The organism is Acidobacteriota bacterium, assembly GCA_004299485.1.
In the GTDB taxonomy this organism is placed as follows: Bacteria; Acidobacteriota; Terriglobia; order Terriglobales; family SCQP01; genus SCQP01.
Genome location: SCQP01000020.1, coordinates 56,398 through 114,068, shown reverse-complemented (window position 1 = coordinate 114,068; position 57,671 = coordinate 56,398). Strand labels below are relative to the sequence as shown.

The 57,671-nt window shown below is 64.4% G+C and carries 49 protein-coding genes and 2 tRNA genes (2 of these 51 only partly in view); 23 read left to right on the top strand and 28 right to left on the bottom strand.

Features of this window, described 5'->3' with window-relative positions; translation table 11 throughout:
- The 5 genes from EPN33_14930 to EPN33_14910 all read left to right on the top strand — a co-directional run.
- Positions 1–2,411, top strand: the 3' portion of a protein-coding gene (locus tag EPN33_14930) for a hypothetical protein (GenBank protein ID TAN20657.1). 568 nt of this gene lie to the left of the window's left edge; 2,411 of the gene's 2,979 nt are visible here — the last part of the coding sequence; its start codon lies off the left edge, out of view; it ends in the stop codon at positions 2,409–2,411.
- A 102-nt stretch (positions 2,412–2,513) separates the two neighbouring features.
- Positions 2,514–4,067: a peptidase S10 gene (locus EPN33_14925; protein TAN20656.1), complete on the top strand. Its 1,554-nt coding sequence runs from the start codon at positions 2,514–2,516 to the stop codon at positions 4,065–4,067.
- Between the two features lie 334 nt (positions 4,068–4,401).
- Entirely contained in the window at positions 4,402–4,791 is a 390-nt protein-coding gene (locus EPN33_14920; protein ID TAN20655.1) for a hypothetical protein, read from the top strand.
- Positions 4,782–6,542, top strand: coding sequence for a chloride channel protein (locus EPN33_14915; protein TAN20654.1), 1,761 nt, complete (start codon positions 4,782–4,784; stop codon positions 6,540–6,542). Before EPN33_14920 ends, EPN33_14915 begins: the two co-directional genes overlap by 10 nt.
- Entirely contained in the window at positions 6,542–6,727 is a 186-nt protein-coding gene (locus EPN33_14910) for a hypothetical protein (protein ID TAN20653.1), read from the top strand. The genes EPN33_14915 and EPN33_14910 overlap by 1 nt, the downstream gene beginning before the upstream one ends.
- A gap of 114 nt (positions 6,728–6,841) precedes the next feature.
- Here EPN33_14910 and EPN33_14905 read toward each other — a convergent pair whose 3' ends face one another.
- Complete coding sequence (locus EPN33_14905) at positions 6,842–7,294, bottom strand: PIN domain-containing protein (GenBank protein ID TAN20652.1); 453 nt, start codon at positions 7,292–7,294, stop codon at positions 6,842–6,844.
- Positions 7,264–7,515, bottom strand: coding sequence for a DUF2191 domain-containing protein (locus tag EPN33_14900; GenBank protein ID TAN20651.1), 252 nt, complete (start codon positions 7,513–7,515; stop codon positions 7,264–7,266). Before EPN33_14900 ends, EPN33_14905 begins: the two co-directional genes overlap by 31 nt.
- A 415-nt stretch (positions 7,516–7,930) precedes the next feature.
- On the opposite strand from EPN33_14900, the gene EPN33_14895 reads away from it, so the two are divergent.
- Positions 7,931–9,289, top strand: coding sequence for a tryptophanase (locus EPN33_14895; protein ID TAN20650.1), 1,359 nt, complete (start codon positions 7,931–7,933; stop codon positions 9,287–9,289).
- Here EPN33_14895 and EPN33_14890 read toward each other — a convergent pair.
- The 11 genes from EPN33_14890 to argC form a co-directional block, all read right to left on the bottom strand.
- On the bottom strand, positions 9,280–10,566 hold the full coding sequence (locus tag EPN33_14890; protein ID TAN20649.1) for an ABC transporter permease: 1,287 nt from the start codon (positions 10,564–10,566) through the stop codon (positions 9,280–9,282). The genes EPN33_14895 and EPN33_14890 overlap by 10 nt on opposite strands.
- Complete coding sequence (locus EPN33_14885; GenBank protein ID TAN20648.1) at positions 10,563–11,900, bottom strand: HlyD family efflux transporter periplasmic adaptor subunit; 1,338 nt, start codon at positions 11,898–11,900, stop codon at positions 10,563–10,565. The genes EPN33_14890 and EPN33_14885 overlap by 4 nt, the downstream gene beginning before the upstream one ends.
- Complete coding sequence (locus EPN33_14880; GenBank protein ID TAN20647.1) at positions 11,897–13,180, bottom strand: HlyD family efflux transporter periplasmic adaptor subunit; 1,284 nt, start codon at positions 13,178–13,180, stop codon at positions 11,897–11,899. The genes EPN33_14885 and EPN33_14880 overlap by 4 nt, the downstream gene beginning before the upstream one ends.
- Entirely contained in the window at positions 13,177–14,574 is a 1,398-nt protein-coding gene (locus EPN33_14875; GenBank protein TAN20646.1) for an HlyD family efflux transporter periplasmic adaptor subunit, read from the bottom strand. Before EPN33_14875 ends, EPN33_14880 begins: the two co-directional genes overlap by 4 nt.
- On the bottom strand, positions 14,463–15,827 hold the full coding sequence (locus EPN33_14870; protein TAN20645.1) for a porin: 1,365 nt from the start codon (positions 15,825–15,827) through the stop codon (positions 14,463–14,465). The genes EPN33_14875 and EPN33_14870 overlap by 112 nt, the downstream gene beginning before the upstream one ends.
- A gap of 158 nt (positions 15,828–15,985) precedes the next feature.
- Positions 15,986–16,062: transfer RNA gene (locus EPN33_14865), tRNA-Pro, on the bottom strand.
- A gap of 65 nt (positions 16,063–16,127) precedes the next feature.
- Positions 16,128–16,610, bottom strand: coding sequence for a DinB family protein (locus tag EPN33_14860; protein TAN20644.1), 483 nt, complete (start codon positions 16,608–16,610; stop codon positions 16,128–16,130).
- 36 nt (positions 16,611–16,646) lie between these two features.
- Positions 16,647–17,024, bottom strand: coding sequence for a MerR family transcriptional regulator (locus EPN33_14855; GenBank protein ID TAN20643.1), 378 nt, complete (start codon positions 17,022–17,024; stop codon positions 16,647–16,649).
- A 76-nt stretch (positions 17,025–17,100) separates the two neighbouring features.
- Positions 17,101–18,303: a bifunctional glutamate N-acetyltransferase/amino-acid acetyltransferase ArgJ gene (gene argJ / locus EPN33_14850; GenBank protein TAN20642.1), complete on the bottom strand. Its 1,203-nt coding sequence runs from the start codon at positions 18,301–18,303 to the stop codon at positions 17,101–17,103.
- Positions 18,300–19,052: an acetylglutamate kinase gene (gene argB, locus EPN33_14845; GenBank protein ID TAN20641.1), complete on the bottom strand. Its 753-nt coding sequence runs from the start codon at positions 19,050–19,052 to the stop codon at positions 18,300–18,302. Before argB ends, argJ begins: the two co-directional genes overlap by 4 nt.
- The gene (gene argC, locus EPN33_14840) at positions 19,025–19,924 is read right to left on the bottom strand and encodes an N-acetyl-gamma-glutamyl-phosphate reductase (protein ID TAN20640.1); all 900 of its coding nucleotides are present in this window, start codon (positions 19,922–19,924) and stop codon (positions 19,025–19,027) included. Before argC ends, argB begins: the two co-directional genes overlap by 28 nt.
- On the opposite strand from argC, the gene EPN33_14835 reads away from it, so the two are divergent.
- Together EPN33_14835 and EPN33_14830 are read left to right on the top strand one after the other, a co-directional pair.
- On the top strand, positions 19,829–21,241 hold the full coding sequence (locus EPN33_14835; GenBank protein ID TAN20639.1) for a MiaB/RimO family radical SAM methylthiotransferase: 1,413 nt from the start codon (positions 19,829–19,831) through the stop codon (positions 21,239–21,241). The genes argC and EPN33_14835 overlap by 96 nt on opposite strands.
- On the top strand, positions 21,238–21,855 hold the full coding sequence (locus tag EPN33_14830) for a hypothetical protein (protein TAN20638.1): 618 nt from the start codon (positions 21,238–21,240) through the stop codon (positions 21,853–21,855). The genes EPN33_14835 and EPN33_14830 overlap by 4 nt, the downstream gene beginning before the upstream one ends.
- A 79-nt stretch (positions 21,856–21,934) precedes the next feature.
- Here EPN33_14830 and EPN33_14825 read toward each other — a convergent pair whose 3' ends face one another.
- Positions 21,935–24,118, bottom strand: a complete 2,184-nt coding sequence (locus EPN33_14825) for a M28 family peptidase (protein ID TAN20637.1) — start codon at positions 24,116–24,118, stop codon at positions 21,935–21,937.
- Between the two features lie 136 nt (positions 24,119–24,254).
- On the opposite strand from EPN33_14825, the gene EPN33_14820 reads away from it, so the two are divergent.
- The 8 genes from EPN33_14820 (at position 24,255) to pruA (ending at position 34,037) form a co-directional block, all read left to right on the top strand.
- Entirely contained in the window at positions 24,255–26,039 is a 1,785-nt protein-coding gene (locus tag EPN33_14820) for an ABC transporter ATP-binding protein (protein ID TAN20636.1), read from the top strand.
- Positions 26,040–26,063: 24 nt separating this feature from the next.
- Entirely contained in the window at positions 26,064–26,750 is a 687-nt protein-coding gene (locus EPN33_14815; protein TAN20635.1) for a Crp/Fnr family transcriptional regulator, read from the top strand.
- A gap of 221 nt (positions 26,751–26,971) precedes the next feature.
- Positions 26,972–29,644 (top strand): serine/threonine-protein kinase, encoded by a 2,673-nt coding sequence (locus tag EPN33_14810; GenBank protein TAN20634.1) that lies wholly within the window; start codon positions 26,972–26,974, stop codon positions 29,642–29,644.
- 68 nt (positions 29,645–29,712) lie between these two features.
- Positions 29,713–30,426: an iron-sulfur cluster repair di-iron protein gene (ric, locus tag EPN33_14805; protein TAN20633.1), complete on the top strand. Its 714-nt coding sequence runs from the start codon at positions 29,713–29,715 to the stop codon at positions 30,424–30,426.
- On the top strand, positions 30,290–31,711 hold the full coding sequence (locus EPN33_14800; protein ID TAN20632.1) for a hypothetical protein: 1,422 nt from the start codon (positions 30,290–30,292) through the stop codon (positions 31,709–31,711). The genes ric and EPN33_14800 overlap by 137 nt, the downstream gene beginning before the upstream one ends.
- Before the next feature lie 45 nt (positions 31,712–31,756).
- Positions 31,757–31,999 carry an AbrB/MazE/SpoVT family DNA-binding domain-containing protein gene (locus tag EPN33_14795; GenBank protein ID TAN20631.1) on the top strand — a complete coding sequence of 81 codons (243 nt, stop codon included), beginning with the start codon at positions 31,757–31,759 and terminating at the stop codon, positions 31,997–31,999.
- Positions 32,000–32,001: 2 nt separating this feature from the next.
- A complete protein-coding gene (locus EPN33_14790; GenBank protein ID TAN20630.1) occupies positions 32,002–32,418 on the top strand; it encodes a type II toxin-antitoxin system VapC family toxin in 417 nt (138 codons plus the stop codon).
- A gap of 26 nt (positions 32,419–32,444) precedes the next feature.
- Positions 32,445–34,037, top strand: a complete 1,593-nt coding sequence (gene pruA, locus EPN33_14785; GenBank protein TAN20629.1) for an L-glutamate gamma-semialdehyde dehydrogenase — start codon at positions 32,445–32,447, stop codon at positions 34,035–34,037.
- A gap of 50 nt (positions 34,038–34,087) precedes the next feature.
- On the opposite strand, the gene EPN33_14780 is transcribed toward pruA, so the two are convergent.
- On the bottom strand, positions 34,088–34,948 hold the full coding sequence (locus EPN33_14780) for an NAD-dependent epimerase/dehydratase family protein (GenBank protein TAN20628.1): 861 nt from the start codon (positions 34,946–34,948) through the stop codon (positions 34,088–34,090).
- 39 nt (positions 34,949–34,987) lie between these two features.
- Between EPN33_14780 and EPN33_14775 the strand changes: the two genes are divergently transcribed.
- Positions 34,988–37,558 carry a serine/threonine-protein kinase gene (locus EPN33_14775; protein TAN20627.1) on the top strand — a complete coding sequence of 857 codons (2,571 nt, stop codon included), beginning with the start codon at positions 34,988–34,990 and terminating at the stop codon, positions 37,556–37,558.
- Here the strand turns inward: EPN33_14775 and EPN33_14770 are convergent.
- The 3 genes from EPN33_14770 to EPN33_14760 all read right to left on the bottom strand — a co-directional run bounded on the left by EPN33_14770 (position 37,555) and on the right by EPN33_14760 (position 41,715).
- Positions 37,555–38,706: a DGQHR domain-containing protein gene (locus tag EPN33_14770; protein TAN20626.1), complete on the bottom strand. Its 1,152-nt coding sequence runs from the start codon at positions 38,704–38,706 to the stop codon at positions 37,555–37,557. The genes EPN33_14775 and EPN33_14770 overlap by 4 nt on opposite strands.
- 15 nt (positions 38,707–38,721) lie before the next feature.
- Positions 38,722–39,696, bottom strand: a complete 975-nt coding sequence (locus EPN33_14765) for an AcrB/AcrD/AcrF family protein (GenBank protein TAN20625.1) — start codon at positions 39,694–39,696, stop codon at positions 38,722–38,724.
- 459 nt (positions 39,697–40,155) lie between these two features.
- Positions 40,156–41,715: a GMC family oxidoreductase gene (locus tag EPN33_14760; GenBank protein TAN20624.1), complete on the bottom strand. Its 1,560-nt coding sequence runs from the start codon at positions 41,713–41,715 to the stop codon at positions 40,156–40,158.
- On the opposite strand from EPN33_14760, the gene EPN33_14755 reads away from it, so the two are divergent.
- Positions 41,707–42,219, top strand: a complete 513-nt coding sequence (locus EPN33_14755) for a hypothetical protein (GenBank protein TAN20623.1) — start codon at positions 41,707–41,709, stop codon at positions 42,217–42,219. The two genes, EPN33_14760 and EPN33_14755, sit on opposite strands and share 9 nt — an antisense overlap.
- Before the next feature lie 704 nt (positions 42,220–42,923).
- On the opposite strand, the gene EPN33_14750 is transcribed toward EPN33_14755, so the two are convergent.
- The 6 genes from EPN33_14750 to thiC form a co-directional block, all read right to left on the bottom strand.
- Positions 42,924–42,999, bottom strand: a tRNA-Glu gene (locus EPN33_14750).
- Positions 43,000–43,341: 342 nt separating this feature from the next.
- On the bottom strand, positions 43,342–44,448 hold the full coding sequence (locus tag EPN33_14745; GenBank protein TAN20622.1) for an ornithine cyclodeaminase family protein: 1,107 nt from the start codon (positions 44,446–44,448) through the stop codon (positions 43,342–43,344).
- 31 nt (positions 44,449–44,479) lie between these two features.
- Positions 44,480–46,390: a methyltransferase domain-containing protein gene (locus EPN33_14740; protein ID TAN20621.1), complete on the bottom strand. Its 1,911-nt coding sequence runs from the start codon at positions 46,388–46,390 to the stop codon at positions 44,480–44,482.
- Between the two features lie 23 nt (positions 46,391–46,413).
- Positions 46,414–46,812, bottom strand: a complete 399-nt coding sequence (locus tag EPN33_14735) for a hypothetical protein (GenBank protein TAN20620.1) — start codon at positions 46,810–46,812, stop codon at positions 46,414–46,416.
- Positions 46,813–46,897: 85 nt separating this feature from the next.
- Positions 46,898–47,557 carry a methyltransferase domain-containing protein gene (locus EPN33_14730; GenBank protein TAN20619.1) on the bottom strand — a complete coding sequence of 220 codons (660 nt, stop codon included), beginning with the start codon at positions 47,555–47,557 and terminating at the stop codon, positions 46,898–46,900.
- The gene (gene thiC / locus EPN33_14725; GenBank protein TAN20618.1) at positions 47,554–48,930 is read right to left on the bottom strand and encodes a phosphomethylpyrimidine synthase ThiC; all 1,377 of its coding nucleotides are present in this window, start codon (positions 48,928–48,930) and stop codon (positions 47,554–47,556) included. The genes EPN33_14730 and thiC overlap by 4 nt, the downstream gene beginning before the upstream one ends.
- A 436-nt stretch (positions 48,931–49,366) precedes the next feature.
- On the opposite strand from thiC, the gene EPN33_14720 reads away from it, so the two are divergent.
- From EPN33_14720 to EPN33_14700, 5 genes are all read left to right on the top strand, one after another.
- Complete coding sequence (locus EPN33_14720) at positions 49,367–49,993, top strand: YceI family protein (protein TAN20617.1); 627 nt, start codon at positions 49,367–49,369, stop codon at positions 49,991–49,993.
- A gap of 40 nt (positions 49,994–50,033) precedes the next feature.
- Entirely contained in the window at positions 50,034–51,998 is a 1,965-nt protein-coding gene (acs, locus tag EPN33_14715; protein TAN20616.1) for an acetate--CoA ligase, read from the top strand.
- A gap of 86 nt (positions 51,999–52,084) precedes the next feature.
- The gene (locus tag EPN33_14710) at positions 52,085–52,504 is read left to right on the top strand and encodes a YciI family protein (GenBank protein TAN20615.1); all 420 of its coding nucleotides are present in this window, start codon (positions 52,085–52,087) and stop codon (positions 52,502–52,504) included.
- 19 nt (positions 52,505–52,523) lie between these two features.
- Positions 52,524–52,859, top strand: coding sequence for a YciI family protein (locus EPN33_14705; protein ID TAN20614.1), 336 nt, complete (start codon positions 52,524–52,526; stop codon positions 52,857–52,859).
- Entirely contained in the window at positions 52,856–54,115 is a 1,260-nt protein-coding gene (locus EPN33_14700) for an RNA polymerase sigma factor (GenBank protein TAN20613.1), read from the top strand. The genes EPN33_14705 and EPN33_14700 overlap by 4 nt, the downstream gene beginning before the upstream one ends.
- Here EPN33_14700 and EPN33_14695 read toward each other — a convergent pair.
- The 4 genes in view from EPN33_14695 to EPN33_14680 are tightly spaced (at most 47 nt apart) and all read right to left on the bottom strand, a layout consistent with a single transcriptional unit that may run on beyond the window.
- Positions 54,105–54,518, bottom strand: a complete 414-nt coding sequence (locus EPN33_14695; protein ID TAN20612.1) for a sulfur reduction protein DsrE — start codon at positions 54,516–54,518, stop codon at positions 54,105–54,107. The genes EPN33_14700 and EPN33_14695 overlap by 11 nt on opposite strands.
- Positions 54,519–54,527: 9 nt before the next feature.
- Positions 54,528–54,974 (bottom strand): PIN domain-containing protein, encoded by a 447-nt coding sequence (locus EPN33_14690; GenBank protein ID TAN20611.1) that lies wholly within the window; start codon positions 54,972–54,974, stop codon positions 54,528–54,530.
- Entirely contained in the window at positions 54,971–55,219 is a 249-nt protein-coding gene (locus EPN33_14685) for a type II toxin-antitoxin system prevent-host-death family antitoxin (GenBank protein TAN20610.1), read from the bottom strand. The genes EPN33_14690 and EPN33_14685 overlap by 4 nt, the downstream gene beginning before the upstream one ends.
- A gap of 47 nt (positions 55,220–55,266) precedes the next feature.
- Positions 55,267–57,671: the 3' portion of an ABC transporter permease gene (locus EPN33_14680; GenBank protein TAN20609.1), read on the bottom strand. Its footprint extends 172 nt past the window's final position; the window shows 2,405 of its 2,577 coding nt (coding positions 173–2,577); its start codon lies beyond the right edge, outside the window — the gene reads right to left on this strand; the stop codon is at positions 55,267–55,269.

Genomic DNA, 57,671 nt, shown 5'->3' with positions numbered 1-57,671 from the left:
CAATTGACCTGGTGGCCGATCCACAGAATTTTCCGGAGATGTTCGCGGCCTTCGAGCCCCACGCGCCGGGCGCGCCGGAGGGCGATGCGTGCATCTTCAAGTCAACCGATGCGGGCCAGCGTTGGAGCGAAATCAGCGGCCATGGCCTGCCCGGGTTGCGTGGCCGGATCGGCCTCGCTGTCGCCGGGCATACACAGGGGGAGCGGGTCTTCGCGATTACGACCGCGGGGCTCTATCGCTCCGACGATGCCGGCGCAAATTGGTCGCGCGCCACCGACGACCCGCGCATCGTCGGCAACGGCTACTTCAGCAGGGTCTATGTCGCACCGGACAATTCCAACGTGGTTTACGTCATGCAGACCTGCGCCTATCGCTCGACGGATGGCGGTCACACGTTCATTGCCTGGAAGGGCGCGCCCGGCGGGGATGATTATCATGAGATGTGGATCGACCCAACGAACGGCCAACGCATGATTCTCGGCGTCGATCAGGGCGTCACCTTTTCGCTCAACGGCGGCAAGCAATGGAGCCTGGGGTGGTACAACCTGCCCAACGGCCAGTTCTACCACATCGCCGTCGACCACCGCTTTCCCTTCTGGATCTATGGCACGCAGCAGGATTCCGGCTCGGCCGCGGTGCGCAGCCGCGGCGCCTTTGGCGAAACCACATTTATGGACTGGCGCCCGTCGGTGGGCGCGTATGAGTTCGGCTATATTCATCCCGACCTCAGCGACCCCAATTACGTCTACGCGACCGGCGGCGGCGCAGCCTTGAACCGCTACGACTGGAAGACGAAGCAGATTCTCGATATCAGCCCGCCCGCCGAGTTGGGCGGTATGCTGCTGCGCTACGCCACCAGTCCGCAGGCCGAGTCGCCCGAGAACCCGCGCGATTTCTATCTGGGCGCGCAGGCAGTGCTGGAGACGCAGGATCGCGGCTTGCATTGGGCGCGGATCAGCCCGGACCTGACCGGTGGCGGCCGTGCCGCGATTACCGCACTGGCACCATCGCCGGTGAACGCAGCGGTCCTGTGGGTGGGCACCTCGGATGGGCGCGTGGAGACGACGCGCGATGGCAAGGACTGGACCAACGTAACCCCGGCAGCAATCCCGGAGCGCACTGCGATTGCGATGATTGAGCCCTCACTGCAAGCGCCTGCGACGGCCTATGCCGTCTTCGACCGCCATCGAGCAAACGACTTTGCGCCCTATATCTATCGCACACGCGACACCGGCAAAAACTGGGCCCGGATCACCTCTGGCATTCCCGGCGGCGACTTTGTACACGTGGTGCGCTCCGACCCCAAGCAGCCGGGCCTATTGTTCGCCGGCACCGAACACGGCGTCTTCGTCTCCTTCAACGACGGCGATCACTGGCAGCCGCTGCTACTCAACCTACCCAACGTCGCCGTGCGCGATCTGGTGGACTACAGCAACGATCTCGTCGCGGGAACCTACGGCCGCGCCCTCTGGATTCTGGACGACCTGAGTCCCCTGCGCGCGCTGGCACGCGCTCCCTCGAACGATGCCACCCGGCTCCTCGCGCCGGAGGTGGCGATCCGCGTGCAGCCCGACGTGAACTACGACACACCCTTTCCACCCGAAATGGCCACCGGCACGAACCCGCCCGCAGGGGCAATTCTCAACTACTACCTCGCTGCGCGCGCACGCCAGATCACTCTCAGCATTTACGACAACACCGGCCAGCTTGTGCGCACCCTGACCAGCACCCTGCCCGCGCCGCAGCAGCCGCCGCAACTGGAAATCCCCAATTACTGGCTGGCGCAATCCCACCCCTTGCCCACCGCGGCCGGCATGCACCGCGTCACCTGGGATCTGCGCTACGCGCCGCCCCCAGCGTTCGAACACTCGCAGCCTATCGCTGCCCTCATCCATCAGACTCCGACCGACCCGCGCGGGCCGTTCGTAACGCCGGGCCGGTACGAGCTGCGGCTGGATGTGGACGGCCGCGTCTACCGGCAGCCGCTGACCGTGACCATGGACCCGCGCATCACCACGTCCGCCGCAGGCTTGGCGCAACAGCGCGATCTCGGCCTCGCCCTCACCGCCGCGATGCAGGCCAGCTATGCGGCAGCGCAGCAGGTCCAGACGGCCGAGATCCCCAACCTCAGCGCCGCGCAACAGCAGCAGCTCACCGCCCTCCGCGCCAGCGGTCGACAGCGCTTCCGCCGCCACGCCGCCGCGCCCGCAGGCCCGGCCAGCTTCCGCCGCTTGAACACGCAATTGGGCAATCTCATTACCCTCATCGAGCTCAGCGACGACGCACCCACCGCGACTATGGAGGACCATTATCAGCGGCTCTGCCACGAGCTCCAGCACTCGTTGCAAGCATGGACATCGCTTGCGCCCCATCGCGCCGCCGTGCCGCGGGTGACCTGCCAACAGCCATGACCCGGTGAACATGGCCTTTTTGCTTCCGCCGCGGGCCGAAAGCAGTGTACGATGCCCCTTCAGGGCTCTCGGCTATAGAAATCATTACAGGAGAAAAGCATCATGACGAGATGGAGGCAGTTTTACTGGCTGGCGCCGGCACTGGCGCTCGGCCTTATCACCGGCGCGGCGGCGCAGTTCCGGCGCCCAACGCCGAACCCGCATCCCAACGACTGGTTCCGCTACGAACCGAACGTCAAAGTGAACCGACCCGTGGTGATTTGGGGAGCGGGCGAGCCGCCGGTCGTCACGCACCATTCCATCCAGATCAACGGCCAGACGCTGAACTACACCGCCACGGTGGGCTTCATTCCGATCAAGAACGCCACCACGCAAGTGGTTGAGGGCTATCTCAACTACACCTACTACGCCAAGGATGGCGTGTCGAATCTGCAGAACCGGGCGATCACCTATCTTTACAATGGCGGCCCCGGCTCAGGTTCGATCTGGCTGCATCTGGGCTCGTACGCGCCGGTGAAGATCAAGCTGGAGCCAAACGGACTTTCCAAGCCGCCCTACACCGTGGTCCCCAACCCCGATACGCTGCTCGACCAATCCGACCTGTGCTTCATCAACGCCATGGGTACAGGCTGGAGCCGGCCCACCAAGCCCGAAAATGGCGCCGATTTCTGGGGCGTTGAGAATGACATCGCCGCCTTCGGCGAGTTCATCCGCTCCTTCAATAACGTGTACGACCGCTGGAACTCGCCCCTGTTCCTTTACGGCGAAAGCTACGGCACCACGCGCTCGGCTGGCCTGGCCGGTTATCTCACCGACCACGACATCCCGGTCACGGGCGTGATTCTGCAATCCACCATCATCTCCTCCGCATCGCACGCCGGGCCGCTACGTTACGTCAATGCCCTGCCGACCCAGGCAATGACGGCGTGGTATCACCACAAGGTGTCGCCCAATCTGCAAAAGCTGACCGCCGATCAGATGTCGAAGGCCGCCATCAACTTTGCCAGCCATGAATACATGCAGGCGCTCTACGATGGCGCCAACATGACCCCGGCGCAACGCACCAAGGTACTGAACGACCTGCACGACTTCATCGGCTTGCCAGTGAGCTTTCTCGACCAGAACAATCTGCGCATCGATCTTGGCCAGTTTTCGACCGAACTGCTGCGCGGCCAGCATGAGATGACCGGCCGTCTCGATAGCCGCTTCGCCGGCTACCTGCCCGATGGCGGCGCGCAGCGCACGCCCTTCGACATCAGCGACGCCAACATCGAGAACTCCTTCCTGACCGCGTTTGAGAACTACATGCGGCACGATCTGAACTGGAAGGATCCGGACATCTACTACGTGCTCGGCGGCGGCATCGGCCGTTGGTCGGGGGAGTACAACACCGTCACCAATCTGGAGGACGCCTTCGACCGCAATTCCGACCTGAAGCTGTTTGTGGCCATGGGTTACTACGACTTCGCCACCGTCTACGGCGCGGTGGAATGGATGCTGTCCCACATGAAGGTCTCACCGCAAGCGCGGGCGAATGACATCATGACCGGCCATTACCAGAGCGGCCACATGATCTACATCGACACCAAGGCCAGCATCAAAATGCGCAACGACCTGCGCACCTTCTACCAAAAAGCGCTCGCTGGCCGGCCCTAAACACAGCATCACTCGCGTATACCGACGGGGCCGGAGCCATCCGGCCCCGTTTTTTGTCGACGCAGAAACAAGCAGTATCCTAGCTACATGAAGATGGGGCTCAAGGAGGCCAACCAGAATTTCTCGCGGTGGCGGAAGGGCACGTTAGTCAAAGAGGTTCACGCCGTCCGATGGATCACAGCCACTGGAAGCGGTCAAGCTGCGGGGCGGCCCGTCCATCGTTGAAACTCTGATGGAAGTTCGCGAAGATCGTGTATAGCGCACCGGCCTTTTGGGATACCAGTGCGCTGCTGTGCGCCTACTTTGACGAGCCGGGATCAGCAAGAGCATTGATTTGGGCCAGGCAGTTCAGCATCGTTCCGCCCGCATCCTCACCGTCGAGCTAACCGGCGCCCTGCGGCGGCGGCGAGAGGACGGCACCTTGAGTGCACAGGCGTGGTCAACTGCCCGGCGCCGGGTTACCGAGGACCAGAACGGTTGGTTGCTGGTGGATGTGGACGTTGCGGCGTTGGCACAGGCAGAATCGATTGCCGAGCAACAGCGAGTACGAGCGCTGGACGCCATTCATCTCGGCACTGCCGTGCTCGTCGCGAACGGTTGGCCAGAGCCGCTCCCTTTCTCACCGCCGATCGCCGCCAGTACGAAGCCGCCCTGGCACTGGGGCTGGCGGCACGGCTTTTGGCATAATCAACAGGTATTGCAGATCGCAGACCCATGCCGGTAGCGCAGGCGGCAACCAATGCCGCCGCCCGCAGCCACCACCACGCCGGATGGCCGTGGCTGGGGAAATTCCTGCGCTCCGACCGGCTCTATTTCGGCCTCGCCATCTTCATCGGCATCATCACCGGACTGGCAGTGGTGGCCTTCCGCCTCTCGATCGATGCGATCACCGCGCACGTGCTGCTGCCCGTCGCGCAGAGGCCGCTGTGGCGCGAGATTGCGGTGCCGGTTGCGGGCGGACTGGTAGTTGCGTTTCTGGTAATCCGCTATTTCTCCGGGGCGCGCGGCAGCGGCGTCAACCAGACCAAAGCGGCGCTGTACATCTACGACGGCTACATCTCGTTCCGGACCGTGGTGGGCAAGTTCATTACCTCAGCCATCGCCATCGGAACCGGGCAATCGCTAGGGCCGGAAGATCCTTCCATCCAGATCGGGGCGGGCCTAGCCTCACTGCTCGGCCGGCGGCTGCGGTTGTCGCGCTCCAAGCAACGCTTGCTGGCGCCGCTCGGTGCTGCCGCCGGACTGGCGGCGGCGTTCAATGCCCCGATCGCCGCGATGCTGTTCACCATCGAGGAGGTCATCGGCCGCTGGAGCTCGGGCGTCATCGGCGCCGTGGTGCTGGCCGCGGTTTCGAGCACCGTGGTGGCGCGCGCGTTCTTCGGCGATCATCCCCTGTTCCAGGCGCCGCCGTTTGAACTGAAGCACCCCTCCGAACTCGCTGCCTATGCGGTGCTGGGCGTCATCGGTGGCTTTGCCTCGCTGCTCTTCGTCAAGCTGGTGGCGTCCTTGCGGCCCCGCTTCCGGGGCGCCTCGCGGCGATCCAAGTACTTCCACCCCGCACTGGCCGGGCTGGTCATTGGCGTGATCGGCATCTGGTATCCGCAGGTCATGGGCGCGGGCTACGGCGCCATCAATAGCGCCATGGGCGGCTCGTACCTCTGGCCGACGTTGGCGATCCTGTCGCTGCTCAAAATTGGCGCCACTGCGCTGTCATTTTCCAGCGGTACGCCTGGCGGCATGTTCGCCCCCACCCTGTTCATCGGCGCCATGATGGGGGGCGCGGTCGGCGGGGTCGAGCACCTACTGCTACCGCGTCTGACCGCTCCGATGGGCGTGTACGCTCTCGTGGGCATGGGCACGGCCTTTGCCGGCATCCTGCGCGCCCCCATGACCTCAGTGTTTCTGGTGGTAGAGGTCTCCGGCAGCTACGATATTGTGCTGCCTCTGATCATCTCCAACGCCATCGCGTACTATATTTCCCGCCGTTGGCAGCCCACGCCCATCTTCGAGCTGCTGACCCAGCAGGACGGCATCACTCTGCCCTCGATGGAAGAACGGCGTGAGGAAGAAGTGCTGCACGTCGAGGATGCCATGCGCTCGCCGTACGGCGGCGGCAGGCTGGCGCCACCAGTGGTCGACGCCGCCCGGCCCGTGCGTGAGGCTTGGCTGAAAGCGCAAACCGCGCCGCGCAAATTCGTGCTGGTGGATGGTGGCCGCAGCGCCTGGTACGGCGTCACGCTCGACATGCTGGCGCCGCTGGTGGTCCGCGCCGAAGAGGAGCGGCCGCTGCTCGAAGTCCTGCAGCCGGAGTGGCGCCTGCCGGTGCTCTATCCCGACCAGCCGCTCGAGACCTTCTTGCGCGAAGCCGGCGACGAGCCGCTCCTGCCGGTCATTCATCGCGCCAACGGCCTGCTCCTGGGCGTGCTCACGCTCACCGACGCGCTGGCGGCGTACCATAGAAATCAGAGTTCCTGATGAAGAGTTGGTGGGCCATCCTGCTGCCGCTGGCCATCGGCGTGATTGGCCTGGCGGAGTTCATTCCGCGCTTCCGCACCGGTGCCTTCGGCACGCAGCAGATCTTCGGCCTGGTGATCGTCGGCATCTGCTTCGGCATCGCCTGGGGCGCCGCGTCGGCGCGTTTCAAGAAGCCAAGCGCGTAAAGCCAAACCAGCCCCGCTGTAGCCCGGCGGAACAGTCCGCTTGCAGCTTTGACATCAGGAAAAGCCGCACGCATCCGCCCGGAGCGGATGACACCAACGCTGGTTTGGCTCTCGTTAGAGCGGGTCGCGCAGCCGCAGCCCGGGAATCGGCATAAAGCCGGCATCGTGCGTCCACAATTCGCGCGCCCCGTTCTCGCGCGCAATGAGCGCGATCTGCAGGTCAAAAATGCGGGCGCCGCGAACATCCAGTTTTCTGGCCAAATCGCGCAATGCCGATTCGGTTCCTGGAGTCGGAAACCAGAGTTGCGCTCCGGCGGCGCCCAGATCAGCCAAAATCCACGCCGCCTCGGCCGGTGTGGCCGGTCGCGCTCCCGCGCTGCGTCCCGTGATCACGCTCCAAAACTCGGCGATGACCGGGAAGGGTACACCCCAACCTTCGGGATGCGAACGCGCCTGCTCGATCGCCGCCTGTGCCGCTTCATGCTGCGGCGAGGTCTGGCCGGCTGCGTACACCAGCAGGTTGGTGTCGATCGCGATCACTTTTCTCCGAGCTCTCGGGCGAACCATTCATACATCCTTTCGCGATTCGCGACGTCGAAGCCGGGTGCCAATCCTCCAGGATAAGTGTGCCACTTGAAGGGGCGCGGCTTTTTCGGCTTCGGCGGGCCGATGTGCGCTTCGCGGCGTAATGCTTGCTCGAAAAATTGCCGCAGGGTACACCGTCGCCGCGCCGCTGCCACCTTGACCTCGATCATGAGATCGTCCGGCAGATCCACCGTGGTTTTCATGTACCCAGTTTACCGTAAAACAGGTATTCAGGCCCCGGCCTTCATCCGGCCTAGCCGTTCACCCGCGTTTGCACCACCGGCTCACGATCATCCTGGAACTGGTATTTCAAAGTGGGTGAGCGCCTGCGGCGAAGCTCGGATCAGCCAGCGCTACGGCCATGAGAATAACTCCACAGCCGTGCACCAGATGTCTCCCCGCAACCACTGCTCCCAGCTGCCGAGGACGTAGCCGGCGAGAACAAAACCAGACCCATGCAGGGGCGGCCCGACCCTGCAAACAACTAGGCAGGGGAGCAGCCGGGCTGGGGCTCCAGGGGACTCCAGCCTGGCCGCGCGTCAAGCGGGTGGCGCGGCCCAGCCACGCCGAAAGCTGCGCCAGTCAATAGATGTGCGCCCGGCGCTACAATCGAAACCGATGCCGACTCACACCATCATCGAACCGTTCCGCATCAAGTCGGTCGAGCCGATCCGCCGCACCACGCGTGAAGAACGCCAGAAGCTGCTCGAAGCCGCCGGCTACAACCTCTTTCTCATCGCCTCGCGCGACATCCTGATTGACCTGCTCACCGACTCCGGCACCAACGCCATGTCCACCGAGCAGTGGGCCGCCATGATGCGCGGTGACGAGAGCTACGCCGGCGCGCCAAGCTTCGAGCGTTTCCGCGACTCGGTACAGGCCATCACCGGCTTCAAACACGTGATTCCGACGCATCAGGGCCGGGCCGCCGAGCGCATTCTCTTCAGCGTGCTGTGCAAAAAGGGCGATGTCGTCCCCAACAACACCCACTTCGACACCACGCGCGCCAACTGCGAAGCCGCCGGCGCCGAAGCGCTCGACTTGCCCATCGCCGAGGCGCTGACGCCCTCGCTGCGGCATCCCTTCAAGGGCAACATGGATACCCCCCGGCTCGAACATACCATCGCGCAGACCGGCCGCGACCGCGTGCCGCTAGTCATGCTGACGGCCACCAACAACTCCGGCGGCGGCCAGCCCATCTCGCTCGCCAACATCCGCGCCGTGAAAGACATCTGCCGGCGCTACAACATTCCGCTCTATCTCGACGCCTGCCGCTTCGCCGAAAACGCCTACCTCATCAAGCTGCGCGAACCCGGCTACGCCGATTGGACGCCGCGCGCCATCGCGCAGGAAATGTTCCGCCTCGCCGACGGCTGCACCATGTCCGCCAAAAAAGATGGCATCGCCAACATCGGTGGCTTCTTATGCACCAACGACGACGCCGTTGCCCAGCAGGAAAAGAATCTGCTCATCCTCACCGAAGGCTTCCCGACCTACGGCGGCCTCGCCGGCCGCGACCTCGAAGCCATCGCCGTCGGTTTGAACGAGGCGCTTGATGAGGACTACCTCAACTACCGCATCGCCTCCACTGCCTATTTAGGCGAGCATATTGCCGCCGCCGGAGTGCCCATCGTCCAGCCGCCCGGCGGCCACGCCATTTACGTAGACGCCCGTGCATTCCTACCGCACGTTCCGCCCGCGCAATTCCCCGGCGTTGCGCTCGCGGCCGAGCTGTATCTGGAGGGCGGCATCCGCTCAGTCGAGATCGGCACCCTCATGTTCGACCGGGCCGCCAAAATGGACCTGCTGCGCCTGGCCATCCCGCGCCGTGTCTACACGCAGTCGCATATCGACTACGTGGTCGAAGTGATTCTCGAAGTCTGGCGCCGCCGGCAATCGATTCGCGGCCTGGAACTGACGTATGAGGCGCCCTTCCTGCGCCACTTCAGCGCCCGGCTGCGACCCGCTCATTCATAGCGCAGAGCGTCGATGGGGCTGATGAGCGAGGCTTTGCGCGCCGGATACAGACCAAAAACGATCCCCACGACAACGGAAACGCCGAAGGCGACGACAATCGAGAGCGCACTGACGACGGTGGGCCAGCCCGCTGCCCACGAGATGGCCCGTGACAAAGCCACGCCAAACAGTACCCCGATAGCGCCGCCGCTGAACGAGATCAGTACCGATTCGATCAGAAACTGCCGCAAAATGTCGCCGCGCGTGGCGCCAGTGGCGCGCCGCACGCCAATTTCGCGCGTGCGTTCGAGCACCGTGGCCAGCACGATATTCATGATCCCGATGCCACCAACCAGCAGCGAAATGGCCGCAATGGCGACCATCACCAGCGTGAAAATGCGCTGCTGGCTCCGCTGCTCCGCCATCAACGCCGCCGGCACGACCACGTGAAAGTCCGAGACGCCGTGATGCGTCGAAGTCAGAATGGCGCGCGCCACCGTGGCCGCGGCGGTGACGCTCGTGCCCGGATGCAGCGCCAGGTCAATGCCGTCGAGCGGATCCTTGAAGCTGAAATCGGCGTCCCAAACCCGATACTGAAACGCCGACAGCGGCGTGTAGATGGCGCCGTTCAAATCGCTGCCGCCGCTGCCGGGTAACTGCGGCTGCGGCAGCAGCACGCCAATCACGCGCCACCAGGCATTGTTGAACTTCAGGTACTTGCCCAGCGCCCGGCCGTAGCCGAACAAGGCGACCTTGGCCGCGGCGCCCAGCACGCAGTCGGCGGCGGCCGCCTGCTCGTCGGTGGCATCAAAGAACCGTCCCTGCGCCAACCGCAGGCCATGAATCTGCACGTACGGGGGCGCCACGCCCAGTACATCCGGTAGCGGACCGTTGGGCGCGGGCAGCAGATCATGCGGCCGCATCTCGCGCCGCGCCGAAACCCATTGCACGCCGGGCACATCGGCCTGCAGTACGCGCATGTCGCTGTCGTCCAGACCGTGCGACAACTGCCGCCGCTGCTGCAACTGCGCTTCGCTGGTCGAAGGAATGGAGTTGACCAGCAGGTTGTTCAGTCCCATGCGGGCGATCATTTCGATGGACTGCTGGCGCGCGCCGGCGCCGATGGCGAGCATGCCAATCACCGCGCCCACGCCGAAGATCATGCCCAGCGCCGTCAGCGCGGTGCGGATCTTCTGCTGAATGAGATTCTGTCCGGCGAGGCGCAGGTCTCCTGTATAGCGTTCCCAGTTATCCCTTGGCGCGGGCCTCAGCCCGGAGCTGCGCTCTTGGACGCTCATGGCTGCGTCTCCGCCTCCGCGCCTGCCGGATTGCTGAGCGCCACCACCGTTCCGGCCGGAATGCCTGAAATCGCAACCCGCGTCGATCCCTGCCGGATTACCTTCACCGCTTGCGGCGAAAAGGCCCCGTTGTGCTGCACGTACACCACCGGCTTTCCGTTTAGCTGAAACAGCGCCTCCGCCGGCACCCACAGCACGTGCGGCAGGGTGCTCAGCACGATTCGCGCCTGCACGTCCATGCCTGGACGGAGCGTGGCGTCGCTGCCCTCCAGCCCCAGCACGCAGGTCGCGCCCTGGTTGTTACTGAAAAAGCTCTGTTGAATTCCGGAGACGCGCACCACGCGCGCCGAAAACACGCGCCCTGGCACGCCTTCAATCTGCACCTCCGCCGCCTGACCTTGGGCCACGTAGGCGCTGCCCGCCTCGCTCAGCTTCGCCTGCACCTGTAACTGGCCCAGATTGGGGATTTGCGCCACCACGGCGCCGGCCGAGACCTGATCGCCCACTTGAAACGGCTTGACTGCCATGCCCCGGTAGAAGACCCCCGAACCCCGTGGATTGGACTCAACCGCCACGTATCCCGCGCGTGTCGCCCGCAGCGTCATGGCCGCAATGTAGCCGCCTGCCGCCGCTGCCTGCGCCTTGGCTTTATCTTCCGCTGCCTGCTGAATGGCGATCAGTCCCTGGCCGCTGGCGCGTTGCTTGGAGACGTCCTGTTCCCACTGCGCCAGCTCGGCCCGCGCCGAGCGCAGCACCAGCAGATTGTTGTTGGCATCAAGCTTCGGCAGCAGCGGATTTTTCCTTACCGCGATCGCCGCCAACTGCACTTCGGAGCGCGCGTGCTGTAACGAGTAGGCGTTTTCAATGTCTTGCGCCTTGGCTTGGTCCTCGGCGGCGGCCACATTCGCGGCGGCCTGTGCCGCGGCATTTTCCGCTTGCGCCAGCTTGAACTCCTCTTGCCCGGTATCAAAACGCACCACCACATCGCCCGGTTTGACTTCAGAACCCGCCGGCAGCATAAAACTGATGCGCGGCCGGTCGCCGCCTATGCTGGGCGCCGTCAGCCGGTCCGCCTGCCCACCCTGAAGCGTTCCCTTGGCATAGGCAGTAACTTGCACCGTTCCGAATTCAACCTGAAAGGTTGGGATGGCAGAACCGGCAGCCGATCCCTGCAGCAGTCGACGTCCGTAAATGACCGCTGCGGCAATGCAGCCAGCGATCACGACGATGACGATCACCAGGCCCCAGCGCATCGGCCGCCGCGGCTGGACCACGCTCCCGGGCGACGCTGCCGGCTGCGGAGCACCCGTCAACTGAGGCATGGCTTCGCTCATGGCTGTGTGCCCTCGAGCCCGGCCGCGCCGGCTGGATTCGCCGTCTTGCGCGGAGCCTTGGTGCCCGGCTGCACCAGCGCCACGCTCGCCCCCGCCCCGAGGCCGCGAATCGCCGCTTCCGTAGGATTGCGCCCCAGCAGTGTCACCCGCTTGGGCTGGTAGTGCCCGGCCTGCTGCACGTAGACGATGGCATGCCCATCGCGTGTGAAAATCGCGCGCGCTGGCACCAGCGCCACTTGGTGCAGCTCGCGGGTAATCACCTTCATAGTCACCTTCATCTGCGGTCGCAGCCGCGCATTCGGATGCGTCAGCGACGCTGTGAGCCGGAAAATGCGCGGCGGCGGAAAGCTGCCGCTGAAATCGAGACTCGTCAGCCCCGCAATGCGCTCCACCGCCCCCGTGAGCTGCACTTCCGGCAGCGCCGGCGCCTGCGCCGTAATGGCGTCACCGATATGCACCTTGCCGCGGTCGGTCTGCTCCAGGTCGGCGTCCACTTCAAGCGTCTGCAGGTTGGGAATCTGCGCGATCTCATCGCCGGCGGAGACCACATCGCCCACGCGGTAGGGATGCGGATCGTTGAAGTTGCGGTAATTCATGCTGTAGGTCACCACGCCCGCCATCGGTGCCCGCAGCGTCGCCTCCGCCACCGTGGCCTGCTCGCGCTGCAGTTGCGCCGCCGCCTTGTCGCGCGCTTCGCGCAGCGATTGCACCTGCGCCGCCGCCGCGGTACTGTGCAGTTTGCCGCTGGCCTGCTGCGCGCTGACTTCCGCTTTGGCGGTGGCCAACTTGCCGTCGGCTTCCTGTCCGGCGATGCGGCTCTGCACCGACGCTTTCCGCGCATCGTTCTGTGCCGTGCCCGCGGCGACCTGATCTTCCACCAGCGTCAGCACATCCTTCTGGTGCGTAACCTCCGCTTCGGCTTCCGCCTGACTTAGCTTGGCTTGCGCAGTCTTCAGCGCCAGCGCCAGTTCGGTGGCCTTCTGCTCCAGCCCGGAAACATCCAGCCGGATCACCACCTCCCCTTTTTGGACCTCGCTGCCGCCCGGCGCCAGGTAAATGATCCGCAAGCTCTCCACCCGGTTGGGCGCGATCAGCACCCCCGCCTGCCACGCAGAAAGCGTCCCGCGGCAGCTCACGTACTCGTCCAGATCGCCCATCTGCACCTGGGCGCTGGGCAGCTTCTGATCCCCGGCCGCAGCGCGCCGCACCAGCCAACTCCCGCCGCCCACGATGGCGGCCACCGCTACAATCCAGCTAATCCAGCGCCGCTTCGCGCTCACGGATCGCTCCTTTTCACCGGAGCTGCCCCCAACCAGGGAGCGTCAATTTGAATCCACGGCCCGGCAAACACCAGCACCTGCACCGGCCGCTGCTCGCGCCGCCCCTTCACCACGCTCCACACAAACGCCGCGCCATTCTCGTACTGCACATCTTCGCGCGGCACCAGCCAGCCTGCGTGCGGGTTCGACTTCACCTGCAGCGAGGCGTTCAGATCCGGCAGCGCGCGCGGGTCGCTCCTGTCCAGCGCAAACGTGGCGTTGAACATGTGGATGGGCGTGCCCAACAGCCCGACCGCAACCGGATTCAACCGCAACAGATGCGCCGGCAACACCAGCCCCGGATAGGCGTCAATCCGCACCTCCGCCTTGGCATGCGCAGGCACCCAGGCCAGGTCCACGTCACTGACTTGCGCCTCGACCAGCATCTGACTGGGATCGAAAATGCGCACCAGCGGCACGCCGTTATACAACTGCATGCCTGGCACCGGCTTGCCATAAAACGGCGGCAGCGCCAGTGCCAGCATGCCCTCCATGGGCGCGCGCAGCAGCATCCGATTGCTGTCGGCCTCGGCCCGCTGCCATACCTGCTTTTGCTCATCCCGCTGCAGTGCCAGCGCCTGCAGCTTGGCTTCAGCCTGCTTCGTGAGCCACGTCCCTGATTCACGCAGGCTCTTTACATGCGCAGTCGCATCGGCCAGGTCGACTTGATCCGTGGCCACTTGCAGCCCGGTGAGCACCGCACCCTTGCTCAGCTCGAGCCGCGCCTGCCGCTGATCCGCCAGTGCCTTGGTCAGCTCCACCGACCGCTGTGCCGCATCCGCCGCGTTCTGCGCCTTCTGCTGCTTGACCTGCGAGCTCAGGCTGCGGTACTGCGTCTGCGCCTCCGCGGCGCTGTCCATGAGGAGGGTGCGATCAAACGCCGCCACGACTTGCCCCTTCTTGACGCGCGTGCCGCTCGGCGCGATATACGAAAGGGTCAATTGCGAGAAGTTCTGATTGAGCTGCGGGACCAGCAGCGTGGCCGACTGCTCGGGCACAATGGTTCCGGTCACCCGCACCGTGCGCTGCAGCGTGCCCCAATGCATCTGCGCCACGTCCCGCGCCGCAGCGGCCGCTGCGGCCGGCGCATGTGCACACCCGCTCGCAGCAAGCGCCAGAGCGACACTTAGGCCCATCCCCGTAATCCTCGCTAATCTGCGGGTATGCCTTCGCATGCGCAACCGCCGCTTACTGCCCGTAGTGTACGCCCAATCAGTAGGAGCAGATACTCTCGCCGCGCGTTCTACTTTTCTACATGTACTCGAAGCCCGTACACGACCAAGGGCCCGCGCGCGCGGTTGTAGCCGGGGTTGTTGAAAAACTGCACGTCCGGCGCCACCGCAATCCAGCGCCATACGTGTAGGTTGTAATAGAGTTCTTCGATCTGCTCGCGCCCATAGCTGAGTCCGCCATCACCCAACTGAAAGCCAAGACCGCCCGCGGCCAGATACTGTTGATGGACTCGCGAAATGCCGTTGCTCATGATGGCGATACCGGCGTGATCCTTTTTCCGCCCCCACAATTGACCCCCAACTTGAACGCCTGTCTCCAGCGCATTATTCACCGCCGTATAGCTGTAGCTCTCCTGCGCGCCATCGTTCCAGCCCACGCGGGCAAACACGCCCAGGTCCGCACCCACCGCCTGCTGCCAGTTCGCAGCGAGGCCATATTCCGAGGCTGGAATGGCCACCGCGTTCACGTCGGGACGCAGCGTCCGGCCCGCGCGCCACGCCGCCAGGGCGTTGACGAAGCTGCCCATCTTTGCGTGGCTGTCAAAGAACAACACGCGAATCGTGCCGTTCGATTTGGCGGCATAGTTCCAGTCGGCTTCGGCATTCTCCGCCCGGAAAACCGGCAGGTTGAGGCTCAGAAACTCCTGATTCGGCAATTTCGACATGAGCGCTTCGGCAAAGCGCAAGGTCCAAGGCCCATCATCGTATTCGCCGTAGCCGGCATAGGTATAGCCGCGCGTATTGGCGGCGTAGTCCCAGGCGCCATTATTGTCGGCGGTCCAGTTGAGGAACTGCTGATGATCAGAATTGGCGTAGTCGTTGGTGTCGAAAAAATCAGCCAGTGACATCTTGCCCAGGTAAAACTCCAGCCGGCGCCGGTCGAGGCGCTGCGCCAGCTCCAGAAAATTCGGCGTGTTCTCGATCTGCCCGCCGCCCAGGCCAAGATTCCAATGCAGCATGCCCCGCGCCGGATAGGGCGCCGCCGTCAGCGCCGGCCCTCCTCCCGCCCGCACAGCATCGAGATTCGGAAAGCCGGCCAGACCCACCGTGCCGCTCAGCCCCGAACCCGCCGACGTCTCTTCGTCGTACAAGAACTCCAGCCGCGGCGTGAGCCGGATGCCGAGAAACAGCGTTTCAACCGACGAGGTCGCCGTCCCCGCAATGTTCATGAAGCTGTTCGGCCCGGAGTATGCCGCCGCAAACGCGGGATTGTGCTGCGTCACCAGATTCCACTGCGCCGCATACCAAATCCGGCTCTGCTTCTTCTTTGGCTTGTGCTGCTTCTCCGAGACGGGTTTCGGCTGCGCGGGCGGCGTCGCCGCACACGTCGTCGTCACCATCGTTGCCACAATCAACGCGGCCAAATAAACGCGCACGAATTCCGTCCCCGAGGGTAAATGGATGTTACTGCGGCAAGCTACTTCGGCGGCCGGAGCGAGATCTGCAAGAAAACAACTACAGCGATACCCGCCGCAAGCACGATCGGCACCAAAAACAGCACCTTCTATTGTACCGAGCGAATCTTCACCGGAACTGGTCGGGACGGCGAGATTTGAACTCGCGACCCCTTGCACCCCAAGCAAGTGCGCTACCGGGCTGCGCTACGTCCCGAATCCGGTGAAGGTGGCAGGGAAAACTACGGGGTAGAGCTAGTCTAGCACGCGCAGTCCGGGCACTCAGCCGAGCACCTGCGAGTAGCCCAGCCATTTACGCAAGTAGCCAAGCTGGCCGAGGTGGTAGCCCTCGTGGATGGTGAAAAACTGCAGCACGCCGCCGAGCTTGCCATCGGCGCTGGGCAGCCCCTCTGGCGCTGGCCGCGACAACACCTCCGGCGGGGCAGCGTCCATCGCCGACGCCAACTGCTTCGACACCTCCGTCCAGGCGCGCAGGATTTCGCTCGCCGCCGGGTAGGCTTGGCCGTCGCTCGGCTTGGCGCCGGTGGCGAACAGGCTCAACCACGCCTCGTGCCGCTCTTGGCCGAGCAGCTTCAGGATTTGGCTGCGCTCCCAGACCAGGTGGCCGGCGATCCAGAGGATGGAGTTCGATTTGTTTCCAGGTTTCCGCGGCCAACGCTCCGGCGCAACCCCATCAACCGTTTTCTGGAGGAGGCCGGTATTGAATTGAAAGGCCCAGGCCGTGCGGGCCGTTACGTCTGTCATCTCACTGTGTGAGATTCACGGACCGCGAGCAACGATTCAATTTCCCCGGCGGTCGAGAAGGGCGGTAATGGCGGCAACTTCCGCGCGTACTTTCTGCAGCAGCTCCCGATCGCGGCTGCCGTGCAGCGGCAGCGACGTCTGGGCGCGCTTACCCTGTTCGCTCTTCAGTTTTTGCCGCGCGCCGGCGATGGTAAATCCCTGCTCGTGCAGCAGCATCTTGATCTGCAGGGCCAGCTCGACTTCTCGGCGCCGATAGAGACGCTGGCCTTTGTTGCTCTTGCCCGGCTTAAGCGCCGGAAACTCGCTCTCCCAGAAGCGCAGCACGTAGGGCTCGACGCTCGCGAGGCGCGCCACTTCGCCAATCTTGAAGTACAGCTTGTCAGGGATGACCGGCTGCCGGGACACTGGACCAATGGTATATCAGTTTTTCAGTATTTCAGTTGCAGGCTCGTAAAGACGCAGCGCCCGCCGAGGCCATGCGGGGCGCGGGTTACGTCCTGTAGGCTGCGTTGATGCGGATGTAGCCCTCGGTCAGGTCGCAGGTCCACATCCAGGCCTGGGCGCGGCCGGCGCCAAGGTGGATGCGCACCGTCACCTCACGCCGCTCCAGGCGGTGCTTGGCCTCGGCCTCATCGAAGGGCAGCGCCCGCCCGCGCGCGTAGACCGGCAAGCCGCTGAACCAGATCGAGGCGCGTTCCGGATCGAACTTCGCGCCGCACCAGCCCGCAGTCGAAAGCACCCGCCCCCAGTTGGCGTCCGCGCCCGCAAGGGCGGTTTTGACCAGTGGCGAGTGCGCCAGCGCCCGGGCTACGCGGTCGGCATCGGCAAACGAGCGCGCACCTTCCACTTCCAGCGTTACGAAATGCCGCGCGCCTTCGCCATCGAGCACAATCTGGCGCGCCAGCTCCTGCGCCGTCTTGTTCAGCGCGGCCTGGAAGCGCGCACGGCCGGCCGCCGACAACGGCCCGCCCGTTCCCGACGCAAACAGCGTCGCAGTGTCATTGGTCGAGGTGTCACCGTCCACGCTAATGCGGTGAAATGAGGTCTCGACCGCCTGCCGCAGCGCCCGGTCGCAGGCCGCGGGCGCGAGCGGCGCGTCCGTGAACAAAAACCCAAACATGGTGGCCATGCGTGGATGGATCATGCCCGATCCCTTCGCCATGCCTGCCACGCGGTAGCTGCGGTCACCGTCGCGGAAGCTCGCTCCGGCGATTTTGGCGCAGGTGTCGGTGGTGCGGATGGCATGCGCCGCAGCCAGTGCCGTGTCGTCTCTTTCGAGCCAGTGCGGCAGCGCCTCTATGATTTTTTCGACCGGCAGCGGCTGGCCAATCACACCGGTCGAACCCACCAAAACCTGCTCAACCGGGCAATGCAGCAGTCGTGCCGTGACGCGCGCCATGGCCATCGCCGCGCGCTGTCCGTGGGCGCCGGTGGCGCAATTGGCGTTGCCACTGTTGACGATGAAGCCGCGCACCCGGCCGCGCGCAGCCGCAAGGTGCGCCCGCGAAAGCCGCACGGGCGCCGCCTGCACGCGATTGGTGGTGAACACCGCCGCCGCGCTCGCCGCCGGATCCATCGTCACCAGCATGAGATCCGCTGCTTTGCGCTTGATGCCGCAGTGGCCGGCGGCAAATCGGAAGCCGCGCGGCCAGGCGACCGGTGCAGGTTCAGGAATCGAAACCGGCGGAGTCATAGCGACAACTGCGTTCCCGCGCCGCCCGGCCCGAGAATCGAAACCTCGCGTACACCCGCTTCGAGCGCCGTCACGCAGGCCGCCGTCTTGGGCAGCATCCCGCCGCGCAGCGCCCCTGACATCGCCAGCGCGCGCAGCTCCGCCAGAGTTGCCTGCGGAACCGTTTGGCCGCGCGTATCGAGCACGCCATTTACATCCGTGAGGAACAGCAATCGCTCCGCTCCCAGCGCGGTGGCAATGGCCGCCGCAAACTGATCCGCGTTGACATTCAGAATCCCCGCACCGGCCGCATCCAGCGCCAGCGAGGCCAGCACCGGCGTGAACCCTGACGCCAGCAGCGACCGCAGCAGACGGGGATCGGCCCTCGCTGACCCGCCGACTGCGCCCAACCCGGCCTGTGCTACCGCGCGCACGCAGCCGGCATCGCAGCCCGTCAAACCCACCGCACGGACGCCTGCTGCATTCAGCGCCGCCACCAGCGCCGTATTGACGCTTCCGGCGAACGCCATTATCGCAGCCCGCAATGCCTCGGCGCCGGTGACACGCAGGCCATCGCGAAATTCGCTGGCGATGCCCAGCCGCGCCAGCAACGCCGTTAATGTCTTCCCCCCGCCATGAACCACGACGAGCGGCCCGATCTCCGCCTGCCGTGCCAGCGCAGCAATTAACTGCGGCTTGGGTTCTGGCTCCAAAATGCTGCCGCCCACCTTAATGACCGTCGTCATACAAGCCCAGCTCCCTCCGGCCATCCCATCATGAGGTTGGCGTTTTGGATGGCCTGCCCGGCCGCGCCCTTCACCAGATTGTCCAGGCAACCGACAATCACCGCCTGCTTGCCGTCGGCGCGCAGCTTCCAGCCAATGTCGCAATAGTTGGTGAACAGCACATCGTGCAGCTCCGGAATGTCGCCCCCGCGCACGCGGATGAAGGGCTTACCAGCGTACGCTTCTGCGTATACCGCGCCCAGGTCAGTCGTCCGGCAGCGGACATAGTGTGTGGCGAGAATGCCGCGCGGTACCGGCAGCAAATGCGGCGTGAAGGCAAACGTCTCCCCGTCCAGGCCGGCATGGCGCGCAATCTCCGGAGCATGCCGGTGACTATAGATGTTGTAAGGCTTGCAATTTCCATCGAGCTCGCAGAACTGCAAATCCTGCCGCAGCGCGCGGCCGGCGCCACTCGCGCCCGATTTGGCATCGCAAATAATGTCGGTGGGTTCGATGGCCCCTGCCGCCAGCAGCGGCCCCAGAACCAGATTGGTCGCGGTGGCATAACAGCCTGGGTTGGCCACCAGCATGGCCTTGCGGATGGCCGCCGCGTTCCGTTCCGGCCAGCCGTAGGCCGCCTCCGATTCAAAGCGGAACGCCGGGCTCAGATCCACAATCCGCGGCGGATTCGTAAACAGCCGCAGCGCCGTCACCCACGCGCGCGAGACTTCGGCCGGCGTAGCCAGAAATACCAGATCGGGCGTAACCGCCGCCATCGCCTCCACTCCGGCCGTGGAATCGAGCGCCGCCGCCACCCCCGCATGCGGATGCCGCGACAGCAGCCGCAGCAGCTCCCGTCCCGCGTAGCCGGTGGCGCCGGCGATGCCCACCCGCGCGATAGAATAATTATTCATCATAAGAATAATTATACAAAAGCCCCACGCTGTCAAGCGTTCCGTAGAATAATACGAGTGCCGGCCAGTTTTTGGATCTACAATTTCGGCTGCCGCGCCAATCAGGCCGACGGCGAGGCGCTCACGGCGGCCTGTGTCCGTGCGGGCCTGCAACCTACTGCTGAAGCGGATGCCGATTGGGTAGTTTTCAACACCTGCACCGTCACCGCCCAAGCCGATGCTGAGGCGCGCCGCGCCATCCGGCGCCTGCATCGCCTGCGGCCCCAGGCGCGCATTGCCGTCACCGGCTGTTACGCCGAACGCGCTCCGGCGGAACTTGCCGCTCTCGCAGGCGTAACCCTCGTCACCGGTCACGCGGAGAAGTGGCGGCTGCCGCAGCAACTCGTCGGCGTCGCGCCGCAATCGCAAAAGCTCGCCAGCCTGGCGCGGATCGAGCCACGCGGCAGCGCGCGCAGCCGGCCCATTGTCAAAGTGCAGGACGGTTGCGGCCGGGCGTGCAGCTTCTGCATCATTCCCCAGGTCCGCGGCGGCGACCGTTCGCGCCCTTTGGGTGAAGTGCTGGCCGAAGTCGATGCTCTCGCCGCCGCCGGCCATGCCGAAATCGTCTGCTCGGGCATCAACCTGGGGCAATGGGGGCGTGATCTGGGAGGTGGCCTCCATTTAGATGACCTAGTGTGTGCGATCCTCCAGCAAACCCGGCTGCCGCGCCTCCGGCTCAGCTCCGTCGAGCCGATGGACTGGATCCCGGAACTGACCGCGCTCATGGCGGCCAGCGGCGACCGGCTCGCGCGCCATGCGCACCTGCCGCTGCAGAGCGGCAGCGACACCGTGCTCCGGCGCATGCACCGCCGCTACCGCGCCTGCGATTACGCCGCGTGCGTTACAGTTCTCGCGGCACAAGTGCCGGGTGTGGCGATCGGCGCGGACGTTATGGCCGGGTTCCCGGGCGAAACCGACGCCGAATTTGAGGAAAGCCTGTCGTTTGTCGCCTCGCTCCCGCTGGCCTATCTGCACGTATTCCCGTTTTCACCCCGCCCAGGGACCGAAGCCGCGCAGCGCTTGGTTGCAGGCGCCTGGCGCGCGGTCTCGCCTGAGCGCACCGCCGCGCGCGCCGCCGTGTTGCGGCGTCTCGGCGCAAGCAAGCGAGCGGCGTTCCTGGACGCCCTGGTCGGCCAAACACTTTCCGCCGTCGCGCTCAGCGGCAGCGAAGCCCTGAGCGATAATTACGCTCGCATCGCCTTGCCTCAGCCGGCTCCGCCGGGCACACTGGTAGAAGTCCAAATTCGTGCCCACGACGGCGAAATGCTGCAAGCCCAATGAAGACTGTCGCTCTTTTACTTCTCTGCACGCTCGGCCTAGGCGCACAAACGCTCCCTCTGCCCAAGCCCCAGAAGCTCACCCAAACCTCGAGCAAAAAGGCCTTGCTCGCCGGAGCCTTGGGCGCCATCGCCGGCGCCTTCGTGGGCACGCAGGCGCTCGATTTTTCTGCCGTGCCCGCCGCCGACCGTCGCGCCCACGAATTTCGTGCCGGCCTCACCTACGGCGCCATCGGCGGCGTGCTGGCCGCGGGCCTGACCGCGCGCTTCGCCGGGCCGCAAGTGCCCGAGCCGCATCATTTCTTCTGGGACAAGTGGAACACGCCGCTGTTCCTGGGCGTCGCCGCGGTGCAGACGCTCGATTTCACCAGCACCCGCTACTTCCGCGACCGCAACAAAGATGAATGGTTGCTGACCAACAAGCTGGTCGACAACCGCCCCGCCTTCGTCGCCACCGAGATCTCCGCCGCCTCCTCCGCCATCGCGCTCAGCTACCTCTTCCACCGCAGCGGCCATCACGGCTGGGAACGCGTCGTCGCCATCGCGTATATCGCATTCGGGGCAGTGAGCGCCTGGGCCAACTACCGCTACCCCAAAACCGGCCACGCCCTGTTTTAGTCTGTCGGTCTATCGGTCTATCGGTCGATCAGCCGCGGTGTTGACCGACAGACTGAACGACCGACAGACCGAAAGACCTTTAGAGCTTCTCTTGCGCGGTTTTGATCTGCGCCGTGAAGTTCGCCAGCGTCTGCACAATGATCTTTTCTTCCGCCGCCGCTTGGGCGTAATTTTTCGCCTCAATGGCTTCCCGCAGGCCGGGCAGAGTTTTCACCCCGTAGCCGGTGTATAGGCCGGGTGCGTAGATCTGGTGCTTGTACCAGGGACGGCCGGGCAAACCCGCCTCGTCCATCAGCTTGCGCTCGCTGCTGTAGAGCAGGTCGTTGAGCGAGGCCAGGTCGGCTGCCGGTTCTTTGTAGAGGTTGCCATTTCCGCCATCCGATGCCATAGCATCGTCATAGGATTTCGCCGCCGAGCGCAGATTCGTCACCGCTGTCTCCAGCGGCTTGAAATCGAACACCGGCGCGCCCGCCTGTTTCCTGTACTCTGCCTCGATCTGCTGCTGATAGAGCCGCACATTGTCGGCAAAGCCGCTGAACTGCAGCGGCAGCACGTTGGCGTTGGCCAGTCGCATCACCGCCGTGCCCACCGTTTGCGCCAAAGCGCGCTCGTAGGTGAAGGTGGTGTCGCCGAAGTGCGTGAACCAGTAGAAGTCATCATAAATCGAGTGGTACACGCCCCCGCCACCTTCGCCGCCGAAGCCGAGGCTGCCGGCCGCGATGCCCAGATGCTGCAAGAAGGGTGTGAAATCCGAACCCGAACCCAGCGCGGAAATGCGCAGGTCGCCGCCGTCCAGGATGGCGTTTTTCTGCTCCGCGGTATGGGCATTTTTCAGCAGGTGGTCTTTGTCCTTGAGCCACAGCGACTGGTGCGTTTCCGGATCGGTGATGTCCTGCGCGACCAGATTGAAGAAGTGCTGCAAGGAGCCGCTGCCGCCCATGTCAAGATAGCCCTTGGCGCTGTCGTCGGTGTTGATGTAGACGACTGCTTTTTGCTCCAGCTCCGCGGCATGCGTTTCCGCCCATTCGGTTGAGCCGAGCAACCCCGGTTCTTCCCCATCCCAGGCGCAATACACGATCGTCCGCTTGGGCCGCCAGCCTTTCTTGAGCAACACGCCGTAGGCGCGCGCCTCTTCCAGCAGCGATGACTGGCCCGATAACGGATCCGCCGCGCCATTCACCCAGCCGTCCAGGTGGTTGCCGCGAATGATCCACTGGTTCGGAAACTCGCTGCCCGGAATCATGCCGATGACGTCGTAGATCGACGCCAGGCCCCAGTGAAATTTCACCAGCAAATGCACCGTCGCCGGCCCCGGCCCAATGTGGTAGGTAATCGGCAGCGCCCCGCGCCAGGCTTCCGGCGCCACCGGTCCACCCAGTGCCCGCAGCAGCGGCAGCGCGTCGCCGTAGGAAATGGGCTGCACCGGAACTTTCTGCAGCGTCTTCACTGCGCTCAGCGGCAGCCGCTTGGCGCCCGGCACCGCACCCCAGCCCGGCGTTTCCGGATCACCGGGGTAAACCGGCATGCGCAGCACGCTGCCGCGCTGTACGCCCTGCTCCGGCCGCCACGCGCCCTTGGGATAGACATCGCCCTGAAAATAGCCATCATCGCGTGGGTCAGAGTAAATCAGGCAGCCCACCGCGCCATGCGTGTACGCCAGCCACGGCTTGATGCCGCGCCAGCTATGGCCGTAGCGGGCAATCACGATCTTGCCTTTGACGCTGATACCGAGTTTGGCCAGCGTGTCGTAATCTTCCGGCACCCCATAGTTCACATACACCAGCGGCGCCGTCACGTCGCCGTCAGGACTGTAGATGTTTTCTGTCGGCAGTTGGCCGGACTGACTCGAGGTCGGGTCGACGGCAACCGCCGGCTCCTTGAGCACGGCATCATAGTGCCCCGGCGACACCAACGTCACCCGCCGCTGCAGGGGCGTCGGGTAGAGTACCTCGAACTGCTCAATATGTGCCTGCAGGCCGTCGTTTTGAAGCTGCTTCTGCACCCATTGCGCCAGCACATGCTCGCGCTCTGTACCCACGTTGTGGGGTTCGGCGCTGAGGTATTTCATGTTCGCCCGAATCTGGCCCGGCTGCGGCAGCGCCCGGAACTGACTTTCCCATTGGGCTTCGGCGGCGCTGCTGGTCGCCGAAAAGCCGAACAGCTTGGGCGAGGGTGCCGCGCGCAAATAGTACAGGGCTGCGGCGATGACGATGATGACAGCGCTGGCGATGAGCGCGGTCGAGCGGGGACGCGACGAAGGCATAGGGTCCTCTTCCAGGCGATTGAGCCGTCAGAGTATCCATTTTCCACATGCAAAGCAAGGGAAATGCCTGATGGCAGCGGCCCGCCACTGGGCCGCACACTGACAGCATTCGTCCGCTCCGGTTTGTGTAGTCCCTGTGGCTGTCTGTTCTCCTCCGTTGCGCCCGCGCAAAGCGGCGCTGATCAAGCTGATTCGGGCTTACCGAGGCTGGATCGGTGCCGCTCTGCTGCTCGGCAGCGTCGTCGCTGCCCTGGGCGCCATCGAGCCTCTATTCCTCAAGGTTCTGACCGACCTACTGGTCGCCGCCGCCGCCCACGCCGGCCGGCGCGTCTGGCGGCCGGGGCTGAAAGTCATGGCGCTGCTGGCGCTGGTGCTGCTTGTCCAACGGCTACTGCAGACGGCGCAGAACGCGGTCGTCAATCGCGTTCGCTTTGATTCCAGCTTTGATCTCTCCTCGCGGGTGCTGGATGGGCTTTACCGCCGCCCGCTCCGCTTCCATCAACACAGCAGCTCCGGCTATGTGCTGACCCGGGTCGATCGCGGCGTCGCCGCCTTGGGCGAGCTCACCCAGAATCTGCTGCAAACCCTCGTCCCCAACGTCATCACGCTCCTGCTGATGATGGCGCTGCTGTGGCGGCTTTCGCCCCGCCTGGCCTTGGTCGGCCTGGCTCCCATGCCCCTTTTCGTCTGGACTACGGTTGCGGGCGCACGTCGCCTGGTGGCTCACGAAGAGCAGGTCCAGACCGGCTGGAGCCGCCTCTATGGCCGCGTCACCGAGGTGCTGAGCGGCATCAAGACGGTGAAGTCGCTGGGCGGCGAGGACAGCGAAATTCAGGCCTATCGGGAGCGTGCCCGCGCTATTTTCGCGGGCCTGTGGCATCTGGTCTGGATCGATGAAGCCTTCGGCCAACTGAAAAATGCCCTCGCCCTCGCCGGCCGCATGAGCGTAGCGGCCTACGGTTTCTGGCTGGTGCTGGACGGATCGATCACCACCGGAACCTGGATTGCGGCCACCAGCTACGCCGCCTTGCTCTATGGACCGCTGGCCGGCCTGGCCGGCACCTACAGCACCATCGCCCGGCAATGGGTCGCTGCGGGCGCGGTTCTGGACTTCCTCGATGCCCAGCCGCCCGCGCTACCGGCATCTGTCGCATCTTTGCCCCGGTTGCGCGGAGAGATCGAATTCGACCAGGTGAGCTTTGGCTACGAAAGCGCCGAGGCATGTAGAACCATCGACGCATTGAGTTTCCGCATTGCCGCCGGCGAGCACATCGCCATCGTGGGACCCAGCGGCGGCGGCAAGACCACGCTCGTCGACCTGCTCCTGGGCTTCCATGAACCTGCTGCCGGCGCCATCCGGCTCGATGGCCGCGACCTGCGCACCATCGCCCCATCCGCGCTGCGGCGCCAGATGGCGGTGGTTTTGCAGGATCCCTTGTTGCTGGAGGGCACGATTGCCGAAAATCTGACCTTCGGCGCCTGCGACCGCGAACAGGCCACCACGCCGCGGTTGTGGCGTGCGCTCGAAGCTGCCCAGGCCGCAGCCTACGTGCGGCAGTTACCCGATGGCCTCGATACCCATCTGGGTGAGCGCGGCACCCGCCTTTCCGGCGGTGAGCGCCAGCGCCTGGCCATTGCCCGCGCCCTGCTGCGCGAGCCCCGCATCCTGATTCTGGATGAAGCCAGCGCGCACCTCGACGCCGAAAGCGAAGCCGCCCTCAACTACGCCCTCCGCACCGCCCTGGCCGGACGCACGGCGCTGATCATTTCTCATCGCCTGGCTACGCTGGCGCCCTGTGACCGCATTTTTGTCGTCGGCCACGGCCGCCTGCTGGAGGCGGGCACGCCCCAGGAGCTGGCCGCAAGCGGCGGCTTTTTCGCCCGCTGGTCGCAACCCGATTTCGCCTCCGTCGCTGACTGATGGCAAGCCACTCTACAATAAGGAATGTCCGTTTCCGCCAGTCCGGTCGCCGCGCGGGTGCCGCTGCTGCGCCAGGTGCCCCTGTTTGCTGATCTCGAAGAGGAGCAATTGCTGACGCTGGCGCACCGCTCCGTGCTGCACCACTACGCTCCGGGTGAAATCTTGTTTCACGAGGGTGACCGCTGCGCCGGTGTCTTCGTGCTTACTCGCGGCGCCGTGCGGGTATTCAAAATTTCCGCCTCCGGCCGCGAGCTGATGCTGCACCGTGACCACGCGCCGGTGACCGTCGCCGAAGTGCCGCTGGTCGATGGCGGGCCCTATCCGGCCTCGGTGCGCGCCGATACCGAAGTCGAGGCGCTTTTTCTGGAGCGCAAGGATTTCCTGAAGCTCTGCAGCGAGCATCCCCAGATCGCCTGTGCCGCGCTCGCCGTTTTTGGCCGCAAACTGCGCATTCTGGTGTCGCTGCTCGAGGCCGTGACCTTCGGCGGCGTGCGCCAGCGCCTGGCTCGCATGCTCCTCGACCAGGCCGACAGCACCCAGCACATTACCGCAACGCATCAGGAACTGGCGCTGGCGCTGGGCACGGTGCGCGAAGTGGTCTCGCGCAATCTCAGCCGCTTTCAGGCCGAGGGTATGGTGCACCTGAAGCCGCGCGAAATCGAACTGCTTGATCCGGCGGCCCTGCGTCACGAAGCCGAAAACGAACTGTAAGTCAGGATTTGGGCTTGCCGCCGTTGCCGTTGCGCCTAATGTAGCGCTCGACCACGACAATGAAGGCATCGAGACGTTCATCCAGCGCCGCGAGCGGCGCTCCGACTCCGCTTGCGTTTCGGTAAGCAGCGCGAGCTGGGTCTCAAACCTTGCCTGCTGCTGCAGCACGAACGCAATCGCGCGCTCCATCTCCACGCCCGTCCGCCATTTTACCGCTTATAATGCCCCTTGTGCTCTCCCCGGGAACCCGCTTTGGCCCCTATGAAATCATCGCCGCGCTCGGCGCCGGCGGCATGGGTGAGGTCTACCGTGCCCGCGATCCGCGCCTCGGCCGCGAAGTGGCCATCAAGATCCTGCCCGCAGCGTGGGCGCGCGATGCCGAACGGCTGCGCCGGTTCGAGACCGAGGCGCGCGCGGCCGGGCAACTGAACCACCCCAACATTCTGAGCGTGTACGACTTCAGCGTTCACGAGGGCACGCCCTATCTGGTCACCGAGTTGCTCGAGGGCGAAACGCTGCGCGAACGGCTCACGCCTCCCTCCGCGCTGCCGGCACGCAAGGCCATCGAAATCGCCGCCCAGGTCGCGCGCGGCCTCGCCGCGGCACACGCCAGGGGCATCGTCCATCGCGACCTCAAGCCGGAAAACATTTTCCTAACCCGCGGCGGTCAGGCAAAGATTCTCGATTTCGGCCTGGCGAAAGTGACTGCCCCGGTCAGTGACGATGCCGTGACGGTCGCGGCGGGCGAGGTAACCAGCGCCGGCTCGGTGCTCGGCACGGCCGGCTACATGGCGCCTGAACAAGTGCGCGGCGAAGCCGCCGACGCCCGCTCGGATCTGTTTGCGCTGGGCGCGATTCTGTACGAAATGGTCGCCGGCCGGCGCGCCTTTCAGAAGGCTACGGCCGTCGAAACCATGTCGGCGGTGCTGAAAGAAGAGCCAGCGGCCGCTGCCGTCATCGATCCCGCCTTGCAGCGTGTGCTCGATCATTGCCTGGAAAAAGACCCTACCGCGCGCTTTCAGTCCGCACGCGATCTCGAATTCGCACTCGCCGCGCTCGGCGGTTCCACCTCGATGCAGGCGGCCGCGCTGCCCGCGCCCCGCCGCCGTCATGGGTGGTGGGCGCCGGCGGTAGGCGTTGCGGGCCTGGTCATTGGCGGCCTGCTGGTCTACTTTTTCGCCCGTCCGCCCGCGCCTACCATTCCAGCCCTGGTTCGCTTCAGCATTCCTGCACCCACCGGTGGCGACCTGCCTGGCGGCGGCTTAGCACTCTCGCCCGACGGAACCAAAATGGCTTACGTCGCCGGTGACCGCACTGGCGTCGATCAACTCTGGTTGCGGCACATGGGTGCGCTCGATGCCCGCCCGCTGCCAGGCACAATCGGCTCTGAGTGGCCGTTCTGGTCGCGCGATGGCGCGCGCCTCGGCTTTTTCACCAGCACCGGTCTGGCGGTGATGGATGTGGCCAGCGGCGCTGTCCAGTCGCTGGAGTCGAGCCCGGTACAAGTTGCTCGCGGCGCCACCTGGGGGGCGGGCGACATGATCGTTTATCAGCCCGCACCCACGGGATCACTGCTGAAGATGTCGGTGCAGGGCGGCACGTCTGCGACTGCCAGTACGGGCACTGCCGTAGGCGGCACGGACCGCTGGCCACAGTTTTTGCCCGACGGCAAGCACTTCATCTTTCTGCGCTTTAACGCGCACGAGGACGACGGCACGCTGCTCGAGGCGTCATTGGCCGATAGCACGCCACACGTAGTTGCCGGTGTGCCGAAATTAGAATCCCAGGTGATCTACGCCGACGGATCCCTGCTGTATTCTCTCGATGGCAGCCTGACGGCACAACCCTTCGACTGGCGCAGCGGCAAGACAACCGGCACACCACGCTCGCTGGCTGTCCCGCTGATGCCGATGGGACTGGCAGGCGCCACCGGCGCATTGGCGCTCACCGCGGGTAACGGACTGCTGGCTTGGGATCAATCCGGTCAGCCACTCACGCAACTTGTGGTCGTGGACCGGAGCGGAAAAGTCATGCGCACCATCGGCGCGCCCGCACGCTATCTGGGCTGGTCACTCTCGCCCGATGGCAAGACGATTTCAGCCAGCCGCGTGGATTCCGACGCGAAAGCCGACGCCATCTGGCTGATGAGCGCTGCCACCGGCGCTCCGCGCCGTCTCACCTTCGCACCGGGGCAGTACCAAAATCAGGCGTGGTCGCCTGATGGTCAGTGGCTCTATTACGGTTTGGCGCCGGGCGGTGTGATCGATGTGTACCGCAAGCGCACCGATGGCGTTGGCGCCGCCGAACAACTGACGCAGTCCCTTTACGCTGCGCCCCATAGCCTGTCGCCCAACGGAAAGTTGCTGCTGTTTTCCACTCTGAACGGGTCGCACTACGATCTTCACTTGCGAACGTTGTCACCCACCGGGCGGCCATCCGTTCCCGATCAGATGCTCCAGCCCGGCGCCGGTTATGGGCAGTTTTCACCTGACGGGCACTGGATCGCCTACTCCACCGAGATCGCGCGCCCGGAAGCAGCGGACGTGTTCGTAATGCCCAACCCTCCCAACAGCAGCCGCTGGCAGATTTCGCCCACAAACGGCAACAGTCCCATCTGGTCGCACGACGGCAAAGATCTGTACTACCAATCGGGCCAGCAACTCATGCAAGTCCACGTCCTGCCCGCGCACAGCGGCGCTTTCGCCTTTTCCGCGCCGCAAGTGCTGTTTGCTATGCCCGCCCGCCAGGTCTCAGCCTACTACGGCGGCTACCAGGCGTTGTACTCACCCTTTCCAGACGGCAAAGCGTTCCTGCTCGGCGAACCCGCCAACAGCGCCGGCGCGGTCACCGGTATAACGGTGGTGACCAATTGGCCGCGCGCGCTGGCGCACTAGCACTTGTGACCGAAGTCATATTGCGACCCGCACGCAAGCGCCATTCTTGTCGCGGAGGGCTAATTGCCATGGCAACCGTAGCGGCTTCCCAATCCGTGGGAGACCTGGCTGTTGAAACACCCGGAGCAGCGCGCGTATTCGAACAGATGGGCATTGACTTCTGTTGTGGCGGCAAGAAGAGCCTCAGCGAGGTCTGCAGGGACAAGGGCATTGAACTTAAGGTTGTGCTACAGGCGATCGCCGACCAGACCCAGAAGAATAGCGCCGAAGCGCCGGACCGGCACTGGCGGCGGGAGCCGATGCAGAGCCTGATGTCGCACATCGTCGAGCGGCATCATCAATACGTGCGCTCCGAAACCCCGCGCATCGAGAGCTGGCTGGTGAAGTGCGTGGCGGCGCATGGCGCCCATCATCCCGAGCTGAGCCAGATTCAACGCACCTTCGCCGCCATGGTCAGTGAGATGGCGCAGCACATGGCCAAAGAGGAGTTGATCCTGTTTCCCGCCATCGCACGCGCCGAAGGCGGCAATGGCAATGCCAGCCTGGCCGCGCCCGTGCGCATGATGATGACCGAGCACGACGATACCGGCCGCGCCCTGGTCGAAATCCGCAACTTCAGCGGAGGCAAGTTCGCTGTTCCTGCGGATGGCTGCTCCACTTACGCCGCCTTGTACCGGGCGCTGGACGAGTTTGAATCCGATATGCGTCAACACGTACACTTGGAGAACAATATTTTGTTCCCGCGCGCCCTCGCGCTTGACGATGGCAACAGCAAACCTTGATTCCACAGCCGAGCAACTGCGCCGCTACGAGCAGCGCATGGCGCGGCTGCTGACCGCGTTCATTAGCTCCGGGCTGGTTTATCTCCTTGGCCCGGGCAGCTTTCTCGGTCTCTGGAACCTGTTTGCAATCAGCCAGCAGCACGCTCCCTTTGCCGTCACCGCCACCTGGCTGCAAGCTCACGGCCATGCTGAAGTCTACGGCTGGGTGGGCAGCTTCATTCTTGGCATCGGACTGCATTCGCTCACCCGCCGCCACCGCACGCGTGTGAACTTTGCCTGGGCCTGGACCTGCTGGGCGGTCTGGACTGGCGCCATCGGCATGCGCTGGTTCACCGGCGTCTACGACTGGCACTGGCGCCTTCTGTTGCCCGCGTCGGCCGCGCTCGAACTTTTCGCCTACGGCATTTTTCAGACCACTGTCCGCAAAGCCCACAAGCGCGTACCTGGCCAGCCGCGCGAGCCATTGCCCGGCTGGGTCATGCTGGTGCTCACTGGCGCACTTGGCTTTGGCCTGACGCTCGTTGTGAACCTCGCCGGCGCGATCCATCAGGCCGGATGGGGCGCCTCGGCCGCATTCCCACCCTGGTGGGATCGCCGCATGGTCGAGCTGATGACCTGGGCGTTTTTGGCGCCCTTCGTCTTTGGTTTTTCGACCCGCTGGCTGCCTGTCTTTGCCGGCCTGCGCCCGTCCAGAGATTGGGTTCCGCGCGCTCTGGCGCCGATTCTGGCTGCAGGCGCCATCGCCATGCTCGCCGGCTGGTGGCTACCGGGCGCATTCCTGTGGGCAGCGGCAGCCGCGATTGCGGTCACCGGATTACATATCTTCCGCCCGGCAATTGCCAAGGCAAAGACGCAAAATATCCATCCCACATTTCCCTGGTTTTTGCGTTTCGCTTACGGATGGCTGGTCGTATCCGCCGCTCTCGGCCTCTGGTCCGCCTTCTCGCCCGCCAACACCGGTCTGACCGGCGCTGGACGGCACGCGTTCACGGTCGGCTTCATCGCTACCATGGTTCTTACCATTGGCCAGCGCGTCCTTCCTGCCTTCGCGGGCATGAAGCTGCTCCACAGCCCCGCACTCATGTTCATTTCGTTGGCGTCGCTGGAAATCGGCTGCCTGCTGCGCGTCAGCGGCGAACTGCTGGCCTATCCCGGCTGGTGGCCCATCGCTTGGAGCTGGCTGCCGTTTTCCGCCGGCCTCGAAATCACCGCCTTCACGCTCTTCGCCTACAATCTCGCCCGCACCCTCGCCAGCCCGCCCGCCCACCTGCGCGCAGCAGCCTGACCCAGGTAAAGATGCTATTCTTTACTTCAAGGTAAGGAGTAGGCGATGCCGAAGGCCAAAATCAGCAGCAAGGGCCAGGTGACAATCCCGATCGAAGTGCGCAAATGGCTGGGTGTAAAGGCCGGGGACAAGGTCGAGTTCGCCCGCCGGCATGGCGAGATCGTAGTGCGTCCAGCACGGGAAAACAAAGAGGGCGTCTGGGCGAAGTACGCCGGCATTCTGGGCGACTTCCCAGGCGGCGAGGAGGAAATCAATGCTTGGATTCGCGAAATGCGTGACGAGGACTGAAGATGCGAACGGCTGTAGACACCAATGTGCTATCGCTGTACTGGTCGGGCAATGAGCGCTTTCGCGACATGCAATCGCTCCTCGTGCGCTGTGCAGCCGAAGGAGCCGTGATGATCTCTGGCATTGTCTACGCGGAACTGCTGGCTCATCCGCGCGCCGGCAGAGATCTGCTTTCCACGTTCCTCCAGGAAGCGGGAATCGCAATGGAACCGGAAACGGGCGCGGCGACGTGGGAGACGGCGGGGCGAGCGTACTCGGCATATTGCCGGCAGCGCCGGAGCTCAGGCGGAGGCGAATCTAAGCGCCTGCTTGCGGATTTCGTGATCGGGGCGCACGCGCAACTGCGCGCCGATCGCCTGGCGACACTCGACCAGGAGCGCTATCGCGCCTACTTTCCCGAGCTGGTGCTGATTCCGTAAGGAGCAGCCGCTTTTATAATAGAGACATGGCTACCGCTGACACTGCTGCTCCGCTCACCATTGATCTCGCTCATCTTCCGCCCTTCCACAACGATCCGTTCGCGGACTTCAGCAAGCCGGAGGTGCGCCAGGCCTACGAAAAAGGCTTGGCCGAGGCGCGCGCCGAGCTGGGACGCGAATACGACAACCGCATCGGTGACAAGCGGGTGAAGAGCGCCAAAAAGTTCAACTCCTACAACCCTTCGCGCAGCAGCGAAGTCGTGGGCGTCCATCAGGAAAATACGGTCGAAGCCGCGCACGAGGCGGTCGCCAATGCCGCGCTGACGTTCGAGTGTTGGCGGCTGACGAAACCGGAGAAGCGCGTCGAGATTCTGCTCAAGGCGGCCGAAATCATGCGCCGCCGCAAGCCCTACTACTCCGCCTGGCTGACGCTGGAGACGGGCAAAACCTTCCCCGAAGCCGATGCCGACCTGGGCGAATCCATCGACTTCCTCGAGTACTACGGCCGCCAGGCATTAAAGCTGTTCGGGCCGCAATCAATTCATCAGTTGCCCGGCGAAAAAGACGAGCTGGTATACATTCCGCTGGGCGTAGGCGCGGTGATTCCGCCCTGGAACTTCCCCATGGCCATCACCTGCGGCATGACCGCCGCGGCCATTGTTGCCGGCAACACCGTGGTGCTGAAACCGTCAAGCGATTCGCCGACGATTGCCGCCAAGCTGGTCGAAGCGCTGGCCGAAGCCGGCCTGCCTGGCGGTGTGGTCAACTTCCTAACCGGTGGTGGCGGCACGGTGGGCGACGCCCTGGTGACCGATCCACGTGTGCGCTTCATTTCTTTCACCGGGTCAAAAGCTGTCGGCCTGGAGATCAACCGCAAAGCCGCCAATACCAAGCCCGGCCAAAAATGGATTAAGCGCACAGTTCTCGAGATGGGTGGCAAAGACTCGATTCTTGTCGACGATGACAGCGACGTGAATGCCGCGGTCGAAGCCGTAGCCGTCTCAGCGTTCGGCTATCAGGGCCAGAAGTGCTCTGCCTGCTCGCGCGCCATTGTGCACGAAAAAATCTACGACCAGTTCGTCAACAAGCTAGCCGAGCGCACCAAAAAGATGAAAGTCGGCGACGCCGGCGACGCCGCCAACTATATGGGCCCGGTGATCAACGAACGCTCGCTCAAAAGCACGCTCAACTATATCGAGATCGGGAAAAAAGAAGGCCGCCTGGTCGCCGGCGGCAAGCGCACCGATGGTCCCGGCTATTTCATCGAGCCGACCGTTTTCGCCGACATTGCGCCCGACGCGCGCCTGGCGCAGGAAGAGATCTTTGCGCCCGTACTCGCGGTCATCAAGTGCAAGAGCTTCGACGACGGCCTGGCCATCGCCAACAATACCGAGTACGGCTTGACCGGCGCCGTCTTCACCAAAGACCCGAAAAAGCTGGAGAAGGCCGCCGCCGAGTTCCACGTCGGCAATCTCTATTTCAACCGCAAGTGCACCGGCGCCATGGTGGGCGCGCACCCCTTCGGCGGCTTCAACATGTCCGGCACCGACAGCAAGGCCGGCGGCCCCGATTACCTGCTGCTGTTCACGCAGGCGAAATCCATCGCCCACAAACTATAGTAGTTGGGCGCTGCGCCGCTTTAACCCGCAGAATGTCTGGACCACGGCATTCAGGCTTTCCATTCGACCGCAGTCTCTTGCGCAAAAGCTTCGTAGCGGCGGGGGGCGCGACCGAGCAGGGATGCAAATGCGGCTGTCTCGGTCGGGGTAGCTGTAAATCCACGTTCGGCGTAGCCTTGAAACATCACCCGCAGGTCAAACGCCGACCACGCCGGAACGAACGCAGCCAGTTGCTTTTCCCAGACGTCGAAATCGTGCCCGGCGTACTGCACTGGCTTGCCCAGCACGCGACTCCAGATTTCGGCTACGCCCGGACCGGTGAGTTGGTCGGCTACCAGACTGTAGGTCTTGCCGGCATGGCTGGTTCCAGTGATGATCCTTGCCGCTGCCTCCGCGATATCGCGAACGTCCACCGCGGCCATGCCGCCGAGGCCGATAGGGGACGGGTAAATACCGGCACCGGTCAGCGCATCTTTCAGCCGGGCGTCATTCTGATAAAAGTAGCCGGGCCGCAGGATGGTGAAGGGCATTCCAAACTCGCGCAGAGCCGCTTCGACGGCCAGCTTGGAAGCGAAATGGGGCACATCACGGAACTGATCGACTTTGAACACCGACAGATAGACGATCTGCGCCACGCCCAGCCGCCACGCCAGATTGTAGGCAATCAGTGCCTGGGTTAATTCGTCGGGAACCACCGCATTCAACAGAAAAAGCTTATGAACGCCCTGTAGCGCCCGTTCGAGCGCGGCCGGATCGAGCAAATCCCCCTGCATCCACTCGGAGCCTTCCGGCAAGGAATGTGCCGCCGGCGGCTTGCGGCTGAAGGCCCGCACCAGAATGCCGCGCTGGGTCAACTCCGTAATCAGTGCCCGCCCGATCTGCCCAGTGGCGCCGGTAACCAGAACCTTCATGACCGCCTCCTGTTTCTATAGTACGTATATACTTGCCGCATGATCGAGCGGGGCACGCGGCTGGGGCCTTACGAGGTAGAGTCGGCGCTGGGCGCAGGTGGCATGGGCGAGGTGTATCGTGCCCGTGACACGCGCCTGGACCGCACGGTCGCGCTTAAGGTCTTGTCTGCCAAACTCGATGCCACGCCCGAGCTGCGCGGACGCTTCGAGCGAGAAGCGCGCGCGATTGCCGCGCTGCAGCATCCGAACATCTGCGTGCTGCACGATCTGGGGCAGGAAGGCGCGATGGCATTTCTGGTGATGGAGTACCTGGAGGGTGAAACGCTTGCGGTGCGGCTGCGGCGCGGAGCACTACCGCTGACCGAAGTAATCGCCATTGGCGGGCAGATCGCCTCAGCGCTGGAGCGGGCGCACCGCGCCGGGATTATCCATCGCGACCTCAAACCGGCCAACGTCATGCTCACGCGTGGTGGCGCCAAGCTGCTCGACTTCGGCCTGGCGAAAGCCAATGTGACCTCGGGGTTCGCGCAGACGGCAATCGCATCGGATGCGCCCACGCTTTCGGCTATGACGCAAGCCGGCGTTGTAATGGGCACCGTTCCTTACATGGCGCCCGAGCAACTGGAAGGGCGTGAGGCCGACGCGCGCAGCGATATCTATGCCTTTGGCTGCGTACTCTACGAGATGACGACCGCCGAAGCCGCCTACAAGGGGACACACACCATTCAGCCGCCGGCGTTGCACCGGCTGGTGCAGGCGTGCCTGGCGAGGAATCCGGACGTGCGGGTGCAATCGGCCCACGATGCGGGGTTGATGCTGGCAGCGGCGGGCGAAGCCGCCGCGCCGGCGGCTGTTGCGGCCAGGCGGCGCTGGTTGTGGCCGGCCATCACCACCGCCGCAGTGATCGCGGCAGCAGCAGTTGCATGGCATCTGCGTCCGGCTGCGCCGGCAGCACAAATCAGCGCCGAGATCGCGCCACCGCCCGGCACGCATTTTGCATTTCAGGGCGTACATCCAGGTCCGCCTGTAATTTCGCCGGACGGGCGCCGAGTCGTGTTTCTCGCCAGCAGCGGCAATCACACCTCCCTTTGGTTGCGGTCGCTCGATAGTCCCGTGGCGCGCGAGTTGCCCGGCACCGTCGGCGCAGACCTGCCCTTCTGGTCGCCCGACAGCCGCGAGATCGGGTTTGTGCAAAGCGCCACCGAAGTCGGTGTGGTCGACACCGGTGCACTCATGGTGCTCGACCTAGCGGGCGGAGCGCCGCGCGAGCTGGCGCCCGTAGGCACATTTCGCGGTGGGACCTGGGCGGCGGATGGCACTATCCTCTATGCTCCGGATTCGAGCGGTGGTCTGATGCGGATTCGTGCTTCCGGCGGCACGCCACAACCGGTGCTCAAGGGTACCGCCAATATTGATTCCCACCGCTTTCCTTACTTTTTACCCGACGGCAAGCATTTTCTGTACATGACCGTCAGCCATGCGGACCCGACGCGCGACATGATTTACGAGGCTTCGCTTGACGGCAGCATGAACCGGCCCCTGATCGCCTCACAGACCCCGGGCATTTATGCCGACGGGGCTCTGCTGTATTCAGATCGGGGAACGCTGCTTGCCGCGCGGCTCGACCAGGCGAGCGGAACCCTCAGCGGCTCGCCGCGGCCGGTCGTGACCGGGATTTACGATGATGTCGAGAGCTGGAGACCGGGCTATTCGGTTTCACGCACGGGTCTATTGGTGTACGCCTCCGGATCGGCGGGCCCGCAGCGTTTGGCGTGGACCAACCGCAGCGGTGTGTTGGGGCCATTGCTGCCGGGCTACAGCGGCGAAGCCGTGCAGGCTTCGGTAGCTCCCGATGGTGCGCACTTCGCGCTCGCCGTCGACAACGGCATTCAGGATATCTGGACGCAAAGCAGCACGGGCGGTACGCCGACACGACTGACGTTTGGAGGACCACTGATTCACTCCTCTCCGGTTTGGTCGCCTGATGGACGCTGGATCGCCTATTCGGATCGGGCCACGGCATGGCGGATCGCCGCGACCGGCGGAGCACGTCAGCGCATCGGCGCGGGGCCATCGGGAACTACATTTTTCGAACCTGCAGGGTGGTCAGCCGATGGCAAAGAGCTATTGTGCATGCTGGTGAACGAGCGCGGCCTCAACTCGATGGCGGGGCTGAACGTCGCCGGCGGTGCGCTGCGTCCCATCGCCGCGACACCGGGAATGAATATCGCCGAACTGGAACTGTCGCCCGATAGCCGCTGGGTAGGTTATCTCGCGGGTCCACCGGGGCAACCGGAAAACGTCTACTTGGTACCGTTTCGAGGAGGCTCGGGGTCGGTGTGGCAAGTCACCACCGCTGGCGCCTCACGGTTCTTCTGGGTCAAGGGCGGGCGCGAGCTGGACGTGATCGATGAGACTGGGCAACTGCTGGCCATACCCGTAACCGTGAACGGAGATGCCCCAGTGCCGGGTACTCCCCAAGTGGTGGCAACGAATTTTCCAGAAGCGATTGCCGCGGCGCCCGACGGCCAGGGCTTCCTCGCCGTCACATATCCCGACGATCACCAATCCCTGTGCGTGCTCAGCGACTGGCCGCGCACCCTGCACTAACGGCCAACGGTCGCTTTCTTGGCAGGGCGAGAGGCCGATTCCAGCCCAATGGTGTCGGCGAGCTTGCGCTCCACGCGGCTGACGCGCTCGAGCTGGCCTTTCGCCGGAAAGCGCTCGTAAAAGCCCTCGCTGCGGAAGTCGCGGACCAGATCACTCCAGGGCCGCAGCCGTGCCGTCCAACGGGCGAGACGGTCGCCCGCGCCTAGACCCTCGACGCGATCGTCAATCGCCAGGTCATTGCAGACGCGCAGCATGGCCTTGAGCGTGACCGGCTTGGTCACCTCATAACGCTCATTGCCCCAGGCATCGCCCCAGGCCGCGCGCGCCGCCTGCAGGTAGTCGCGTACCAGGTCGTAGGCGCGGTCGGCGGCGTTGCGCGCCGTCACATCCCATTCGTCGTCGCGCGTCCACCGGTGCAGCTCGTTAAACAGCTCCGCCTGCAAAATCCATTTCACCTGCTTGCTGCGTCCGCCGAGCCGGTTGATGCGATAGCGCAACGGGCTGTCGGGCTGCGAATACAGCCGCTCGGCGACGTGCGCGGCAAAGCGCTGCTCGTGCGTGGTCCACGAGACGCGCTCGTACAAATCCACCATGTGGCTCTTATTGATGCGCGTCGCTGTCGAGTTGATGGTCACGAACATTTCAACCGCGAAATCCTCGCTGCGGCCATCGAAAATCACGCAGGGCACGCGCAGGCCGACCGCCTCATGGGGATGGCGTTTGCAGTAGAAGTGCAGCGCCGCCAGGCGATGCTGGCCATCAATGATCAGAAACTTCTCGTGCGGCTCGGTCAGCTCGCCCGCGCTTTCGATACCCCGGCCGAGCGGCGTGAAACGCAGGTTCTCTTTCGTGAACAGCAGAATCGTGCCGGGAATCGGCGGCTGACTCTCCGCGGTCTCGTAGAAGTTGATGATCTGCTTGACCTTGGTGCGCTTCATTTCACGTTGAAACGACTCGTCCTTCTTCTCGACCCCGGCGATGAAGCGCGCAACCTCATCGGTGTCGTCGGGTGTGGCGTCGGCAGCCAGCGTTTCGCCTTGCTCGCCATAAAAGCGGCTGCTGAAACGCACCCGCGCCAGCAGGTCTTCGGCGCGGTAGGCGATGAAGTAAAAGGCGCTTCCTTTTTGCTCAATTCGAGTGGCAAACATGGGCTAATCCTAGCACTACATGCCCTTTAAGGGTGCCACGGCAATGGCCATTAAGCCAAGTATAAAGAGGACGAACATCAATGCAAGCAGGCGGCCGACGTGCCGGTCGCCGCCCCGGAACTCCTTCCAGATCAACACGCCCCAGAGCGCCGAAATCAGGGCGTTGCCGCCTCCCATGGCATACGCAGTCGCCGGACCTACAAACGACGTCGAGGCGGCGATATAGCTGGCCATGGTCCCGATCCCCCAGACCACCCCGCCAATGACGCCCCAAACATGGGCCGGCCACGCGCCACGGGCGTAGTCCGCCCAGGTGACCGGCGCACCGTGGATGGGCCGCCGCATGAACCAGCCGTTGAAGAAGAAATTTGAGGCCAGCGCCCCCAGGACGAAGACGAACAGGACCGCATACGGCCCCAGCGCCCCCGGCCCCTGCATGGCTTTTGCGGCAAATGGATAGTACAAACCGAGCACCACGCCGCACGCGAGGCTGAGCGTCATTCCCTTGCTGCCGGTTCCATGGTCGTGCCCGCGCAGATGTTCCAGGCCGCGGTAGGCGAGCGCCACGCTGGCCATGGCGCCGCAAACCAGCGCGATGCCGCCGAAAAGCCATAGCGGACTACCAGCCGGCCGGATCAGGTAGTTCAGGACGCCGCCAATCACCAAGCCCAAGCCGGAGCTGACCGGAAACGCCAGCGCCATCCCAGCGATGGAAATGGCGGCCACCAGCAGCAGGTTCCCCAGGTTCCAGATGATGCCGCCCACGAACGCCCACGCCAGCGCCCGCGGGCTGGCTTGCGCCAGCGAGGACAGGTTCCCCAAGGCAAGGCCGAAGACAACCGCGGCCACAACAATGCCCCAGGTGTAGTCCCAGTAAAAAAGCTCAAAGCGCCAGCGCGCCAGCTTCTGGGTGTTATCCCAACTCCCCCACGCCACCATGCTGACGAGCATGAGGCCCAGGGCGGCAACGTAAGTGGTCGGCTGCCACACGCCCTAGTGTAGACGCTCCGGATTGCTCCTCCGAGCGCAGCCGGGGCATTGGGTCCCCGGCGCAGCGGTCCAACGGACGGAAAGAGCGGGCCGCGCGGCGCAGCCGCGCTGGGCGCCCGCGTTCAAGCGATGCCACGCCAGCTTCTGGGTGTTATCCCAACTCCCCCAGGCCACCATGCTGACGAGCATGAGGCCCAGGGCGGCCGCGTAAGTGGTCGGCTGCCACACGCCCTAGTGTAGACGCTCCGGATTGCTGCTCCGAGCGGAGCCGGGGCATTGGGTCCCCGGCGCAGCGGTCCATCGGACGGAAAGAGCGGGCCGCGCGGCGCAGCCGCGCTGGGTGCCCGCGTTCGAGCGATGCCGTGCCAGCTTCTGGGTGTTATCCCAACTCCCCCAGGCCACCATGCTGAGCAGCATGAGGCCGAGGGCCACCACGTAAGTCGTGGGTTGCCACATGCCCTATTGCAGACGCTCCAGCAGGTGATCGCCCACTCGTAGAGCATTGGCGACGATGGTCAGAGCTGGATTCACCGCGGCGATCGAGACAAAGAAGCTGGCGTCCACGACGTAGAGATTATCCAGCTGATGCGCTTTGCAGTTGAGATCGAGCGCCGAGGTCTTGGGGTCGCGGCCGAAGCGTACCGTGCCCGCCTGATGCGCCGTGCCCCCGATAGGGATCTCCTTGTCCAGATAGAGCCGGCGCGGCATGAGGTGATCGTGCAGACCGAGCTTGTGCAGACTTTCGTGCAGCTTGCCGCGCAGCCGCTTGTGGGCTTCTAGATTGTTTTCATGTACCGTCAGGCGGATTTGGCCGTTGCGTTCCAGCGTTACGCAGTTTTCCGGCCGCGGCAGATCTTCCGATTGCAGCCAGAAATCGATCGAGTGCTCAGCCATATAGTCGAGCGTGAACTCGGGTTTCACTAAGGCCCACGAAGGCGCCTCGCCGCGCAGCATTTCACCATCCGACTTGCCCAGCATCTGAATTTGCCCCAGCGGATAGTCCCAATCGTCAGCCTGGAAATAAAAATCGTTGATCCCAAGCGTCTTTTGAAAAATGGTCGGATTGGGCTCATGCGACAGCGCCATGTAGGCAGCGCAGTTGTGCCGCATATAATGCCGGCCGACCACGCCGGAGCCGTTGGCGAGTCCTTGCGGATGTTTGTCGCTCGCCGAGCGCAACAGCAGCGCGGCAGAGTTGATCGCGCCACAGGCAACGACCACAATATCGGCCGAATACTCCTCCACCGCACCTTCCCGCTGCACCACAACCTTGCTGACCCTGTGCCCATCCGCGCTGGTTTCCAGCCGCTCGACATACGCACCCGTCAGCAGCGTTACGTTCGGGTGCTCCAGCGCCGGCGCCACGCATAAAACTTCCGCATCGGCCTTGCCGCGGACCAGGCAAGGAAAACCGTCGAAGGCGGGACAGCGCACGCAGGCACTGTTGTAGACTGGCTGGCCGCTGGCGTCCTGATCGAGCAGAATGCCGAGCGGCAGCGGGAACGGATGCAGACCCGCGCGGGTGAGGTCATCGCATAGTTTCTGAATGCGCGGCTCATGCTTGACCGGCGGATGCGGATAGGGCGCGCTCGCGCGTCCTTCGATGGGGTCAATGCCGTGCTGCCCATGGACATGGAACAACTGCTCGGCGCGGGTGTAATACGGCTCAAAGTCCTCGTAGTCGAGCGGCCAGGCCGGTGAAATCCCGTCGTGATGCCGCACTTCGCCGAAGTCCTGCGGCCGGAAGCGGAACAGCGCGGCGCCGTAAACTTTGGTGTTGCCGCCAACGTAGTACTGAATGCCGGGGTGAAACACATTGCCATCTTTGTCGAGCCACTCTTCCGAAGCGCGATAGCGAGCATCGACGAAGACGGCCTTGGCGTCCCAGTTCTCCTTTTCGCGCTTTAAAAACCCGCCGCGTTCCAGCAGCAAAATGCGCTTGCCGCTCGCAGCCAGCCGATAGGTCAGCGCACCGCCGCCCGCCCCGCTGCCGATTACGATCACATCAAAATGGTCCATGCGCTCAGCCTAGCGCGTTTATGTAACCGTCAAAGAGATAACCGCGTCTCACCATTCCAATGGCCAAGGTGTGTCCGCAGCTCAGCCGCCGCGCATTCAGCAGTTTGGCGTGTGTTTGCGTGCTGCTGGTGCTGGCTATCACGTTTCACCAGGCCATTCACGGCGCTGAAGATCCGGGTCTCCGTCGCTCTGGCGTCCGGTGAGGTGATACCCGGCGCCAGCGTCGAAATTGAAAACCCCAAATCCGGCTTTCACGCGACGCTTTCCTGTCTGCTGGAGCGCGACATTATGGATGGCCGGCGCAATCTGAGTTTCAGTCAATGGAATCAGTCCCAACTTCACGCCAAGGATGTAGCCCGTGAAGTCGCGTGCGGTAATATGCCGTTGTGGTTCTACCTGCCAATGCATCCGCCAGCAAGGCTGAGCATGGTGGAAAAACAGGAGTTGATTGTGGGCGCGGCAGCCTCTTTCGGCCCGCAAGCGGTATCCCGCACGAGACACTAGGGGGCGGTTCCCAGAAAGATTGGGGCCAGGATTGGAGGCAGAACTTGGCTTCATAAGCGCACTTGAACCCATTCTCATCCGCACCTTGCGCCCTGACTGTTCCTGCGAACACCCTAAACTTGCAGGCTGAATCTGCCGACGAAAAAGAGTGGCGGTGGGGCAGAATCCGCGAACGCAGAACTACGGATTGAGCGTATGAGATCACTATTACGGCTATTGCGAACGAAAAGAAAGCCGCGCACACCCCTGGAGCGCAATCGGATCTACGAGCAACTACTGCGCGCCGCGGCGCCGGACGAAAACGAGCGCAAGCGGACGGCGAGCCCTGAGGCTGGCGGGTGAATTTCGCGGTGAGCGCGTCGCGCTTGCTCGGGTAGAGCACGGCGAATATAACGGGCGAGCGTGCGGACGCCGCGGGGCGACGGCGGTGCGCAGCCGCGGGCGTTTCCGGCGGGTGGTGCGGCACGAGGACTGGGGGCTGCGACACTGCTGGCTGGAGGTGCAGGCATGGAAGCTGCACTGCCGCACCTGCGGCCGGCAGCCGCGGCTTTCACAACTAAATGGAACTTGTCAGCCGTCAGGCGTACGGCTTCCGCAACTTCGAAAACTACCGGATGCGCGTCAAGGTACTATGTGATTGAACCGCTCCGGGGTCCCACCTTCCCCGTTGTTGGCGTAGAGCCAACTGGTTCAACTGAGGGAGTTGGTAGCGCCAGTGGGATTCGAACCCACGGTCTTCGCCTTGAGAGGGCGACGTCCTAACCGCTAGACGATGGCGCCACGCGACAGACTCCACTGTAGCATGCTGGTGCGCGCGATCAGAAGGCCCGGCGGCTTTCGCAGTCGGCCCAGGCGTTGCACGCGGCGCTCCAAGCGGCGGCCTGCTGGCCGCAACAGGCGTAATGTGCCATCACCAGCGGCAACCAAATGTCGCGCCACGGCGGCAGCGGGCGAGCACTCTGCGCCGCGACAGCCGCTGCAGGCGGAGCAGATGCCGCCAGTACCAGGCCTCACCCGCAGGACTGTGCGGCACCAGAAAATTGCCAATGCGGCGGTAGCGGCCCGGACGGGGGGCAGGCGCGAAATCAGAGATGGCAGCGTAACCCGCGGCCGGAGCTCTCGCTATGCCCACAGCGGCGCCCGCCAGAGCTCCAGGGCTTGTCCCAGGCCGCGCCGCAGCGCATTCTGGTAGACCGCAGCGGCGAGAGCCACATCGTCGAGACCCATGCCGATATGGCAAAAGTGAATGCGCTCGCCGGCGCGCTCGCGCCCGGGCCGTGTACCCGTGAGCAGTTGCGCCAGGCTGGCATGGATGCGGTCATCGGAAAGCAGGCCGGCGGCGTGCATGCGTGCCGGAGTGGACAGACCGCGATGCTTCACCGTGTCCCAGTCGTCGCAGACAATCTTGTCGCAGGCGGCGATCAACTCGTAGCTGCACTCATGGCCGGCGATTTGCACGGTCAGAGCACCCGGCCGGACGTCCTCGGCGAAGAGGACGGGCGTATCGGCGGTGGTAGCGGTCACGAGGATGTCGGCAACGGCGAGATCGGCGCGGCCGCCTACGCGCACCGGAATCGGCCAGATGCGCCGGCAATCGGCCACGCAAGCCGAGGCGGCCTCGGGCCGGCGTGCCACGATCGCAATGTCCTCCAGCATCGGGCAGGCGGTCGCCAGGCCCAGCGCCTGCGTGCGCGCCTGGACGCCGGCACCGATGATAGCGGCGCGGCGCACCTCGGGCGGGGCCAAATATTGCACCCCCAGGCCGGTCACGGCGCCGGTGCGCATGGCACTGAGCAGAGTGGCGTCCATGACCGCCAGCGGCAAACCGGATTCGGGTGAATTCAGGATCATGAGGCCGCTGGCGCGTGGTAAACCGTGACGGCGGTTGGGCGGAAAACTGGCCATCCACTTCATTCCCAACCAGCGTACGGGGTCGCCCAGCGCGGCACACAAACCGTTGATGCGCCACTGCCTCTCACATGCGCTGCTGTCGGCCGCGCGGAGCACCAGCTTGTGAGGCTGGCGCACCCGTCCTTTCTCCCATTCCACCATGACGGCAGCCACCGCGCTCATCGCCTGCCGCATGTCCAACACTCCGGCTGCGCACATGGCTTCCTGATCCAGGTAGAGCCACTCGGCGCGGGCCTCCGCGACCGGTGCAGGTGCAGGCCCGACCATCGAACCAGGAGCACTCATAAACCCTCCAGATCCTTTCGGCGGCAGAGGCATGAGCCAATGTGCGCGGAGCAGGATCTCACGATCATGGCAGTGCTGGATGCGCCGTCCAACTACTCTGGTTGTCCACCGCGGCGGCCGGTTGCGGATGACGCGCGACAGCCAAACAAGCCCAGGCGTGGCCGCCGGGGTCCACCGCGCTGCATGAGGGACCAAACTGCTCGACGCGAACTTCGGCCCAACCGGAGCGCATCAGCAGTTCCTGCCATTGCTGCGCACTGCGCAATTGTACTGGCACCGCAATCTGTTTTTGCCAGTGGCGCGCGTGGGGATTGCCCCGGTAAAGAAACATCAGCAGGTACAACCAGCCACCGGGCGCCAGGATGCGGCGGACTTCACTTAGAGCAGCCCGGGAATCGGGCAGGTAATAGAAGCTCTCGACGCTCAGGACATGGGTGAAACATGCGTCGGGAAAGGGCATGCGCGCCGCAGAGGCGCACAGCAAACGAGCCGGGCCGTGATGGTTGGCGGTGCGCAGCATGGCATCACTGATATCGAGGCCGACGGCCAGACCGTACGCTCCCAGGCGCCCGGCGGCGAGTTGGGCCGCCCAGCCTGAGCCACAACCTAAATCGAGCACGCGGTCACCGGGCCGCAGTTGCATGCGCTCGAGCACGCGCTCGGCATAGGCACGATGCTCGTGTTCCATGCGGACAGCATCGCCGCGCTCGGCCCAGTGATTGAACTCCTCGCGCACGGAGTGCCGCCGGTGCTGGGCGTGGCGACGGTGCTGGCGCCACTGCCTCGAGACGTGATGCAGTAGCGGCGCCGGATCCGGCCAGGACCAGTAGGCCGACTCATGCCGGAAGGACTGAAATTGCAGGGCATCGAGCAGCCAGGCAGCGGCGCTCCAGGCGCCGCACCGATAGAGGTGGCGGCAGGTGCGGAAGTCATCGTCTTCAATACGCCAACGCCGTGGCAGAGCCCGCAGGGGGCGCACTTGGGGCAGTGGCAAACCCGCCGCTTCGTTATAGGTGAGCCAACCCAGATCGACGTGCTGGGGGTCATCCCCCACGAAAGTCCGATAGTTCTGCCCCAGGCGCGGGTTCACGTCGAGCAACTTGTAGACTTTTTCCCGCTCCGACCATTTCAAACCGATGTCGATGGGACCGATGTAGCGGAGCTGCTGCAGCCAAGCCGTCAGTGGCTCAGCCAGCCCCGGCATGGCACAGGCCTCACTGGCACAGGCGGTGCCAAAGGCTTCCGGATATTGGCGCAGCTTGCGACCCGTAAACACCGCAATGGGCTCACTGCGGGCATCAAAGTAGGCGTTATAGAGGGCCACGCGGTCGGCCCCGCCCGCCAAGAACTCTTGCAACATAAGCCGGTCATCGCAGGCAGATAGCGCTGCAAATGCACGCAGGAGCTGCTCGCGATTCGCCACCCTCACCTTACCCGCCAGACGGCTTACGGCGGACTGGCCGACCTTGCCGTAAGCCGATTTCAGCAGACACGGAAAGCCCAATTCTGTCGCCGCGGAATCCAGGTCGGCTCGCGAGCGTAGCGGGATGCTGCGCGGCACCGGCACGCCAGAGCGCGCTGCGGCCTCATGCAGACAGCGCTTGTCGAGTAGCATCTCCAGTGTCGCGGCGTCCGGGAGCAGGAAGCGAAAGTGCGGCATCAGCCGCTCGCGCTGGCGCGAAATCAGCAGCAGAGAGTCATCGCTGGTCGGGACCAAAACCGGCCGATTCCCCATCGTCTGCGCCACCTGAATCAACTGATCGGCCCAACCCGCGTCCTCGCCGCCAGAGCCTGTAAACCGCCAACGGGCAAAGCGGGAGTGCATGGCCACGGGTGCATCAGGGCCTGTGGCCGGCGCCACATCCCAGAGGCCCACCGCAAGGCCGGCGCGGCCAAGACGGCGGGTCAGGGCAAGAGCTGCAATTTGAGCGCAAAGGATCAGCGCGGGCGGACGGCCAGGGTCGCTCACCGGCATGGGAAAGCTAGATGCCGGTTCAGCTACTCTGGTTGGCGGCTGACGCCACCTCCGGCCGAAGGGGCCGGACCATAGTTCTGACTGAGATAGTCGAGGATGCGGGCAAGTTCGGCGGGCGAGGCGAACATGCCGTTGCCTTTCATTTCCGTAATCGTCGCCTGCCACTGCTTGCGCGTCTGGCGCAGGCGGACCACTCGGGCGAGGGTGTGGCAGCCACCGCAGACCTGGACGACATCGGCTTTACCGGGAGCCTCGGGCATTTTCACGGCATCGGGATCGGGCGGATTGGCGGCATTGGCCGCGGCGGCCGCCGGAGCTGGCACCGGTGGCGCCGGCGTGACGGTCCGATGCGCACACGCCGTCGTGGCGACCACTGCCGCCAGGAAAAGTAGAAGGCGCAATCTGCCCACAAGCCTCGTCATTTTTTCAGTGTCTCATGGCAACTGTGCAGCCCGCGCTGGGGCGAGGTCTAGCGCATGGCGCGGATCGCGTAGTGGCAGGTTCTACTTATGGTTTACGGGCCATAGCGAGGCAGGCGTAGGCATGCTCGTCGGGCTCTTTGTCGGCTGGATCGGGGCGGAATTCTTCAATGCGGGCATCGGCCCAGCCGGCATCGGCCAGCAGGGCGCGCCATTCTTCGGTACTTTTGTACTGCACCGGCACGGCCAGTTGCTGGATCCAGCTTTTGGCGTTGGGATTGCCGGTGTACAGGCACATCAGCAGAAACAGGCCGCCGCCGGGCACGAGCACGCGCTTGAGTTCGTCGAGCACCGCACGCGGGTCGGGGTAGTAGTAGAAGCTCTCAACGCTGAAGACGGAGCGAAAGAAATTGTTCGACCAGGGAATGTGATCGGCGGGCGAGGCGACGAAGCGGGTATTGTGGAGGGGCGATTCGGCATCTGCGGCCTGGGCGATCATGGCGTCGCTGACGTCGACGCCCACCGCCAGGCCCTGCGGACCCACGCGTTCGGCGGCGAGGCGCGTCGCCCAGCCGGAACCGCAGCCCAGGTCGAGGACGCGGTCGCCCGGGGCAAAGCCGATGCGCGCAAACATGCGCTCGGTGATGGCACGATGATGCCGCGCCATGGAGGCGCCCTTGCCGTGCGCCGCCCAATCGTTGAACTCAGTACGGAGCTTTTGCTCCTCGGGCGTCAGCGCTTCGCTCATCGCTTGCCCACCGGTTCCGGTTCGCTATTGGCAACGTAGTCGTCGACGACACCATGCGCCATGGAGCAGTGCTGCGGGCCGCACATGGAGCAGAAGTGGGCATCCTTATAACCCGATTGCGGCAGCGTCTCGTCGTGCATGGCTTCGGCGGTGGGCGGATCCAGCGAGAGCGCAAACTGCTCGCGCCAGTTGAAGCTCTTGCGGGCGCGCGAAAGGGCGTCATCGCGGTCGCGCGCGCCGGGCCGATGGCGGGCGATGTCGGCAGCGTGGGCGGCGATGCGGTAGGCCATCAGGCCTTGTTTCACATCCTCCGCATTGGGCAGGCCGAGATGTTCCTTGGGCGTGACGTAGCAGAGCATGGCGGCGCCATGCCAGCCGATCATGGCGGCGCCGATGGCGCTGGTGATGTGGTCGTAGCCGGGCGCGAAGTCCGTGACCAGCGGGCCGAGGGTGTAGAAGGGCGCGCCGTGACAGAGGGCCACTTCTTTTTCGACCTGCATCTGGATTTGGTCCATCGGGATGTGTCCCGGTCCCTCGATCATGACCTGGCACTCGTGCTCCCAGGCGCGGCGGGTGAGCTCGCCCAGGGTTTTGAGTTCGGCAAACTGGGCGGCATCGCTGGCGTCGTGCAGTGAGCCCGGGCGCAGGCTGTCGCCGAGCGAAAACGACACGTCGTATTTGCGGAAGATTTTGCAGATGGCGTCGAAGTGGTCGTAGAGCGGGTTTTCCTTGCCGTTGGCAACCATCCATTCCGCCAGGATGGCGCCGCCGCGGCTGACGATGCCGGTGATGCGCTCTTTGGTGAGCGGGAGATAGTCACGCAGGATGCCGGCGTGGATGGTCATGTAATCGACGCCCTGCTCGGCCTGGCTCTCGATGGTCTCCAGCAGCAGCTCCGGCGTGAGATCGCGAATTTGGCGCACCTTGGTCAACGCCTCATAGACGGGCACGGTGCCGATCGGCACCGGCGAACTGCGTAGAATCGCCTCGCGGATGGCGGGAATGTCGCCGCCGGTGGACAGATCCATGACCGTATCCGCACCGTAATGCACGGCGACGTGCAGCTTTTCCAGCTCGGCTTCCCGTGCGCTGGTCACCGAGGAGTTGCCGATGTTGGCGTTGATCTTGCAGCGTGAAGCCACGCCAATCGCCATGGGCTCCAGCTCGGGATGGCGGATGTTGGCGGGGATGATCATCCGGCCCGCCGCGACTTCATCGCGGATGAGCGTGGCGGGCAGGATTTCGCGCCGCGCGACGAAGTCCATTTCTTCCGTCACGACGCCCTGACGGGCGAAGTGCAGTTGGGTCATGGCATCGGAACCCGCCGTGCACTGGCGGGCGTGACGCTCGGCAATCCATGGTGAACGGAGCATGAAGGCCATCCTCTTACTGGAATTATGGCATGCAGTAGAGCAGGCGCCCGACTCCAACACTCGGCTTACCCCTGGGCAGCCATGCCCGAAGCAACACTTCGGGCATGGCTGCGGGCACTCAGGCACAGGAGCCCAGGTTCCTTTGCGAGTTTGTGGACCTCGAAACCCTGCGGGCCATCTTTGCTTTCGAGCGATTTGCCTTCGAGCTTGACGCGTTCGCCGGCCTCAAGCCGCTGGTGTCGCCGCTAAGCGCCAAGATCCTATGATCGCTGGTGGTGAGCATCTGTCCGGCGCCGGTAGAGGCAACGCAGCCGCTGACCGGGTCGCTGTGATGCCGCAGCCACGGAAACGAAAGCGCCAGAGCAACAAAAGGGACCGCAGCGGCGGCTTCGCAAGCTGACGTAACCGAAGGCACAGGTGCCGCGTCTCAAGCGGAATGCAAGGCCTCCGGCATTCGGTATTTTTGCTGGCTCTGGCGGTCGGACTGGGATCGGTCCCCGCCGGGGCGCAGGCGGTGAGCATTCCCGCGGGCAGCTATCAACTGCTCGCCTCGCGCTCGCAACTGGGAATTCTGCTGCGCAAGGCAGGATGGCTGGGCGCCTTTGCTGACAACCACGTAGTCCACACCGGCGTGATGCGGGGCTCGGCCACGGGTGAGGCCGGAAGCTGGCACGGCATAGTGACAGCGCCCACGGCAGAACTGCAGGTGGTGGACCCCAACCGCTCGACTCAACAGCGGCACGAAATCTGGGTGACCATGGAGGGTCCGGATCAACTCGACGCCGAACAGTTTCCCGAAATCGTCTGGCGGCTCAATGGACTGGAGCTGACGGCAGCCGCCCCGGGCGTCTTGCTGCATGGCACGTTCAGCATCCATGGGGTGACGCGCACGGTCGCCTGGCCAACACACGTAGCGGTCGAGAATGGAGTGGTTCACGTCTGGGGTTCGGCGCAATTGCTGCTGACCGATTACGGAATTCAGCCCATTCACCGGGCGCTGGGCGCTATTAAAGTCAAGAACCAATTTGAGTTGCGCTGGGACACGTATTGGCAGCGAAGTTGAAGACCGGCGCGGTCCCCGCGCGGCGCGGTATGATGGCGGCATGGCTGGAGCCGCCTCGACCCTGTATCCGCCCCCGCAGGGGTTTTCTGTCAATGCGCATGTAAAAACCAGCGCCGCCTATGATGAACTACGGCACGCGGCGCTGGCCGATCCGGAAGCATTCTGGAGTGCCCGCGCACGAGCAAGCCTGCATTGGTTTACGCCCTTCACCAAAGTGCTGCAGTGGAAGGCACCGTTTGCGCAATGGTTTGTGGGCGGTGAAACCAATGCCAGCTTCAACTGCCTCGACCGGCATTTGACCGGACCGCGGCGCAACAAGGCTGCGCTGATCTGGGAGGGCGAAAACGGCGAGCAGCAGATCCTCACCTATAACGAGCTGCACCGGCGGGTGTGCCAATTCGCGCGCGCGCTGGCAGATCTGGGATACAAGAAAGGCGACCGGGCCATCATTTATCTGCCCATGATTCCCGAAGCGGCGGTGGCCATGCTGGGCTGCGCGCGCCTGGGCATCATTCATTCCGTGGTGTTTGCCGGGTTTTCAAGCGAGGCGCTGCGGACGCGCATGGATGACCTGGAAGCGCAGCTTGTCATCACCGCCGACGGCGGGCGGCGGCGCGGGCGCGAAGTACCGCTCAAGAAGAATGTGGATGCGGCGCTGGAGCATTGCCCCGGCGTGAAGCACTCGATTGTGTTCCGGCACACCGGCAGCCCCATCACCATGAATCCGGCGCGCGACCTGGAATGGAGCGAACTCATCGCCAAAGCGCCGGCACAGTGTGAGGCTGTGCCAGTGGATAGCGAGCATCCGCTGTATGTGCTTTATACCAGCGGCACCACTGGCAAACCCAAAGGGGTGGTGCATTCGACCGCGGGCTATCTGGTTGAGGCGCAGGCCACGATGGAGTGGGTTTTCGACCTGCACGAGGAGGACACCTACTGGTGTACGGCCGATATCGGCTGGGTGACGGGCCACAGCTACATCATTTATGGGCCGCTCGCCGCCGGCGCGACGACGCTGATGTATGAGGGCGCACCGGATTACCCGGCGCCGGACCGCTTTTGGGAGATCATCGCCAAGTACCGCGTCAATCTTTTCTATACCTCGCCGACGGCGATCCGCAGCTTTATTCGCGCCGGGGATGCTTTGCCGGCAAAGCACGACCTGTCAAGTCTGCGGCTGCTCGGCTCGGTGGGCGAGCCGATCCAGCCGGCCGCGTGGGAGTGGTATCACCGCGTAATCGGCCACGGCCGCTGTCCGATTGTGGACACCTGGTGGCAGACGGAAACCGGCGGCATTCTGATTTCGCCGGTTCCGGGGGCGGTCGCCACCAAGCCCGGATCGGCGACGCTGCCGCTGCCGGGCATCGACGCCGACGTGGTCAATCTGCGAGGCGAGCGCGTTGCCGAAAATCAGCAAGGGTATCTGATCATCCGCAAGCCGTGGCCTTCGATGCTGCGCGGCCTATACCGCGACCCGGAACGCTACCAGGAGGCATACTGGTCGCGCTACCCCGGCCTGTACTTCACCGGCGATGCGGCACGGCGCGATGCCGACGGCTATTTCTGGGTGCTGGGGCGCGTTGATGACGTCATTAACGTCAGCGGGCATCGCATGAGCACCATGGAAGTGGAATCGGTGATGGTGCAGCATCCGGCGGTGGCTGAGGCCGCGGCGGTCGGCCGGCCGGATGAGATCAAAGGCCAGGCGCTGGTCGTATTTGCCACGATCAAGGGCAGCAGCCAAGCCGATACCAAGCTGGCGGAGGAGCTGCGCGCGTGGGTGGCGACCGAGATTGGGGCCTTTGCGCGGCCGGAAGAGGTGCGGCTGGTCGAGGGACTGCCCAAGACCCGCAGCGGCAAGATTATGCGACGGCTGCTGCGCGAGTTGGTGACCACGCACAAGATTGAAGGCGACACGACGACGATTGAAGATTATTCCGTGCTGCTAAAACTAAGCGCTTCCGGCAAAGACGAGGACGAAATCCTCAAGGACCGAAGCAGCTAAGCGCCTCAACATTTTTTATTGCGGGCTGTCGATTGGGCCCGCTTCGACCGTCGTCCCCAGAAGACCTGCCCGAAACAGGAGATGCGATGCGCTATATGCTACTGGTTTATTCGCGGGAAACCCAGATGCAAAGCCTGCCGCCGGAGGAAAAGCAGCAGATTCGCGCGGCGCACTGGGCGGTGATGAACGCGGCGGCCGAAGGCGGCGTTTTCCATGGCGCCGAGCCGCTCGCATCCACGCTCACAGCCACAACGGTGCGGACGCGGGCGGGCAAGGCGTTCGTCACCGACGGGCCGTTTGCGGAAACCAAAGAACAGCTCGCGGGCTACTACATTCTGGACTGTGCCAGCCGGGAGGAAGCCATCGCCTGGGCAAAGCAAATCCCGACCGCATGCAAGGGCGGCGAAGGCTGCATCGAGATCCGGCCGCTGATCCCCAGCCCCCAGCCCGGCACGCCAGAATTTCTGGAGAGCGGCCGTCGAATTGGTCCGCCTCGCGCGTCGTAGGCGCAGGAGGAAACAAACCATGGAGTACTTACTGCTGATTTACGAAGATGAAAAGCGATTCGCACAGGGGTTCGACTCTGACGAATTCAACGAATACATTGCCTTCGGCAAAACTCACGCCAACGCGCTCCGGGCCGGCAAAGCCCTGCAGCCCACGCGGGCGGCGACCACAGTGCGGGTGCGCAATGGCAAAACGGCGCTCACCGACGGTCCGTTCGCGGAGACCAAGGAGCAGCTAGGCGGCTTCTACCTGGTCGAGGCCAAGGATCTCGACGAGGCCACGGCCATGGCCGCCAGGATTCCGGGCGTGCGCTTTGGCTGCGTGGAAGTGCGACCGGTCATGAAATTTTCGTGACCGCGGTGAGCCAGCTCGTCGAGACCACGTATCACGAGGAGTCGGGCCGGATCCTGGCGTTTCTGATCCGGTTCTCCGGCTCCTTTGATCTGGCCGAAGAAGCGCTGCAGGATGCCTTTACGGCGGCGCTGGCGGTCTGGCCCACGCGTGGGGCGCCGCAAAACCCGGGTGCGTGGGTCACCGCCGTCGCCCGCCGCAAGCTCGTCGACCGCGTACGGCGGCAGAGCACGCAGATGGAGAAGCAAGATGCCGTCGCATACGAAACGCAGCGCGGCGCGAACGACGATATTTCCGCGGACGAGATGACGAGCATTTGCCCCGATGAGCGCTTGCGGCTGATCTTCACCTGCTGCCATCCGGCGCTCAACCGCGAAGCGCAAGTCGCACTGACGCTGCGGACCCTGGGCGGGTTGACTACGCCCGAAATTGCGCGGGCGTTTTTTCTGGCGGAGCCGTCCCTGGCGCAGCGCATTGTGCGCGCCAAGCAGAAGATCCGGGACGCCAATATTCCCTATGAAATCCCGGCGCGCGCGGCCTTGCGCGAACGGCTGGAAGCCGTGCAGGCGGTTATCTACCTGATTTTCAACGAGGGCTACGCGTCGAGGACCGGGGACCGTCTGGTGCGTGCGGATTTGTGCGCCGAGGCCATCCGGCTGGGGCGGATGCTCTGCAGCTTGCAACCGGAGGAACCGGAAAATTCCGGACTGCTGGCGCTGATGCTGCTGCACGACGCCCGGCGTCACGCGCGCATCGACGCTGCGGGTGAGTTGGTGCCGCTGGAAGAGCAGGACCGCAAACTTTGGGATCACGCGCAGATTGCGGAGGGTGCGGCGCTGCTGGAACAGGCTTTGGCACAGCACGCCGCCGGGCCATATCAGTTGCAGGGCGCTATCGCCGCACTGCACGACCGGGCGGAAAGCGCCGCTGAGACCGACTGGCGGGAGATTGCGGCGCTTTACGGCGTTCTCGAGCGGCTGACGCCGTCGCCGGTGGTTGCTCTCAACCGTGCGGTTGCGATTGCCATGGCCGAGGGGCCGGAACGCGGGCTGGCGCTCATCGACGCACCCGAGATTGCAAGCGCCCTAGCGGACTACTACCTGCTGCATGCTGCGCGTGCCGACCTGCTGCGGCGGCAGGGGCGCAACACCGAAGCTGCATTGGCCTACCGGCGCGCGCTGGCGCTAGCCTCAAATCCCGTCGAGCAGACGTTTTTGCGGCGGCGCCTGGCTGGGGTGGAAGCTGCGCCTACAGGCTGATGACCAGATCCGGAGGGTTGCCGCTAAGAGCTTTGTAAACGTCCGGGAAGCAGCCGACGTGCAGGCCCTCGATGGCGCTTTGCAGTTTGATCTTCCCGGGTGCTGCGGCCGGGCGCGCGGATTTGCGGTCGGGCTGGCACCAGACCGGCTCGCCCGCAGCGAGGCCACGGTCGAGCGCGCACATGTCGCACACGCCCAGCCAGATGTTTTTCTCTTTGGCGACCTTGGCCAGGCGCTCGCCGATCGGGTCACCCTTGCGCAAAATATAAGCGTTGTCGTCGAAAAAGAACATGCCAACCACCTCCACGCCGTGGGTGCCGGCTTCGAGCTGCGGCAGAATCATCTTGCCCAGCTTGTAGTCGGCGGTGTGACCGGAAGTGACGAAAAGATAAGCGACTTTCATGTACCTATTTTACGATTCCGCGCGAAGGCGCTCGAGCAGGGGATGGTCGGGTTGCGCGAAGGGATCGACCACCGTCACGCCGCGCCAGCGGAAACCGTGCTGCATGTCTTCGGACAGCAGCAGCTCGCAGCCGGCATCGGCCGCGGCGTCGAGAATGGCGGCATCCCAGATGCCCAACCGGTGAGCGGCGGCGAGCTCGACAGCAGCGTTCAGCCAGTGCGGACGCTGTTGCAGAACCGGGATCACGCGCGCCCACTCCAGAACAATGTCGCGGGCTTCGGCGTGAGTGCGCCGGCCTTTGCGTATAAGCACGTAAAACAGTTCCGCCAGCACGATCGTGGGGAGCACGGCGTTCGTGCCGATGGCGCGCAACAGGGCCTCTGCTTCGCTCAGGCGCGCGGGATCGTTGACGCCCTGCGCGTAGGCGAGCACGTTGGTATCAATCGCGGCGGTCACACGTCGTGCATTTCATCCCGCGTAATGTGAGGCAGGTTCATGGCGGGCTGCGATTTGAGCCGGTCCAAAAGCTCGCCCAACGCCTTTTTGCGGCGCGCTTTTTCGGCTTCGGATTCACTCGCCACCGGGCGCAGTTCCGCAACCGCTTCGCCCCGGCTCGTTATGACGTAGGTTCGACCTTTTTTCACCCCGCGCAGCAATTCGGAGAACTTTCGGTTGGCCTCAGTCGCTGTGATAGTTGCCATGACGCACCTCACAAGTAGTGGTTCTCACTACCTTAGCATGGGCATTGCTACTCGCAGCGGAGGGCGGCGAGGGGATCGGCGCGGCTGGCACGGAGGGCGGGCAGCAGTGAGGCGGCGACGGCAACGAGCGCCAGCAGCACCGTGGCGGCGATAAAGGTGAGCGGGTCGAGGCCGGAGACGCCGACCAGGAATGCGCCGGCGAGCTTACCAATGGCGGCGGCGAGGAGCAGGCCGATGACGATGCCGGAGGCGATGATCAGGCCGGCGCTGCGCAGGATGGCGACGATGACCTGGCGCGGGCGCGCACCGAGGGCGACGCGGATGCCAATTTCATGCGTGCGCTGCGCGGCCGCGTAGGCCACCACGCCATAGACACCGATGACGGCCAGGAATAAGCCGAGCAGGCCGAGCGCGGTGGCGAGGCGTGCGCCGAGGTTGAAGATGAACAGGCCATTGAGGCCCTGCTGGGCGGCCGACATCGGCTGCACCAGGCCGATGGTAACATTGGGAGCCATACGGGCGAGCCACTGCTCGACTTCAGACACGGGCGTCGCGCCCGAGGTGCGCACCTGCAGTATCTCGCGCGGAATGTAATGCTGCGCGAGCGCAAAGTAGATCGCCGGCTGTGCTGCGCTGAAAGAGTTCTGGAGTACCTCAGCGGCAACGCCGACCACGGTGGTGAGCTGGCCGGCTCCGCCGAGAGCGACTTGCTGCCCGACTGCGCTTTTGCCGGGCCAGAGCGCCTGCGCCAGACGGGCGCTGACGACGGCTACCGAGGGCGAGTGTGCCGTATCATTTGCGGTGATGGCGCGACCCTGCAGAAGCGGAATTTCCATGGTTTTGAAGTACTCCGGCGAAACGCGATTGATGGTGGAGTCGATAGAGGGGGTAGACTTGCCCTGCTGGTGAACCGGGCCGTCGTCCTGATCGGTTCCGAACGGATGCGTCATCGCCAGACTGGCGCCACGTACGCCCGGCAGCGCGCGCACCGCGGGCAGGAGTTGAGCGAAAAAACGTTGACCCTGCGCGGTGGTGTAGCCGGCGCCGCTGACGTTCAGCTCAAAATTCCAGAGTCCTTCGGCTTGAAAGCCGAGAGGCCGATGCTGCGCGTATTGCAGGCTGCGGACGAATAAACCGCCCACGATCAGCAGCATGAGCGAACCAGCGACCTGTGCGACGACAAGCGAGCTGCGCAGCCACTGACGCCGACGTCCAGTGGCGTTGGCCTCCGGGCCGCGCAGGGATTGGTTAGGGTCGGCCGAGGCCGCGCGCCACGCTGGCAGTAGGCCGGCTGCCACGGCCATAACGAGCGCCATCGCGCAACCGAAGCCAAAGACGCGCCAGTCAAAGGTGAAGCGAATGACCACGGGCAAACCGAACTGCGGCGGCAGAGTGCTCAGCGCACGGCTGGCGCCCATCCCGAACACCATGCCCGCGGCGCAGCCACCCAGGGCGAGCACCAGCGCTTCCAGAAAAACCTGGCGGGCCAGTCGCCGGCGTCCGGCGCCGAGGGCAGAACGTACCGCCATTTCGCGCTCGCGGGTCCGGGCCCGCGCCAGCAGCACGCCCATGATGTTGGCTGCCGCCAGTAACAGCACCAGTCCAGAGAGTACAAAGAATAGCGCCGCAACTGTCGCGAACGGACTGGGGCCGCCCTGGCTGCTCGTCATCCCATTGCCGATCGGCCACATCTGAATGGAAAGGTCCTGGTCGGCCTTGGGGTGCTCGACCGCCATCCGTCGGGCATATACGGCCAGCTCGGCCTGTGCCGCAGCAACCGTCACGCCGGGCCGCAGGCGCACGATGGGAATCCCAAACGCAGGCAGAAAGCCTGCGTTGCCGTTCGGCGCCAGGCCGACCGGCACGTATACCTGGCTATCAATCACATTGGTAATGCCGTGAAACCCTTGCGGCGCTACGCCGGTGATGGTGACGGCGCGACCTTCAACCACTGCGGCAGTGCCGATCACGGCGGGATTGGCATGGAACCGCGAGCACCAGTAATCGTAGCTGAGCACGACGGCAGAGGCGTCATCGCGGCTGAAAAAATGACCGAGGGCAGGACGAATGCCCATCACAGCAAAAAAATTGCCGCCGACAAAGCCCCCCATCGCGATACGTGCCTGGCCGTCGGCGCTTATACCAACGCCGTCCAGCGAAGCCGTAGTGACGGCGCTGAAGGCGTTGCGTGCCTGAGCCGCAAGAGCGCGCAGATCCGAAGCGGTAAGCGATGGTGTAGCCGCATCGGAATTCTGAACCCTCAGACTAAGCAGGTGCAACTGGGCCGGGTTCGCCACGGGCAAGGGATGCCAGATGAGCGCGTTGGCCATGCTGAAGACCACGGTGGTCGCAGCGACGCCTACGGCGAAGGTGAGGACGCAGGCGAGCGAGAGCCAGGGGGTTTTGCGCAGCATGCGCAGGGAATAGCGGAGATCGCGGGCGCAGGATTCGA

Excerpts from the sequence above, each read along its gene's own strand:
- ric (TAN20633.1), top strand. The coding sequence starts at position 29,713 with ATGGCAACCGTAGCGGCTTCCCAATCCGTGGGAGACCTGGCTGTTGAA.
- EPN33_14705 (TAN20614.1), top strand. The coding sequence starts at position 52,524 with ATGGAGTACTTACTGCTGATTTACGAAGATGAAAAGCGATTCGCACAG.
- EPN33_14825 (TAN20637.1), bottom strand. The coding sequence starts at position 24,118 with ATGCCTTCGTCGCGTCCCCGCTCGACCGCGCTCATCGCCAGCGCTGTC.
- EPN33_14900 (TAN20651.1), bottom strand. The coding sequence starts at position 7,515 with ATGAAAACCACGGTGGATCTGCCGGACGATCTCATGATCGAGGTCAAG.
- EPN33_14795 (TAN20631.1), top strand. The coding sequence starts at position 31,757 with ATGCCGAAGGCCAAAATCAGCAGCAAGGGCCAGGTGACAATCCCGATC.
- argB (TAN20641.1), bottom strand. The coding sequence starts at position 19,052 with ATGGCCGGAGGGAGCTGGGCTTGTATGACGACGGTCATTAAGGTGGGC.
- EPN33_14775 (TAN20627.1), top strand. The coding sequence starts at position 34,988 with ATGATCGAGCGGGGCACGCGGCTGGGGCCTTACGAGGTAGAGTCGGCG.
- EPN33_14730 (TAN20619.1), bottom strand. The coding sequence starts at position 47,557 with ATGAGCGAAGCGCTGACGCCCGAGGAGCAAAAGCTCCGTACTGAGTTC.
- EPN33_14755 (TAN20623.1), top strand. The coding sequence starts at position 41,707 with ATGGTCCATGCGCTCAGCCTAGCGCGTTTATGTAACCGTCAAAGAGAT.
- thiC (TAN20618.1), bottom strand. The coding sequence starts at position 48,930 with ATGCTCCGTTCACCATGGATTGCCGAGCGTCACGCCCGCCAGTGCACG.
- EPN33_14800 (TAN20632.1), top strand. The coding sequence starts at position 30,290 with ATGGCTGCTCCACTTACGCCGCCTTGTACCGGGCGCTGGACGAGTTTG.
- EPN33_14925 (TAN20656.1), top strand. The coding sequence starts at position 2,514 with ATGACGAGATGGAGGCAGTTTTACTGGCTGGCGCCGGCACTGGCGCTC.
- EPN33_14895 (TAN20650.1), top strand. The coding sequence starts at position 7,931 with ATGCCGACTCACACCATCATCGAACCGTTCCGCATCAAGTCGGTCGAG.
- EPN33_14910 (TAN20653.1), top strand. The coding sequence starts at position 6,542 with ATGAAGAGTTGGTGGGCCATCCTGCTGCCGCTGGCCATCGGCGTGATT.
- EPN33_14875 (TAN20646.1), bottom strand. The coding sequence starts at position 14,574 with ATGGCGCTGGATTGCGGTGGCGCCGGACGTGCAGTTTTTCAACAACCC.
- EPN33_14915 (TAN20654.1), top strand. The coding sequence starts at position 4,782 with ATGCCGGTAGCGCAGGCGGCAACCAATGCCGCCGCCCGCAGCCACCAC.
- EPN33_14740 (TAN20621.1), bottom strand. The coding sequence starts at position 46,390 with ATGCCGGTGAGCGACCCTGGCCGTCCGCCCGCGCTGATCCTTTGCGCT.
- EPN33_14720 (TAN20617.1), top strand. The coding sequence starts at position 49,367 with ATGCAAGGCCTCCGGCATTCGGTATTTTTGCTGGCTCTGGCGGTCGGA.
- EPN33_14695 (TAN20612.1), bottom strand. The coding sequence starts at position 54,518 with ATGAAAGTCGCTTATCTTTTCGTCACTTCCGGTCACACCGCCGACTAC.
- EPN33_14760 (TAN20624.1), bottom strand. The coding sequence starts at position 41,715 with ATGGACCATTTTGATGTGATCGTAATCGGCAGCGGGGCGGGCGGCGGT.
- EPN33_14815 (TAN20635.1), top strand. The coding sequence starts at position 26,064 with ATGTCCGTTTCCGCCAGTCCGGTCGCCGCGCGGGTGCCGCTGCTGCGC.
- EPN33_14745 (TAN20622.1), bottom strand. The coding sequence starts at position 44,448 with ATGCCTCTGCCGCCGAAAGGATCTGGAGGGTTTATGAGTGCTCCTGGT.
- pruA (TAN20629.1), top strand. The coding sequence starts at position 32,445 with ATGGCTACCGCTGACACTGCTGCTCCGCTCACCATTGATCTCGCTCAT.
- EPN33_14830 (TAN20638.1), top strand. The coding sequence starts at position 21,238 with ATGAAGACTGTCGCTCTTTTACTTCTCTGCACGCTCGGCCTAGGCGCA.
- EPN33_14710 (TAN20615.1), top strand. The coding sequence starts at position 52,085 with ATGCGCTATATGCTACTGGTTTATTCGCGGGAAACCCAGATGCAAAGC.
- EPN33_14860 (TAN20644.1), bottom strand. The coding sequence starts at position 16,610 with ATGACAGACGTAACGGCCCGCACGGCCTGGGCCTTTCAATTCAATACC.
- EPN33_14905 (TAN20652.1), bottom strand. The coding sequence starts at position 7,294 with ATGGTTCGCCCGAGAGCTCGGAGAAAAGTGATCGCGATCGACACCAAC.
- EPN33_14810 (TAN20634.1), top strand. The coding sequence starts at position 26,972 with ATGCCCCTTGTGCTCTCCCCGGGAACCCGCTTTGGCCCCTATGAAATC.
- EPN33_14885 (TAN20648.1), bottom strand. The coding sequence starts at position 11,900 with ATGAGCGAAGCCATGCCTCAGTTGACGGGTGCTCCGCAGCCGGCAGCG.
- argJ (TAN20642.1), bottom strand. The coding sequence starts at position 18,303 with ATGACTCCGCCGGTTTCGATTCCTGAACCTGCACCGGTCGCCTGGCCG.
- EPN33_14685 (TAN20610.1), bottom strand. The coding sequence starts at position 55,219 with ATGGCAACTATCACAGCGACTGAGGCCAACCGAAAGTTCTCCGAATTG.
- argC (TAN20640.1), bottom strand. The coding sequence starts at position 19,924 with ATGATGAATAATTATTCTATCGCGCGGGTGGGCATCGCCGGCGCCACC.
- EPN33_14735 (TAN20620.1), bottom strand. The coding sequence starts at position 46,812 with ATGACGAGGCTTGTGGGCAGATTGCGCCTTCTACTTTTCCTGGCGGCA.
- EPN33_14780 (TAN20628.1), bottom strand. The coding sequence starts at position 34,948 with ATGAAGGTTCTGGTTACCGGCGCCACTGGGCAGATCGGGCGGGCACTG.
- acs (TAN20616.1), top strand. The coding sequence starts at position 50,034 with ATGGCTGGAGCCGCCTCGACCCTGTATCCGCCCCCGCAGGGGTTTTCT.
- EPN33_14835 (TAN20639.1), top strand. The coding sequence starts at position 19,829 with ATGCGGATGCCGCGACAGCAGCCGCAGCAGCTCCCGTCCCGCGTAGCC.
- EPN33_14890 (TAN20649.1), bottom strand. The coding sequence starts at position 10,566 with ATGAGCGTCCAAGAGCGCAGCTCCGGGCTGAGGCCCGCGCCAAGGGAT.
- EPN33_14790 (TAN20630.1), top strand. The coding sequence starts at position 32,002 with ATGCGAACGGCTGTAGACACCAATGTGCTATCGCTGTACTGGTCGGGC.
- EPN33_14770 (TAN20626.1), bottom strand. The coding sequence starts at position 38,706 with ATGTTTGCCACTCGAATTGAGCAAAAAGGAAGCGCCTTTTACTTCATC.